At 67.3% G+C, this 57,671-nt stretch carries 48 protein-coding genes (2 of these 48 running past the window's edge); 21 read left to right on the top strand and 27 right to left on the bottom strand.

The features are described 5' to 3' along the window. On the top strand, positions 1-1,038 hold the end of the coding sequence (locus IEX50_RS08915) for a xanthine dehydrogenase family protein molybdopterin-binding subunit (protein WP_229673840.1). 1,185 nt of this gene lie to the left of the window's left edge; the window shows 1,038 of its 2,223 coding nt (coding positions 1,186-2,223); its start codon lies off the left edge, out of view; the stop codon is at positions 1,036-1,038. Between the two features lie 153 nt (positions 1,039-1,191). Here IEX50_RS08915 and IEX50_RS08910 read toward each other — a convergent pair whose 3' ends face one another. The 4 genes from IEX50_RS08910 to IEX50_RS08895 form a co-directional block, all read right to left on the bottom strand. Next, positions 1,192-2,121: an MlaA family lipoprotein gene (locus IEX50_RS08910; RefSeq protein WP_157176806.1), complete on the bottom strand. Its 930-nt coding sequence runs from the start codon at positions 2,119-2,121 to the stop codon at positions 1,192-1,194. Between the two features lie 109 nt (positions 2,122-2,230). Then, positions 2,231-2,704, bottom strand: a complete 474-nt coding sequence (locus IEX50_RS08905) for a DUF2147 domain-containing protein (RefSeq protein WP_157176807.1) — start codon at positions 2,702-2,704, stop codon at positions 2,231-2,233. Positions 2,705-2,995: 291 nt separating this feature from the next. Continuing rightward, positions 2,996-4,093 carry an oxidoreductase gene (locus IEX50_RS08900; RefSeq protein WP_157176808.1) on the bottom strand — a complete coding sequence of 366 codons (1,098 nt, stop codon included), beginning with the start codon at positions 4,091-4,093 and terminating at the stop codon, positions 2,996-2,998. 221 nt (positions 4,094-4,314) lie between these two features. Then, entirely contained in the window at positions 4,315-5,370 is a 1,056-nt protein-coding gene (locus IEX50_RS08895; RefSeq protein WP_229673839.1) for an AraC family transcriptional regulator, read from the bottom strand. Positions 5,371-5,536: 166 nt separating this feature from the next. Between IEX50_RS08895 and IEX50_RS08890 the strand changes: the two genes are divergently transcribed. Then, positions 5,537-6,775 (top strand): MFS transporter, encoded by a 1,239-nt coding sequence (locus tag IEX50_RS08890; protein WP_229673838.1) that lies wholly within the window; start codon positions 5,537-5,539, stop codon positions 6,773-6,775. A gap of 509 nt (positions 6,776-7,284) precedes the next feature. On the opposite strand, the gene IEX50_RS08885 is transcribed toward IEX50_RS08890, so the two are convergent. From IEX50_RS08885 to IEX50_RS08875, 3 genes are all read right to left on the bottom strand, one after another. Continuing rightward, the gene (locus IEX50_RS08885) at positions 7,285-7,677 is read right to left on the bottom strand and encodes a hypothetical protein (protein WP_229673836.1); all 393 of its coding nucleotides are present in this window, start codon (positions 7,675-7,677) and stop codon (positions 7,285-7,287) included. Between the two features lie 126 nt (positions 7,678-7,803). Then, positions 7,804-8,778 carry an SDR family oxidoreductase gene (locus tag IEX50_RS08880; RefSeq protein ID WP_157176810.1) on the bottom strand — a complete coding sequence of 325 codons (975 nt, stop codon included), beginning with the start codon at positions 8,776-8,778 and terminating at the stop codon, positions 7,804-7,806. 157 nt (positions 8,779-8,935) lie between these two features. Next, a complete protein-coding gene (locus IEX50_RS08875) occupies positions 8,936-9,910 on the bottom strand; it encodes a LysR family transcriptional regulator (protein WP_184075122.1) in 975 nt (324 codons plus the stop codon). 85 nt (positions 9,911-9,995) lie between these two features. Here IEX50_RS08875 and IEX50_RS08870 point away from each other — a divergent pair, with 85 nt between their 5' ends. Together IEX50_RS08870 and IEX50_RS08865 are read left to right on the top strand one after the other, a co-directional pair. Next, entirely contained in the window at positions 9,996-10,412 is a 417-nt protein-coding gene (locus IEX50_RS08870; RefSeq protein ID WP_157176812.1) for a hypothetical protein, read from the top strand. Position 10,413: 1 nt separating this feature from the next. After that, positions 10,414-11,439 carry an alpha/beta hydrolase gene (locus IEX50_RS08865; protein ID WP_198350666.1) on the top strand — a complete coding sequence of 342 codons (1,026 nt, stop codon included), beginning with the start codon at positions 10,414-10,416 and terminating at the stop codon, positions 11,437-11,439. A gap of 53 nt (positions 11,440-11,492) precedes the next feature. On the opposite strand, the gene IEX50_RS08860 is transcribed toward IEX50_RS08865, so the two are convergent. Genes IEX50_RS08860 through IEX50_RS08845 form a run of 4 tightly spaced genes read right to left on the bottom strand, consistent with a single transcriptional unit; the run spans position 11,493 to position 17,868 of the window. After that, positions 11,493-12,872 (bottom strand): efflux transporter outer membrane subunit, encoded by a 1,380-nt coding sequence (locus IEX50_RS08860; RefSeq protein ID WP_184075124.1) that lies wholly within the window; start codon positions 12,870-12,872, stop codon positions 11,493-11,495. An 11-nt stretch (positions 12,873-12,883) separates the two neighbouring features. Further along, positions 12,884-15,940 carry an efflux RND transporter permease subunit gene (locus IEX50_RS08855; protein WP_229673834.1) on the bottom strand — a complete coding sequence of 1,019 codons (3,057 nt, stop codon included), beginning with the start codon at positions 15,938-15,940 and terminating at the stop codon, positions 12,884-12,886. Continuing rightward, positions 15,937-17,064: an efflux RND transporter periplasmic adaptor subunit gene (locus tag IEX50_RS08850; protein ID WP_157176814.1), complete on the bottom strand. Its 1,128-nt coding sequence runs from the start codon at positions 17,062-17,064 to the stop codon at positions 15,937-15,939. Before IEX50_RS08850 ends, IEX50_RS08855 begins: the two co-directional genes overlap by 4 nt. Positions 17,065-17,088: 24 nt before the next feature. Beyond that, entirely contained in the window at positions 17,089-17,868 is a 780-nt protein-coding gene (locus tag IEX50_RS08845) for a MipA/OmpV family protein (protein ID WP_229673832.1), read from the bottom strand. Between the two features lie 213 nt (positions 17,869-18,081). Here IEX50_RS08845 and IEX50_RS08840 point away from each other — a divergent pair, with 213 nt between their 5' ends. Beyond that, entirely contained in the window at positions 18,082-18,930 is an 849-nt protein-coding gene (locus IEX50_RS08840) for a LytTR family DNA-binding domain-containing protein (RefSeq protein WP_198350667.1), read from the top strand. Between the two features lie 97 nt (positions 18,931-19,027). Here the strand turns inward: IEX50_RS08840 and IEX50_RS08835 are convergent, their stop codons facing one another. Both IEX50_RS08835 and IEX50_RS08830 read right to left on the bottom strand, forming a co-directional pair. Continuing rightward, positions 19,028-19,555: a nuclear transport factor 2 family protein gene (locus IEX50_RS08835; protein ID WP_198350668.1), complete on the bottom strand. Its 528-nt coding sequence runs from the start codon at positions 19,553-19,555 to the stop codon at positions 19,028-19,030. Between the two features lie 225 nt (positions 19,556-19,780). Next, positions 19,781-20,503: an SDR family oxidoreductase gene (locus tag IEX50_RS08830; protein WP_157176876.1), complete on the bottom strand. Its 723-nt coding sequence runs from the start codon at positions 20,501-20,503 to the stop codon at positions 19,781-19,783. A gap of 135 nt (positions 20,504-20,638) precedes the next feature. Here IEX50_RS08830 and IEX50_RS08825 point away from each other — a divergent pair, with 135 nt between their 5' ends. Continuing rightward, positions 20,639-21,502 (top strand): LysR family transcriptional regulator, encoded by an 864-nt coding sequence (locus IEX50_RS08825; RefSeq protein ID WP_198350669.1) that lies wholly within the window; start codon positions 20,639-20,641, stop codon positions 21,500-21,502. A gap of 122 nt (positions 21,503-21,624) precedes the next feature. On the opposite strand, the gene IEX50_RS08820 is transcribed toward IEX50_RS08825, so the two are convergent. Both IEX50_RS08820 and IEX50_RS08815 read right to left on the bottom strand, forming a co-directional pair. Next, positions 21,625-22,920, bottom strand: coding sequence for a M28 family peptidase (locus IEX50_RS08820; protein WP_157176877.1), 1,296 nt, complete (start codon positions 22,918-22,920; stop codon positions 21,625-21,627). Positions 22,921-22,979: 59 nt separating this feature from the next. Continuing rightward, positions 22,980-23,237 carry a hypothetical protein gene (locus tag IEX50_RS08815; protein WP_157176816.1) on the bottom strand — a complete coding sequence of 86 codons (258 nt, stop codon included), beginning with the start codon at positions 23,235-23,237 and terminating at the stop codon, positions 22,980-22,982. A gap of 86 nt (positions 23,238-23,323) precedes the next feature. On the opposite strand from IEX50_RS08815, the gene IEX50_RS08810 reads away from it, so the two are divergent. Next, positions 23,324-24,190, top strand: a complete 867-nt coding sequence (locus tag IEX50_RS08810) for a PEP-CTERM sorting domain-containing protein (RefSeq protein ID WP_157176817.1) — start codon at positions 23,324-23,326, stop codon at positions 24,188-24,190. A gap of 100 nt (positions 24,191-24,290) precedes the next feature. Next, positions 24,291-25,298: a LacI family DNA-binding transcriptional regulator gene (locus tag IEX50_RS08805; RefSeq protein WP_157176818.1), complete on the top strand. Its 1,008-nt coding sequence runs from the start codon at positions 24,291-24,293 to the stop codon at positions 25,296-25,298. 362 nt (positions 25,299-25,660) lie between these two features. Here IEX50_RS08805 and IEX50_RS08800 read toward each other — a convergent pair whose 3' ends face one another. Beyond that, positions 25,661-27,076, bottom strand: a complete 1,416-nt coding sequence (locus tag IEX50_RS08800) for a helix-turn-helix domain-containing protein (protein ID WP_157176819.1) — start codon at positions 27,074-27,076, stop codon at positions 25,661-25,663. A gap of 257 nt (positions 27,077-27,333) precedes the next feature. On the opposite strand from IEX50_RS08800, the gene IEX50_RS08795 reads away from it, so the two are divergent. The 7 genes from IEX50_RS08795 (at position 27,334) to IEX50_RS08765 (ending at position 36,424) form a co-directional block, all read left to right on the top strand. After that, positions 27,334-28,866 (top strand): acyl-CoA carboxylase subunit beta, encoded by a 1,533-nt coding sequence (locus IEX50_RS08795; RefSeq protein WP_157174687.1) that lies wholly within the window; start codon positions 27,334-27,336, stop codon positions 28,864-28,866. Between the two features lie 27 nt (positions 28,867-28,893). After that, on the top strand, positions 28,894-29,313 hold the full coding sequence (gene mce / locus IEX50_RS08790; RefSeq protein ID WP_157174688.1) for a methylmalonyl-CoA epimerase: 420 nt from the start codon (positions 28,894-28,896) through the stop codon (positions 29,311-29,313). A gap of 145 nt (positions 29,314-29,458) precedes the next feature. Next, positions 29,459-30,244, top strand: a complete 786-nt coding sequence (locus IEX50_RS08785; RefSeq protein WP_157174689.1) for an enoyl-CoA hydratase-related protein — start codon at positions 29,459-29,461, stop codon at positions 30,242-30,244. A 148-nt stretch (positions 30,245-30,392) separates the two neighbouring features. Then, entirely contained in the window at positions 30,393-32,603 is a 2,211-nt protein-coding gene (gene scpA / locus IEX50_RS08780) for a methylmalonyl-CoA mutase (protein ID WP_157174690.1), read from the top strand. A gap of 185 nt (positions 32,604-32,788) precedes the next feature. Beyond that, positions 32,789-33,793 carry a biotin synthase BioB gene (gene bioB, locus IEX50_RS08775; RefSeq protein ID WP_260160743.1) on the top strand — a complete coding sequence of 335 codons (1,005 nt, stop codon included), beginning with the start codon at positions 32,789-32,791 and terminating at the stop codon, positions 33,791-33,793. Then, the gene (locus tag IEX50_RS08770; protein WP_157174692.1) at positions 33,790-34,347 is read left to right on the top strand and encodes a hypothetical protein; all 558 of its coding nucleotides are present in this window, start codon (positions 33,790-33,792) and stop codon (positions 34,345-34,347) included. The genes bioB and IEX50_RS08770 overlap by 4 nt, the downstream gene beginning before the upstream one ends. Positions 34,348-34,453: 106 nt before the next feature. After that, positions 34,454-36,424, top strand: a complete 1,971-nt coding sequence (locus IEX50_RS08765; RefSeq protein ID WP_157174693.1) for an acetyl-CoA carboxylase biotin carboxylase subunit — start codon at positions 34,454-34,456, stop codon at positions 36,422-36,424. Positions 36,425-36,473: 49 nt separating this feature from the next. Here IEX50_RS08765 and IEX50_RS08760 read toward each other — a convergent pair whose 3' ends face one another. The 3 genes from IEX50_RS08760 to IEX50_RS08750 are packed head-to-tail and all read right to left on the bottom strand — an operon-like array spanning position 36,474 to position 38,757. Beyond that, the gene (locus IEX50_RS08760; protein WP_157174694.1) at positions 36,474-36,758 is read right to left on the bottom strand and encodes a CsbD family protein; all 285 of its coding nucleotides are present in this window, start codon (positions 36,756-36,758) and stop codon (positions 36,474-36,476) included. Next, entirely contained in the window at positions 36,755-38,278 is a 1,524-nt protein-coding gene (locus tag IEX50_RS08755) for a PH domain-containing protein (RefSeq protein WP_157174695.1), read from the bottom strand. Before IEX50_RS08755 ends, IEX50_RS08760 begins: the two co-directional genes overlap by 4 nt. Beyond that, positions 38,275-38,757 carry a PH domain-containing protein gene (locus tag IEX50_RS08750; RefSeq protein WP_157174696.1) on the bottom strand — a complete coding sequence of 161 codons (483 nt, stop codon included), beginning with the start codon at positions 38,755-38,757 and terminating at the stop codon, positions 38,275-38,277. Before IEX50_RS08750 ends, IEX50_RS08755 begins: the two co-directional genes overlap by 4 nt. A 161-nt stretch (positions 38,758-38,918) precedes the next feature. On the opposite strand from IEX50_RS08750, the gene IEX50_RS08745 reads away from it, so the two are divergent. Next, positions 38,919-39,569, top strand: a complete 651-nt coding sequence (locus IEX50_RS08745) for a YitT family protein (RefSeq protein ID WP_157175770.1) — start codon at positions 38,919-38,921, stop codon at positions 39,567-39,569. 123 nt (positions 39,570-39,692) lie between these two features. Here IEX50_RS08745 and IEX50_RS08740 read toward each other — a convergent pair whose 3' ends face one another. The 3 genes from IEX50_RS08740 to IEX50_RS08730 all read right to left on the bottom strand — a co-directional run bounded on the left by IEX50_RS08740 (position 39,693) and on the right by IEX50_RS08730 (position 42,225). Beyond that, a complete protein-coding gene (locus IEX50_RS08740; RefSeq protein WP_157174697.1) occupies positions 39,693-41,057 on the bottom strand; it encodes a HAMP domain-containing sensor histidine kinase in 1,365 nt (454 codons plus the stop codon). Beyond that, positions 41,054-41,776: a response regulator gene (locus IEX50_RS08735; protein WP_157174698.1), complete on the bottom strand. Its 723-nt coding sequence runs from the start codon at positions 41,774-41,776 to the stop codon at positions 41,054-41,056. Before IEX50_RS08735 ends, IEX50_RS08740 begins: the two co-directional genes overlap by 4 nt. 80 nt (positions 41,777-41,856) lie before the next feature. Further along, on the bottom strand, positions 41,857-42,225 hold the full coding sequence (locus IEX50_RS08730; protein ID WP_157174699.1) for an RcnB family protein: 369 nt from the start codon (positions 42,223-42,225) through the stop codon (positions 41,857-41,859). A 374-nt stretch (positions 42,226-42,599) separates the two neighbouring features. On the opposite strand from IEX50_RS08730, the gene IEX50_RS08725 reads away from it, so the two are divergent. After that, positions 42,600-42,881, top strand: a complete 282-nt coding sequence (locus IEX50_RS08725) for a hypothetical protein (RefSeq protein ID WP_157174700.1) — start codon at positions 42,600-42,602, stop codon at positions 42,879-42,881. 491 nt (positions 42,882-43,372) lie between these two features. Here IEX50_RS08725 and IEX50_RS08720 read toward each other — a convergent pair whose 3' ends face one another. The 3 genes from IEX50_RS08720 to IEX50_RS08710 form a co-directional block, all read right to left on the bottom strand. Beyond that, positions 43,373-45,199: a DUF885 domain-containing protein gene (locus IEX50_RS08720; RefSeq protein WP_157174701.1), complete on the bottom strand. Its 1,827-nt coding sequence runs from the start codon at positions 45,197-45,199 to the stop codon at positions 43,373-43,375. 159 nt (positions 45,200-45,358) lie between these two features. Beyond that, positions 45,359-45,595, bottom strand: coding sequence for a hypothetical protein (locus IEX50_RS08715; protein ID WP_157174702.1), 237 nt, complete (start codon positions 45,593-45,595; stop codon positions 45,359-45,361). A 61-nt stretch (positions 45,596-45,656) separates the two neighbouring features. Next, positions 45,657-46,493 (bottom strand): methyltransferase domain-containing protein, encoded by an 837-nt coding sequence (locus IEX50_RS08710; RefSeq protein WP_157174703.1) that lies wholly within the window; start codon positions 46,491-46,493, stop codon positions 45,657-45,659. A gap of 287 nt (positions 46,494-46,780) precedes the next feature. On the opposite strand from IEX50_RS08710, the gene IEX50_RS08705 reads away from it, so the two are divergent. The 4 genes from IEX50_RS08705 (at position 46,781) to IEX50_RS08690 (ending at position 53,767) form a co-directional block, all read left to right on the top strand. Then, positions 46,781-49,825 (top strand): autotransporter outer membrane beta-barrel domain-containing protein, encoded by a 3,045-nt coding sequence (locus IEX50_RS08705; protein WP_229673830.1) that lies wholly within the window; start codon positions 46,781-46,783, stop codon positions 49,823-49,825. A 108-nt stretch (positions 49,826-49,933) separates the two neighbouring features. Then, positions 49,934-50,437, top strand: coding sequence for an RNA polymerase sigma factor (locus IEX50_RS08700; protein WP_157174705.1), 504 nt, complete (start codon positions 49,934-49,936; stop codon positions 50,435-50,437). Beyond that, on the top strand, positions 50,434-51,354 hold the full coding sequence (locus IEX50_RS08695) for a FecR family protein (protein WP_157174706.1): 921 nt from the start codon (positions 50,434-50,436) through the stop codon (positions 51,352-51,354). Before IEX50_RS08700 ends, IEX50_RS08695 begins: the two co-directional genes overlap by 4 nt. Next, entirely contained in the window at positions 51,320-53,767 is a 2,448-nt protein-coding gene (locus IEX50_RS08690) for a TonB-dependent receptor (RefSeq protein WP_157174707.1), read from the top strand. Before IEX50_RS08695 ends, IEX50_RS08690 begins: the two co-directional genes overlap by 35 nt. A gap of 149 nt (positions 53,768-53,916) precedes the next feature. On the opposite strand, the gene IEX50_RS08685 is transcribed toward IEX50_RS08690, so the two are convergent. Both IEX50_RS08685 and IEX50_RS08680 read right to left on the bottom strand, forming a co-directional pair. Then, positions 53,917-56,661: a calcium-binding protein gene (locus IEX50_RS08685; protein WP_188699452.1), complete on the bottom strand. Its 2,745-nt coding sequence runs from the start codon at positions 56,659-56,661 to the stop codon at positions 53,917-53,919. Positions 56,662-56,897: 236 nt separating this feature from the next. Beyond that, a protein-coding gene (locus IEX50_RS08680) for an alpha/beta hydrolase family protein (protein ID WP_157174709.1) crosses the window boundary here: on the bottom strand, positions 56,898-57,671 show its end. The gene runs 1,218 nt beyond the window's last position; the window shows 774 of its 1,992 coding nt (coding positions 1,219-1,992); the start codon falls outside the window, past its right edge; the stop codon is at positions 56,898-56,900.

Here is a 57,671-nt window from a genome sequence, read left to right as displayed (position 1 = left end):
GTTCAGGTCATCCCGGCGGGCGGCTCGTTCGGCCGGCGCGGCAACCTGACTGCCGATTATCTGGCGGAATGCGTGCGGATCGCGAAGCGTACGAACGGGCGGCCGGTCAAGCTGATCTGGACGCGCGAGGACGAGCAGTCGTCCGGCCTTTTCCGGCCGATGGCGCATCATCGCATCTGGGTTCAACTCGGTCCGGACGGCTTTCCGGCGCGCTGGCGTCATCATGTCGTGGCCCAGTCGCTGCTCCCCGTCGGACCCAATGCCCAGGCCGTCGAGGGCATCGCGACATCGCCCTATCTGGCGGCCGCCCGGGTCGTCGACGGGAAAGTCTTTTCACCCAGCTTTCCGGTGCCGGTCGCCTTCTTTCGCTCGGTCGGACATTCGATCAACGGCATGGTGATGGAGCACGCGATCGATCAGCTCGCCAAGCGCGCCGGACGCGATCCGGCGGACTATCGTCGTGCGATGTATCGCCGGGCCGGAGCCAAGCGGCACCTCGCCGTGCTCGATGAGCTGTGCCGCAAGGCGGGATGGGGCACGCCGTTGGCGGCCGGCTGGGCGCGGGGGCTTGCCGTGCACGAAGCGTTCGGCACGGTCGTCGGCCAGGTCGCCGAAGTCCGGATGCAGGATGGGCGGCCCATCGTGCGCCGCGTCGTCGCAGTGGTCGATTGCGGGATTGCCGTCTCGCCCGACCAGATCGCAGCACAGATGGAAGGCGCGATCGGCTTCGGCCTGTCGGCCGCGCTCTACGGTGCGATGACGCTGAAGGACGGCGTCGTCCAGGAAACCAACTTCGATACCTACCCGGTCGTGCGCATGAACGAGATGCCGGCGGTCGAGACCTACATTCTGCCGTCTTCCAACCGACCAACCGGCATGGGTGAGCCGGGGGTTCCGCCGATCGCGCCTGCGATTGCAAACGCCGTACTGGCATTGACCGGCGCTCCGACACGAAGCCTGCCGATGCTGCCAAAGGGGTCTGCCAACTTTGGGAGCGGTATGAGCCCCGGGACAACTCCGGGTGCGACAACGGTCTGATGAGCCCTGCCGCGTGCGCGGTGTCGCACATCCCGGACCCATTCACTGGGACCATGATCCGTACGAGACGGATCGAAACTCAACGCCGAGAATGAGGATGACTGGGGACGGCGATACCGTCCCCCCGCTCGCTCCGGTGTCACCCGCCGCCGCTTACGGATCTTTGCGAATGCGCTTTCGGTGCAGCGCATCAATCTGCGCCTGACGCTCGCGCAGATAATGCTGCCTGACATTCCAGTACGGGTCGCCATCTTTACGAAGCGCTTTGATCTGCTCGTCAGCCTCGGCTCGTTCGTCAAGCAACCGGACTGTCGTGGTCGGAATGACGTATAACGGGTCGCTGAACGGTTGGCCTATGGCGACGGGCAGGACAGAAATATCGAGCACTCGCCCCACAAGGTCGCGAACAGTCGTGGGCCCCATGAACGGCAGATACAAATATGCCCCGGATTTCACGCCGTAATAGCCCAGCGTGTTACCGAAGCCGTTTGGTCGACGGGGCAAAGAGAATGGCCGCTTTTTTGCAACGTCGAACAGACCGGCGACGCCGATCGTCGAATTGACCGCGAAACGGCCCAGTGTCTCCGCACTCTTTCCCGGCTTGAGCTGCAGCAAGTAATTGAGAGCGACGACCGGCTCGGTCAAATTGCCCAGGAAGTTTCGCAAGCCGCTGCGTACAGGCCTGGGAACTGTGTCCCTGTATGCCAGCGCGACGGGCCCCGTAACGGCGGTGTCGACGGATTGGACGAGGGCAAAGGAACGAGCATTCACGCCTTCTAACGGATCGCTTGCCGTTCTGGGCCTCCCCTGCACGATGATCGTGTCGTTGGGCTCGCGGGGCAGCGGGGCCTGATCGCCTTCGAGTTGGGCAACTCCCTGTGGAAGATCGCTAGCACCGCTCGACGTTTGATCGGGCGCGCATCGCGCTGGAGCCGGTAGCTTTGACCCTGATGGAACAGGCGTCGCGGCCTGAGCATGCGGACCCTCCGTTGGCGGAGGGTTCGGCACGACGGGCAAAGTGCAACCCGCGTCCGGCTGTGCGGTCAGCAACGGCATCGCGAGCAAAAGGGCCGAAAAGCTCATTGGGTGATGGCTCCTTTCATCATCCGGACGCGAACGGCCGAGTGTACGAAATCCGAGGATGGCTGCGCAGCCGAGCCTGGCTGTTCGTCGATAATCACAGAAGGCGGGATCAGGATTTCACACGATGGAATGTGACCGTTCGGCCCATTATCGGCGTTCCAAGGTACGCGCGGAGTTCCATCTTGCCCTTGACCATGGTTGCACGAGCAGAAACAGAGCGCCCGGACGAACCATCATAAAGACTGCCGCCCTCCCAGCGTCGTTCTTCCGCGTTCCACTTGAGGTTCTTCAGGATCACGGCGCGCTCGAGAGAGCGGGTCCTGAGGTTCGGATCAGGATTGTTCGTGTCCTTCCGGAAGGTCTTGCCATCTGGCTCCATCACGCGAATGCCGTAAAGCATTCGTGCCGAATACGTCCCGCCGGCATCGAACATATCGAGCTTGAGGCTTCCGTTGTCGGCCTCCCACAAACCGACCACCTCGTTGGCCGAGGCAGTCTGCGCGAAAGCGGCTTCGGACGGCAGTACGGCGGTCGCCGCCGTTAACGCTACGACGAGTAATGACACTTCCATGGATTTGAACATTACTTTTCCTTTTCAGGGCATCAATCGTAAGGATCGGTTCGATAGACAGTCACGCGATGTCCAGTCTCGCTCTTGGGTCGACGTCGCTTTCGAACGTCGGAGACCGTCAAATTCGCTCCGGACTGGTCCGCTTTTATGATCCTGGACCTATGCGTCCGGGTTGCGCAGACGAATGCCTAAATGAGCAAACTACTTGCCTAATCTTTCAGGCGGGGATGAGAACAAGTTCACTAGGGCCGCTGACGTGAAGCGATCTTCGTCAGCAGTCTTCCAGAGCAATGTCCTTCGGGCTCAGCTGAAGGACGTCCCACCAAGCCGTTCCAGCAATGGCCACAACCTTTGGGCCAAGCGGGAGTCTCGCGCGGCGGCAGGAACCTGCGCGACGCCGGGCGGCCCGCGCAGTTCAGCGATCCCTTTAGGTCCGTAGTAGCCCCCGGGCAGCACCCCCGCCGCCGTTCCCGCGTAGAGCGTCGGCAGCGCGCCCGTCGCCGCGGGTTGGAAGATAGGTAGCCACTGGAATCGCCACCCCTCTGGACTTTCGAGACCAGGGCCATTCGGGATAAGGTTGGTGCGGGCGACACCGGGATGCGAGGCCACGCTGGTCACACCCCAGCCATACCGCCTGCTTCGCCGCTCGGTTTCAAAGGCCAGCAGGAGATTGGCCAACTTGGACTGATCATAAGCCGCCGCGTAGTCATAGTTTTTTTGAAGTTGCAGATCGTCGAAGCGCAGCACGCCGCTGCCGGCACGAAGGCTGGAAACCCAAACGATCCGCGACATGTGCCCCTTGCGCAGCAGTGGCATAAGCTCGGCGGTCAGCACAAAATGGCCGAGCGTGTTGGTCGCAAACACCCTCTCAAAGCCATTCACGCTCACCTCGCGATTCAAGCGGCCCATCACACCTGCGTTATTGACCAGCAGGTCGAGGCTGCGATGCGTGTTCCGCATCTGGCGCGCAAAAGCCCTGATCGAGGCCAGGTCCGCAAGATCCAGGCGCTCGAACCGCACCGCCGCGTGAAGCGCTTCCGCCCGTATTCGCCGAACTGCTTCCTGGCCACGCGTCTGGTTGCGCGAGGCGATCGTTACGTCGGCACCAGCGCGCGCAAGAGCAAGCGCATCGTGATAGCCCAGACCGCTCCGGCCATTTTCGGGATAGCCGTTGGCGCCTGTTACGAGCACCGTTCGGCCACGCAAGACCGGAATGTCTTCCGCGCTCCAGTCGGGGATGCGCCCTGCGCCGCGGTCGTTCGAAGGCCCGGACGAGCAGCCGGCGACCAGTCCAACCGACGCGCCGACGGCTGAAGTTTGCAAAAACGCCCGGCGTGACAACGCCGGACGTTCTGCCTCAAGCTGTGACTGGTATTCCTGACCGCTTGAAACCGATATCACGCCGCATCTCCATACTTGCCGGACACAAATTAGGTGTCCGGTTGCAGGCGGCGATACCAATTCTTCGATAAAACTTGCCTATTGATACAGTAATTTAAAATCCGTTAGTCAGTAAGATATCGGTCGGTCAATTATCCATGTCTATGCTAGTAAGGAAGCGTTGTTGCATATCAAGAAAGATTGATGTCACGCACTCTGTTGTCGATCTCTGGTAAAGGCTATCAAGCCGATATGGCATTTTGCTGTCTACCACGGACCACGCGACCCATATACTCAGCATAAGCCTTTTGAAGAGTCGTGATATCCTTCTTCGGCGCGGCACCGAACATCCGGGAATATTCACGGCTGAACTGTGAAGCGCTTTCATATCCGACCTGATAGGCAGCTTCCGTCACGCTCACGGCTTCGGTTACCATCAAGCGCCGCGCCTCGATAAGACGTAACTGTTTCTGGAACTGAAGGGGCGACATGGATGTGAGCGTTTTGAAGTGCTGGTGGAAGGACGATACGCCCATCCCGGCCGCCTCGGCCAATTGCTCGACACGAAGCGTGCGGGCGATGTCGGCATGCAAGACGTATATCGCTTTTCGGATCCGAGCGGCATTCGTCTCTGCAACGGCAAGTTTGCAGAACTCGCCGCCATGTGCGCCGGTCAGGAGCCAATAGCATATTTCACGCATGATCGCCGGATACAGTATCGGGATCGCCTTGGGCGTATCGCACAATTTGATCAGGCGGCCGACGCAATCCGCCAGCGGTTCGTCGACCTGTCTCACGAACAGGCAAGGGCCCGTGCTGGACGGTGGCGCGGGCGGTGCATCGAGCTGCTCCAACACCTCCCGCATCAGGCCTATGTCGATATCCAGCGTCATACCAATATAGGGGCGATCCTGGCTCGCTTCGACGATATGCCCCGTGGCAGGCAGCTCCATCCCGACGGCCAGGCATTCCATCGCGCCATAGCTGAAGGTATCTTCTCCGATATGGAGGTCTTTTGCCCCCTGAAGGACGATACAGATCGAGGGGCGATAGAGTTGCCGCATCGGTAGCCGCTGCTGAAACTGACGAAGCATGCTGACGCCGGGAAGCGGTGTCGGAAATCGACCATGACCTCCGCCATTTTCTTCCATATAAGCATTGGCGGCGTCAAGGAGCGGGGACAGCACGCGTATTTCCGGCGGCTTGCCCGGCCAAGGTAGGACACGGCCTTCAACCGGCTCGATATCCTCGCATGTAGGTTTAGGCAATTTCTTTGGAGTATCGGACATTCCAACCATGGGCGAATCCTTTACCTTCGCTGGCGCCAAACCAAGCTAAATACAAGGTGTCGAGAGCAGTATCATCACAGAATTATAGGACAGGTCAATAGCTATTCCAAACAATAGAGATGCCTTATCTCGCCGTGAAGATGACAAGTATATTGGTGGAAGACGCGCAGCTATCTTGCTGTTCGTCCTATTTCTTGTTGGCCTGTTTTCCCAGATCGATAGAATGCTGCCGTTCATTATGGCGGAATCAATCAAGGAAGATTTGTCGCTAAGCGATACACAGGTCGGCTTGCTTACCGGACTGGCCTTCGCGCTATGCTATGCGCTCTTTTCATTGCCGCTCGCGCGTGCGTCCGACCGCGGTTCGCCGCGGTTCGTCCTTGTCGCTTGCGCATTGGTCTGGAGTGCGATGACCGCCTTGGGCGCTTTCGCCGAAAGTTTCCTGTTTCTCGCCTTCACTCGGTTCGGCGTGGCGCTGGGCGAGGCCGGCGGCAGCCCGGCGACGCATGCGATCATATCACGAAAAATCCGGCCTCAGCGCCGGGGCTTGGCGATCGGAATTTTTTCCTTGAGTCTCCCGCTCGGGACGATGGTGGCCTTTGCGCTTGGCGGTGCGATCACGGACACGCACGGATGGCGTGCCGCAGTCGTCGGCGCAGGGGCCTTTGGCGCGGCAGTGACGCTGTTGATGCTCTTTGTCACAGGGCCAACGCCGCCACTCAAGATCCCCGCATCCACTCGCGCGCCGTACCTTCGGTCGAGCCTGCGGCTGCTGTCGTCGGCGGGGTTTCGCTGGTTGTTCATCGGTGCAATCGTCGGTGGCTTCGCAGCCGCGCCGTTCTACGCTTTTGCGGCACCGTTTCTCATCCGCACCCATGGATACAGCGCCAGTGAGGCAGGTCTTGCATTCGGACTGCTCCAGGGCTTGATGGGGATTATGGGTACGCTCGTCGGCGGACGGATGTTCGACCGCGCCATTCGCGCCGGTGCAAAGAATCTACTCGGTCCGCCGGGCGTTCTGTTCGTGGGCTCGAGTGTCACAATGACGGCCGCGTTGTTCGTACCGACCGGATGGGTTTCCATCGCGCTGCTCGTGCCGACGATGCTCTCTTTTGCATTCCTGCTGCCCTGGGGGTTCGGCAGCGCACACTTCCTAGCCGGCACCGGCAACGAGGCGATGGCGACAAGTCTGATCATGATCGGCTCAGGCCTTCTCGGCCCGGCGTTTGGGCCACTGATTGTCGGTATGGTGAGCGACGCTGCATCAAGCGCCCAGATGTCGAACGGTTTGGGCCTAGGTCTGCTGACGGTACCGATAGCGAGCTTCCTATGCGGGCTGGCAATCCTGACCGCGAACAGGGAAATTGCCGGCGAAGCGGAGGCGCGTCGTGAACTCGCTCCGCGCCCTACTTGAAGGCATACGCCTCGATTCAGACCAAAAGAGCTGAGGTGGGATCTGCCGCTGAACTCGCATAAGGTTGCGTTCCTGTTGCCATTCTTGTGCGGAGGCCCTTCTGCCTACTGTAGATCCTGCTTGGACGGGCGCAGTACCGTCAGAGATCTTCATTCGTAATGAGTTGACCGGACGCTCTTACCTGCGGCCCGGCTTCGATGCGAACAGCGAAGCGACGAGCGGGATGAATGGGAGTCCGGCTGTCAGAACCAGCACGACTGCGATCAACATATTGTCGAGAAATTGTGCCGCGGACTGGACAGCGTAGGCAAGCGACCACGCGAGAAGCGCGCCGAAAACCAGCCCTGCGATCCGACGTCTCACCGTCGGATTGACCGTGGAGGAAGCCCGGCCCCGCGGTTGCGACCTGGTAGGCCTCTTCGGCTTACGTCGGAGCGCGGGTGAACAGGGCGGGGGCCGGATACTCTCGGCGCGTGGAACTGCGCGTTCCACGACGATGACGGGCTCACTCATCGCCGCGTTCTTCGTGACGATGCGGCCCGCGTGCGGGAAATGCTGGCGACTAGCACCTCGTATTGATCGAGCGTGAAGCCCGCCGTCGTGAACGCGGTCACTTCATGCCCGGGCACTGCGAAGCCGCGCTGCCAACTCAGCACCGCGATCCGTCGCAACGCTTCCAGACGGGGGCAAGCCAGGCGGGGTGTCTGGCGCATGCCGAACACGTTTCCCATCGCGATCGCAACGCGCCCGGGGGATCGCAGGCTGGAGACCGGATCCCCACGTGAGAGGGCGACGACCGACCATTCCAGCGGGCTGAAACGCCCTTCGGCAAGGGCCGGCGTGTCCGGCGCGCCGCGGGTTCGCGCAATGGTCGCGCTGCCGGTGATGACGTCGAAGTCCATGTAGCCCATGACAATCTCCTTGAGGATCGCCGACCGGCCTGTGCGGTGCAGAGGCGGGCGGAAGGGGGGGGGGCGGGCGCAGTTCGTCGTGTCCGGTTCCGGCAGCACGGCAATCGCCCTCGAGGGTCAGGCGGCGGCGCTGTAAGGGTCCGCGGCCGGCAACCGTAGCTGCGGTTCGACAGTGCCTTGCGCGAACCGCACGCCGGTCAGCGCTTCGGACACGTCCCACAGCCGTGATGCGACGGCCTCGTCCAGCGCCTGCGGCGGTATTCCGGCTTCGGTTGGATAGCCGCGCGTCTCGCCCATCCGGTCGGGCCCGTAGTAGCCGCCAGCCTTGGCCCGGTCCGAGGTTGCCGCGAACAGCGTCGGCAACGCGCCTTGGGCTGCGGGCTGGAACAGGAACGGAAGCAGCGAGCGGGCAAGGCCGTGCACGCTCCAACGCCCCGGCCCGTTGTGCAGCAAGTCGGTACGTGAGACGCCCGGATGCGCGGCGATGCTGGTGATCCCCCATCCGCCGGCCTCGCTGCGCCGCTGCAGTTCGAACGCGAACATCAGACAGGCGAGCTTCGACTGGCTGTAGGCCGGCATCGCCTTGTAGCTTTGCTCGGCATTCAGGTTGGCAAAGTCGATCGCTCCACTGGGCGCCGCGACGCTCGACAGCGAGATGACGCGCGCGTTCCGGCCCTTGCGCAGAAGCGGGAGAAGTTGGGCGGTCAGCGCGAAATGACCGAGATGGTTGGTGCCGAACTGCAGTTCGAAACCGTCGGCCGTCACCTGTCGCCGGGGAGGGACCATCACGCCCGCATTGTTGATGAGCAGATCGACGCGGTCCTGCTGCTTGCCGAGCCGCTCGGCGAAGGAGGCAACCGATGCAAGGTTCGCGAGATCGAGCCGAACGAACCGGATCCTGGCCGCTGTCACCTTGCTCCGGATCCGGTCGACCGCGTCGGCACCTTTATGTGCATCGCGTCCGGCCAGAATGATGTCGCCGCCAGCGCGCGCCAGCATGAGCGCGTCCTGGTAACCGAGGCCGCCGGTGCCGGTGATAACCGCAGTCCGGCCATTTTGCGGAGGGATGTCGGAGGATGTCCAGTGGGTCACGGAACTTACCTTTCATGAAGGAAGCCGATTTGGCGTCTCCATGGCAAGATAGACTTGTCGTCGATAAGCTCGATGCCCGAAGCTGGAAGCTTCTTGCCTGATCCTACGATCTGCTTATTAGGCGACGCCCGCGCTGCCGACTGTGGGTGACTTCACGTCAATCACCATGTTTCGTTCGCACCTCGTGAAACGCTTCCCTGTCGCTGTATGACCATTGGCTCGCAACCGTCTGCAGGCCATCGAGGAGCGAGCGGATACGCCGGGGCGTCTGGCGGCGTTCAAGCCGCACCGCGTGGATTGGGGTCTCCGCCACCCGCCAGTCGCGCAACAGTTCGACCACACGCCCCTCGCGCAAGTCCTTCAGCCCGACCCAGGCCGGAAGCCAAGCCAACCCAACTCCCAGCCGCATCAGCGACCAGATCGCACCGACGTCCTCCACCACCAGCCTAGGCCGCGGCAGGTGGCGGATGGGTGAGCCGTCAGCGGGGTTCGTGAACTGCCAGGCCATCAACCGGCCAGCCCTGGGCTCGCGAAAGCCGATCTGCTTGTGGTCCACGAGATCCGCCGGAGACAGCGGCGCCCCCATCAACTCGACATAGCGGCGGGTCGCGCACAGGATCCATGGAAAGCTACCGAGCGGCGTGGCGACCAGGCCGGGCTGTCCGGCCAGCGGCCCGTAGCGGATGGCGATGTCGATCGCCTCGGCCGCCAGATCGAGCGTGCCGTCGTCGATCTTCAGTTCGAGTTCGATGTCTGGGTTGGCGCGCAGGAGCGTCGGCACCTGACCGGCCAGCCGTGCGCGGATCAACGGCGCCGGCGCGCTCAGCCGCACGCGCCCGCCCGAGCCGCTCGCGGCGGCATGGTCGAGCGTTGCCTCGAGCCGCTCCGCTTCGCGCAGCAGGTCACGTGTCCCCTCGAGCAGACGCTCTCCCTCGGGCGTCAGCGAGAGCGCATGGGTGCTGCGATGAAGCAGCCGGACACCGTGCGTCTGCTCGAACCGCGACACCGCCTTGGACAGAGCCGAGGTGGTCGTTCCGGCACGTCTGGCGGCTTCGGCGAACGATCCGGCATCCACCACCCGAGCGAAGTGCAGCAGGTTGATGAGGCGCTGGAAGTTGGCTGGTGTGGACATCACGGCAACTCCATCCTGCCCCGACATGGTCTACAGGCGGTCGGGCGGTTCGGCCATACCCTGACAATCAACAAGGAGGCCGACCGTGAAGACGAACCTAGAGTTGGACGAGACTGTCCTCGACGATGCAGCGCGGGCGATCGGCGATGGTCCGGTGGTGATGGTGAACCTGCTCCGCTTCCGCGCGCAAGCACATTACCCCGCCGATTTTGTCGACCCAAAGCCGGACGCCCGCAGCGGTTATTACGAAGGCTATGTCGGCGGCTTCCGGCAGGCCTGCGCCGCGCTGGGGATCACTCCCGAACTGCTCTACGCGGGCGCACGGAGCGCCACCCTGCTGGGGGAGCAGGACGATGATTGGGACGAGATCGCCGTCGTCCGGTACGCGCGGTTCGACGATCTTCGCCGGATCTTGACGAGCGAGACCTATAACCGCTGTGCCAAGCCTCACCGTTTGGCGGTGTTGCGCGATTGGCGCTTCATCGCAACGCGGACGCGCTGACGTGACCACCGATCCGTTCCGTGCCGGCATCGTGGAGACGGCCCGGCACCGGACCGCCTTTATCGAGGCGGGGCCGGTCGATGGACCGCTCATGATCTTCGCGCATGGGTGGCCCGAGCTCGGCATCATCTGGGAACACCAGCTTGCGCATTTCGCCGCCCTGGGCTGGCGCTGCGTCGCGCCCGACATGCGCGGCTATGGCGGCTCGTCGGTGCCGACGCGAACTTGCGACTATTCCGTGCGGGCGATCACGCGTGACATGGTCGAACTGCATAACGCGCTTGGCGGGGCTCCCGCGATATGGGTCGGGCATGATTGGGGTTGCGCGCCCGTCTGGTCGATCGCGGCGCATCATCCCGATCGATGCCGCGGCGTGGTGGCGCTCTGCGTGCCGTACTTTGCGCGTGGCAACACGGCCGAAAACATGATCGCGACGGTCGACCGGCGGCTCTACCCGATCGACCGCTATCCGGCGGGGCAGTTCGACTACTGGCTTTATCACCGTGAGCACGCCGGCCCCGCGGCGGATGCACTGGAGGCCGATGTCCGGGCGACCATCGCGGCATCGTTCCGTCGTACGGCGCCGGACGTGGTCGGCAAGCCGTCGAAGTTTTCCGAGTTACGTTCACGTGGCGGCTTCTTCGGGCCGGGGCGGCGCGCACCGCAGATGGCGCGAGACGAGACGATGATGAGTGAAGCGCTGTTCGCAGCGTTCGTTACCGCCTTCAACCGGACCGGCTTCCGCGGCGCGAACGCCTGGTATCTCAACGATGCCGACAATGCGGTATACGCGCGCGAGGCGCCCGGGTTCGGCCGGATCGATCTGCCGGCACTCTTCATTCATGCAGACCGCGACACCGTGTGCGACACAATGCACAGCGGTCTTGCCGAGCCCATGCGGGGAGACTGTACGGCGTTGACCGAGAGCGTCGTGGAGGCGGGTCACATGCTGATGCTGGAGGACCCGGAGGGGGTTACCAGAGCGGTAGCGGGCTGGCTCGACGAGGCTTCGTTGTCCACGCCGTAGCAATCGGGAACCGGTCGGGCTCAGACGTCTGGGTTCTGAGCGGTCGCCGCTCATCAGCCGAGCGTTCGATTGAGCGCGATGACTGCTCTTGCTGCATCGCCTGATGCGTTCGCCACGCTGTCCCGTGCCTGCAGGAGGCGACGATCCGCTTCGATGAGATCGAGCAGGCCGATCTGTCCGGCACGCCATGCCTCGTCGAGCAACTGACGGGCCCGGGTCGCTGCTTCGACCTCGACCGCATGGGTGGCGACCCGTTCCTTTGCGGAACCATAGGCCACGGCCGCGTTCTCGACATCCTCGGCGGCACGCAGCACCAGCTGCCGGTATCCGGCCAGCGCCTCACGCTCCACGCCACGGGCAGCGGCGACCTCGGCTGCGATCCGCTCGAAGTCGAACAGGCGCCAGCGCAGGCCGAAGGTGCCGCCCACCACGCTGGCTGGCCCCGACAACAACCGCCCCGCGGCGGTCGACTGGAACCCCGCAAGTGCCGACAGCGAGACGCTTGGATAATATTCCGCCAGTGCCTGACCAATCCGGGCATGCGATGCCGCCAGCCTTCGCTCAGCGGCCACGATGTCCGGTCGTCTGCGCAGCAGGTCTCGCGGCGAGCCTGAGGAAGGCAGCGGCATCGTCGGGACCGGGCCGGGCTGGTCGAGCCCGTTGCGGTCGGCTTCCGGCACGGTTCCGGCCAGGACCATGATGCGGTTCAAGCGGACTTCGATGCCGAAGCGCAGGCCGGGCAGGGTGGCACGGATCGCCGCACTGGAGGTGCGCGCCTGCTCCAGTTCCCGAAGCGACGCCTCGCCCGCGGCGTACCGCTGACGAACCAGTGTCTCCAGCCGCTCGGCCGAACGGGTCAAGGCTGTCGCGACGTCGAGCCTGACCTGCAGGGTGCGGAGCTGGACATAGGTATCGGCCACCTCGGCCGCGATTGCGATCCGGGCCGCCGCACCGTCCGCGAATGCGGCCTGATAGTCCTGCCCGGCGGCCTCGCGCGATCGTCGCAGGCCGCCGAACAGGTCGGCTTCCCAGCTTGCGCGCAACGTCGCGTCGTAGACGCTTTCCGAACGGTCGATCCGGATCCCCGGTACCTGGTCCGCGATCGACGCAAGCCCGGTCTCGTTGGAGGCGCGCGTGCGTGACACGCTGGACTGGACACCGCCGCCCGGCCGCAGGGCGGCCTGGGTGGCGCCCACTGCCGCACGCGCCCGATCGAGCCGCGCCAGTACGATTTCGATGTCCAGATTCTGCGCGAGCGCGGCGGTGATGAGGGCCTGGAGCTGTGGATCACCGACGCGGTTCCACCATGGGGTCAGCGGTGCTTCACCGGTCATGGCCGACGCGCGCCACCGATCGGCGACCATCACGTCCGGCCGCACATAATCGGTCCCGGTCATGCAGCCCGAAACCAGCAAGGCGGCGGCGATCGCCAATGCCTTGCGGGTCACGCTTTTCCTCCATCGCCACGAACGAGGAGGAGGTAGAGCACCGGCGTCGCGATGCGGGACAACACAGTGGAGGACAGGAGCCCGCCGATGATCGCGATCGCCATCGGCGCGTAGAGGCCCGATCCCTCGATCGCCAGCGGCAGCAGCCCGCCGATCGCCGTCGCGGACGTCAGCAGCACCGGCAGGAAACGGGTCTGGCCCGCTTGCTCGACGGCTTCGCGCATCCCCATGCCGCCGGCCCGCAGCTGTTCGGTGAAGTCGACGAGGAGGATCGAGTTCTTGATCTCGATCCCGATCAACGCGATCACACCGATCGTCGCCGTGAAGGACAGCGAATAGCCGCCGAGCCACAGCGCCGTGACGGCGCCCAGAAGGCCGAGCGGGACGATGCCGGCAACGACGCCAACCAGCCGGAATCGACCGAATTCGAGTACGAGGATGGCGAGGATGCCCACGACCGCCGCAATCACGGCAGAGATCAGGCCCGCCTCGCCACGCGATTGTTCCTCCGCTTCTCCGCCGGCGCTGACCGCGTAGCCGGGGGGGAGCGGTACGCTTGCCTGTACGCGCCGCAACGCCGCGTCGGCGACCGTCGCGGTGAGATACCCTGGTGCCACGAACGCGCTGAGCAGGACCGTTCGCTGCTGCTGGTAGCGGCCGATCCGCGCAAGCCCGGACTGGATGCTCGGCTGGGCAATGGCGGCAAGCGGGACCGCGGCACCTTCGGCAGCGGGCACCTGGATGCTGTCCAGGCTCGCCAGTTCGTTGCGATCGAGCATCGCAAGCCGCACCCGCACCGGATAGTCGTCGCCGTCCGGATCGCGAAGGCGTGCGGGTTCCTCGCCGGTGAGCGCCAGGCGAACCGTGCGCCGCGCGACGCCGGCCTCCACGCCCAGCGCGGCTGCCTTGGCATGGTCGATCGACAAGGCGAGATCGACACGGTCGGAACGCAGCGGATTGACGATGTCGCGGGTGCCGGGCGTGGCTTCCAGCGCGCGTTCGGTCGCCTGCGCCAGGACCTTGAGCGTAGTCATGTCATCGCCCGAAATGCGGATTTCGATCGGCGCCTCCAGCGACGGACCCTGCGCGAAGAGCACCACGACGATCCGCGCCCCCGGGTAGCGGCCGAAGTCACGCCGGAGACGCGCGATCACCGCTTCCGACTCCGCACCGCGCCATTCCTTGAAGGCGGCGGCGACCTCGCCAAAGGTCGGGTTCGGATCGCGCTGGCGCTGGTTATAGTAAAGCTGCGGGTTGCCGCGACCCAGGTTCGCGGCATGCCACGCAATCGTCGGCTCCGCGGCCAGCCGCCGCTCGACGAAACGCAGGGCGCGGTCCGTGGCGCGCAGCGCGGAACCATCGGGCGTTTCGACCCGGATCAGAAACTGCGGGGTATCGGCCGTCGGGAACAGGCTGCTGCCGATCCGGTCGAGCAGGGGGATGGTGAGGAGGCAGAGCATGACCAGTGCGGCCAACGCCGCCCAGGGCCGATCGAGCGCGCGGTTCAGGAGGGGGCGGTAGAACCGCCGAATTCCATTATCGAGCGCCCTGAGCAGACGATTGCCTTCCGCGGGTTCGGTTGCCGGGAGCATGCGGCTGGCGGCAAACGGGACGACGGTCAGGGCAACGACGAAGGACGCCGCGATGGTCGCGATCACCGCAACGGGAAGCGGACGGATGAACGCCCCTGATCCTTCCGGAAGCGCGACGAGCGGCAGGAACGCCAGCATCAGGCAGGCGGTGCAGCCGGCGACCGCAAGGAAAATCTGCCGGGTCCCGTCGAGCGCCGCAGTTGTGCGGTCCTTGCCGGACCGCAGGTGCCGCGCGATGTTCTCCGTCACGACAATCGAGTCGTCGACGAGCAGGCCCAGGGACAGGACGAAGCCCGCAATGGAAAGCTGGTTCAACCCGAAGCCGAATGCCTGGAGCGTGGCCAGCCCGACCAGCAGCGACAGCGGAATGGCCAGCATCACCACCCCGGCGGCACGCAGGCCCAGCGGCAGCAGCGTGACGGCCACGACGGCAAAGGCAATCAGGAAGTCGCGCGTCAGCCCGTTCAGTCTTCGCCGGACATTGTCTTCCTGAAAGAAGGCGCGTTCCAGGCGAACGCCGCCGGGCAGGCGCTTCTCATACGCCGCGAGCCGGTCCTTGACCGCCTGTGTCACAGGTCCGATCGCGACCCCTTCTTTGGCCGTGGCGGTGACGAGCAGCGCGCGCCGTCCACCGAAGCGGGTCAGATGCTCCGGCTCCCCGGTCGCCCAGCCAACGGTGGCGACGTCGCCGACGCGGATCACGGCGCCATCACGCGCGATGACGGGCACGGTCCGCACGGCGTCCAAGTCGGTGAAGGCACCGCCCTCACGCACGATCATGCGTCGGTCGCCCGCATGGATCGCGCCGATCGGTCCTTCGACGCCCGCCCGTGCGAGCGCATCGCTTACCGCGGTCGGCGCGAGTTGCAGCGCCGCCAGGCGGCGGAGATCGAGAGCGACCCGCAGTTCGGAGCGCGGCGCGCCCCAAACGCGTGCTTCGCGGATTCCGGGTATGCGGCCGATCTCCTCGGCCAGCCGGTCGGCCACTTTCTGGAAGCGACGCATGGGCAGAACCGGACTGACGAGCGCGGCTTCGAAGATCGACGTCTCGCTGGTGCGGTTGCGGAAGACCTCCAGCCGGGTGACGCCGGCGGGCAATGCCGCGCGGAGGCTTTGCGTGACCCGCACGACCTCGTCGTACTTGCGATCGGGATCGTTCGACCAGTCGAACCTGACCGCGATGGATGCTGCCCCGTCGGTGCTCGTCGACTCGACCTCGCTGATGCCGTCCAGCCCGTATGCGGCCTCCTCGATGCGGCGCGAAACGGTCTGCTCGATCTCCTCTGCGGTGGCGCCGGGCAGCGCGACGCGCACCGTCATGTTCGGGACCGGAAATTGTGGATCCTCCGATCGCGTGATCGTCATCCAGGCGTTGACGCCGAGCATCACGGCCAGCAGGCAAAGCATCAGCGTGAACCGGCTTCGCAGCACGAAGAAGGCCGTGAGGCTCGCCGGCGTCACGGGACGTCTTCGACGATCAAGGGCTGGCCGTCACGGACATGACCGGCGCCTGCCGTGACGACGGGCATCCCGGCCGTGATCCCGTCACCGCGGATGACGACGTCATTGCCATCGAAGCGGATGAAGGCGACCCGGCGCGACACCGCACGGACGGGTCTGCCCCGTGCGACGAAGACGGCGCTGTGGCCGCCGTCATCGAAGGCGAGTGCCTCTGCGGGCAACCGCACCTCCCCTGATCGGCGCGGCTGCGATCCTGCGATAAATACCGTGCCGATCATCCCGCTTTCGAGACCGTCGGCTGCGTCCAGCGTCACCTCCACACTTCGCGTTGCGGTGCTGCTGCTGGTGGATCCGCCGATCCGGGACACGTGCCCGCGTAGGAGCGGTGTGTCGGCGTTCAGCCGGAATGTCGCTGCCGAGCCGGGACGAACACGCTGCGCGTCGGCGTCGGGCAGCGGCACGCGCACGATGATCGGGCTTGTCCGGTCGGCGAGCCGGAGCACCGTCTGGCCGGCCGTCACCGTCTCGCCCGACTGGGCGACGCGCCTGAGGATGGTTCCGGATGCGGGTGCCAGAAGCGTGGCCGAACGCGCTTCGAACGCCGCCACCGCCTCGGCCTCGCGCATCTGGCGGGCAATGGTGCGCTGATCCTCGTACAATGAACGCGCGATCGCACCCGTCGCGGCGAGACTCGCGAACCGCGCGGCTGTCCGGTCGGCACGCTGCGCCTCGGCACGGGCGGACGCCAGGCGTGCGGAAAGATCCGTCGCGTCGATCCGTGAGAGCAGGTCGCCGCGTTCGACCCGGTCGCCGTCGTCGACCGTCAGGACGGTAATGACCCCCGGCAGGCGGAAGGCGAGATTGGCCTCGCGCTGACGGGCGACCGTGCCGATGGCGACGATCTGCGTCGTCGGTCCGGATTGCCTTGCTGTGGCAACCCGGACCGGCAGGGCACCGGCATCCGCCGGAGTGGGTACCGCACGATCGGCCGGCCCGCACGAAGCGATCGCCGACGCCATGACGATCACCCAGGCGGGTGCCGGTCGCGGCATGGCAATTCGGGCGAGCAGCCGCGGCGGGCGTCCGGCCAGGCGGCGGACGCCACAGACTTCGTGATGGGTCATGCTGTCGGTGTTCCGCGTCTGCGGTCAGAAACGGAACGTGACGCCCACGCCGCTGGTCACCTGGATCTTGGAGCTAAGCGCGACGACCGGGCTGTCCTGCGCATCGGCAATGTAGCGGCTTGCTCCGATGCGGCCCAGGAGGCCCCACCGCTCGTTGAACTGGTAGCCCAGCGTGGTCCCGGCGGCGACGTCGCGCAGGCCGCTGCCGATGTCGTAAGCGGCAATGCCAGACGCTGCGGCCTGCGCGGGCGTGATCCCGAAATAAGTCCGCATGAACTTACCGGTGCCGTAGCTGACTTGCGCGTCGACGTCGGCAAAGAACCGGCCGGACCGAACGACCGCATAGGAGACCTGGGCGGTGGCGACGAGGCCGTCATGGGCGTCGCTCACATCCTGCAGGACGGTGAGGTCGAACGCCGTTTCGCCGCGTCCACGCGCATCGCCGCCAAAACGGTATCCGACATATCCGCCGACCTCGAACGCCGCTTTCACATCCGGGAGGCGCGAGAGCGGGAACGGCGTATCCCGATCGTTGCGCCGCTGCCGCCGGCTGATGGCGGGACCGAACTGCAGGGGGCTGTCGGCGAACAGGTCGACCCGCGCGCGCAGGCCGCGCAACTGCAACTCCATGCCCCGCCACTCCAGATTGGCAAGCGCGAACGGACCCAGTTGATACTCGTCCGAGCCCTCATATTGCGGCTGCACCGCACCGCCGACCGCGACAAAACCCGAAACGCCGCCACTGTCGTCGGGCTCTTCGGGCGCGATGGTGCTGCCAAGCGCCTGTTGGGCCGCGGCGGGCATCGCCATGCAACTGACGATGGATGCAAATAGGATTGAGACAGCAGACTTGGTCATTCGGTATCCCCTGACGTAGCGTCGATACGGCATGGCGACCGGGTACGGTCATGCCTTGGGCGGGGCGAGCGTCGCTGCGGGATTGCGCGAACGGGTTCGTTAAACTACGCCTGGTTCGTCAAAATACGTCGTCGCCAGCGGTATTCCGGGGAGGGTGAATTGCGCGATTTCGCGAAATTACCGGACCGCGTCCGAGGTGCCGAGTTGCTTGAAAAGGCCGGGATTGCGCTTCTAATCGGATCGGTGCTCGCTTGGCTGGGCCCGTTCGACACCGACGACCAAGAGCCTTTCGTGCGCCTGGGATTCTGGATTGCCATGTCGGTTGCGTGGTTCACGCTCTCGTCCATCGCGCTCCTGGTGTTTGCACGAAGCATGCGGCTCAAGACTTTGCCGGCCCCGGTTCGTCGGCTGCTCCCCGTCGTCGCGACAGCGCTGGTGGGAATGGCCATCGCCGGTTTCGCGCTCCATCACATGGACGGATGGGAACCGGATGTTCAGCGGACCATCGACTTGTTTCTGAAAACGCTTCTGGTCGGTCTGATCGTCGAGACGATCGGTACTGCGTTGCTCGAGCGGCCCGCTAGGCAGGAGATTCCGTTCGGCCAGGATTCTACCGACCGCGAGTCCGAGACCGTTCAGCCCGACAACTTCCCCGAACCCGTCCAAGATGTTGACGTTGTCGATGCCCCCCTCGCGCGCATCCCCCCCGCGCTGCGGGAAATGATCATCTGCCTGCAGATGGAGGACCATTACGTCCGCGCGCATACCGACCACGGATCCTCGCTCTTCCTTATGCGCCTGTCCGATGCGATGGAAGAGCTGGGCCAGGTAAAGGGGATGCGCGTGCATCGATCCTGGTGGGTCGCGTCGGACGCCATCGTGGTTGTCGAACGATCAGGGCGCGCAGCGCAGTTAACCTTGCGCAACGGATTGAAGGTCCCGGTTTCCACGCCTTATATAGCGCCAGCTACTGCCGCGGTCTCGGCGCGCACCGACCGTCTGCCGTGACGCGACCGCTTGGATGGGACGGCCGAGGTCCTCCACCAGCGGTAGGACCTCGGCCGAGGCCACCCGGAACACCGCAACCACGTAGCGGAGATATGGTTCAGCGCCGTGCGGCCGGGCGGACATTGCGCAGTACGGCGTCGTAAGCGGGAAGGTCTAGGAAAGCCCTGGCGGTCACGACCTTGCCGTCACGCATGGTGAAGAACCAGGCGTAGGTATTGCGGTAAGGTTTTCCATCGTTCGTTTGGGCAACGCCGTCGAAAACGGTGATGACCTCGTCACCATCGGCGTACATCGATCGCACGGTCGGCTTCAGCGGCACCGAGACGCGCGCACCGAAGGGAGCCAAGGCTTTCTCGACCAACTCGGCCTTGCTCCGGTAGGTTTTCGCGTTGGGTCCGCTGCCCTGGATGGTCCAAACCACATCGTCGGCGAGGATGTCGAAGAAGTCGGTACCCCCCGCTGCCCAGGCGTCGAAAGCGCGCCGCACCGTTGCCTTGTTGCTGTCATGCGTTGTCTGGGCGGTTGGCTGCGCCGTTGCGGCACCGGGCAGTGCCATAACCATCAGGGCTGCGGAGAGAAGGGCTCTTGTCATCTCTGGTTTCCTCATTCTGGATTGACCGATCACGACAGGTCTCCTGTCGCTGGATATTGTTGGTCGCCGCACGCATGTTCGGACATGATCGATCAAGCGCGTCGGACCCGACAGGAGGTTTCGCGGTAGCCGACGTACACGGGATCGCCGGCGGACGCCGTCATCCCGCGGCTGAGGGTGGCGGACGCCATGATCACGCTCGCACCAAATGGACGTCCGCCGCCATCCAGATACAGGCGCAAGAAGATGGTGCGTCTTTCACGCCGGGTTTCCAACCGGGCGCACCACGATCTCGGTCGTATCGACATCGGCCGGCTGAACGATCGCATGGAGGATGGCCCGGCCAATCGCGTCGGGCTGGAGCGCGACCGCACGGTAAGCCGCCATCTCGCGGCGGGCGACCTCGTCCGAAATGCCGTCGGCGAGTTCGGATTCGACGACGCCGGGACATATGCTGGTGACGCGGATACGATCATTCTCCTGACGAAGGCCGTCCGAGATGGCCCGCACCGCGAATTTGGTCGCGCAATAAACCGCTGCGGTCGGGGAGACATGCAGTCCGCCGATCGAGGCGATGTTGATGACGTGGCCGGCGCCTTGTGCGTTCATCGTCGGCAAGACGGCCGCGATGCCCCACAAAACGCCCTTGATGTTCACGTCCACCATCCGCTCCCAGTCATCGACCTTGAGCGAGGACATGGGCGAGAGCGGCATGACACCGGCATTGTTGACGATCACATCGATGCGGCCGAACTCGTCGACCGCCGCCTGTGCGAACGCAGCCATATCTTGGCGATCCGTAACATCGAGGCGGCGGACTCGGACTGTGCCGCCCGCCGCGGCAATTTCGGCACGGAGCCGTTCAAGCCGATCGGTGCGCCGCGCGCCTAGCACGATTGTCATACCTGCATTCGCCAGCACGCGGGCCGTCGCCTCGCCGATGCCGCTGCTGGCGCCGGTGATAAGAATGATCTTGTCCATGGTTCTCGCTTTCCAGTGCTGACCGGAAAGATAGCTTGGCATAGACAACTCGACTATTGCCGCAATCCTGCATGCCTTGGTAAGTGACGCTGGACAATGAAAGTCGATCTCAATGCCCTTGCCACGGTGGCGGTCGTGGCCCGCGCGCGCAGCTTCCGTGCGGCGGCCGATCAACTCGGCGTCACCCGATCGGCGGTAAGCCAAGCGGTTCGCAAGGTTGAGGATGCACTTGGAACGGCGGTGCTGCGCCGGACGACGCGCAGCGTTGCGCTGACCGAAGCGGGCGAGGCGCTCCTGGAGCAGGTCGCGCCGGCCCTGGCCGAGATCGATGCGGCTACGCAGATCGCTGCCGCGCAGCAGGGAAGACCAACCGGCCTCCTGCGCCTCGCCGTGTCCTCCATCGCCGAGAGCTTCTTGTCAGGGGACCTGCTGGCGTCGTTCCTGAGCTCCCACCCGGGTATTCGGCTTGACGTTCTGGTGACCGACGCCGAGTTCGATATCGTCGCGGCCGGGTTCGATGCCGGCGTACGCCTGGGCGAGGTGATCGAGCGCGACATGATCGCGATCCCGGTCAGCGGTGAGCAGCACCAGATCGTCGTCGCCGCTCCAGCTTATCTGACGGCCGCCGGAACGCCGCTCCACCCGCGCGAACTGACGCAGCATCGTTGCATCGGCTGGCGATCGGCGGTCGAGGCGGCGCCATATCGTTGGGAGTTCACCGAGAAGGGGCGCGACTTTGCGGTCGCTGTGGAACCGGAGATCACCAGCAACGACATGGCCCTGATGGTCAGGATGGCTCGCGCTGGTGCCGGCCTGACGATCGGCATGGCCGAAACTTTCGCGCCGCTACTGCAGACCGGGGAGCTATGCGCCATTCTCGAACCCTATTGTCCGCCTCTGCCTGGCTTTTATCTGTTCTATCCCAGCCGACGTCATTTGCCGATGAAACTGCGCGCGCTCGTAGATCATGTCCGGGAGCGGCGTAACGGGTGCAGCTGACCACCGCTCGGCAACCGCCTGGCGTGGGATTGCCGCGGGCGGTGCGTAACGTTCGCGACAGGCTTGGATCGAACGGGGAGGGGCTGAGTTTCGCCGGGTAACGCGCGCGACGTTCGCTTGGCTTACCGCCGGGGCGCAGCGCCCGCGAAGGTGACGACGCTTTCAGCGCCACCGGCCGCCAGCGACGAGACGCCGACGAAGGTGTCGTCGATGTTGATGTTCATCAGGACCAAAGTCGTGGTGGCGGCGGGGACGTCGCGGTGGTCGGTCCAGTCGGACTTGTCGGCGCGGCGGTAGCGGATGCGGTAGCCGGTGGCGGCGGGGACGGGGGACCAGGCGACGGTCGTGTCGGCCTTCAGCGCGCCGGCGATCGTCACGCCGCTGGGGGCGGCGGGGGCGTTGGCGAGTTCGCGGGCGACGGCCAGGTTGAGCGCGGTGACTTTTGCCAGATAGGGGAAGTCGACGCCGTCGATCGTGTCGCCGAAGCGCGTGCCGGCTTCGGTGCGGAGGTCCTGATGCTGGCGATCGTAATTCTCGACGGCCTCGCTGAACCGGACGGCGGGGTAGCCGGCTTCGAGGAACGGGGTCTGGTCGCCGCCGCGGCCGAAGCGGTCGGGGCGGTGGACGGTCACGACCTCCAGCGCCGCCGTGTTCGGCGTGCCGACGCGGCGGACGAGCTTGGCAAGCGCGCGCGAGGGGCCGTCGTCCTCCGCGCCGATCTGGCGCATCGTTTTCGCGGCGGGCAGGTCGGCGGCGGCGGACAGGCTTTCGCTGAACACGCGGATGCGGTTGGCGACATGATCGCCGCCCTGGCCGTGGGTGTTGCCGACGATGTCGTTGTTGAGCACGCCCGCGACCTGCCAGCCGCGCTTGGTGGCGAGATCGGCGAGGAGCTTGCCGCCCCACAGACCCTGTTCCTCGCCCGAGAGCAGCGCGTAGACGATGGTGGCGGGAAAGCGCTCCTTCGACAGGATGCGCGCGGCCTCGATCACCAGCGCGCTGCCCGATGCGTCGTCGTTCGCGCCGGGGGCGTCGGCGGTCGCATTCATGACGTCGGTGACGCGGCTGTCGATATGGCCCTGGATTATGATGACGCGGTTAGGATCGGTCGTACCGCGCTGGATGGCGATCACGTCCTCGACCATCACGCCGGCGGGGGCGCGGGGCCCTTCGAACCGCTGCGCCGGGCGTTCGACGGTGAGGCAGTTCTGGCAAGCGCGGGAGATGGCCTGGAAGCGGTTGGCGCCCCAGGTGCGGGCGGCGCCGATGCCGCGTTTCGGGTCGGTCGCGGACGACAGCGTGTGGCGTGTGCCGAACGAGACGAGCGCGGCGACGGACTTCTTCAGTTCGGCCGGATCGGGAGCGGGCGCAGCCGCGACGAGTGAGACGGCGGACGCGGCGAGGAGCAGTGATTTCATGGCGCGCAAGGTGCGCAGGGCGGCGGCACCGGTCAAGCCGTTATGCCGCCGCGGAGGCGTCAGATCGTGAGGTGATCCTTGGGGGCCGGGTGCGGGGCCTTGCCGGGCTTACGGTTGGTGTAGAGCAGAGCGGCCACGATGGCGGCGGACCCGATGCCGACCGCGGCGCCGGCAATCAGGCGATTGCGGTCGCTGGACGAGGCGTGGGGCTCGGCCGCGGGGGTCGCGGGCGTCGGCGTTGCCACGTGGCCATGCGGCGCGGGTTGGATGGGGAAGGGCGAGACGGACGCGTCGGGGACGGGGGGCGTGTGGGACATCGGGCGATCCTCCATGACAGTGCGATGACAACGTAGACCGCCGGTTGCGGTTCATTCGTGGCGCGGATGCGGCTAGGATACGGCAGATGAACGGAGACTGGCGGATGCTCATACGGACGATCGCGGCGCTCGGGATTCTGGCGGCGGGCGGGCAGGCGGGGGAGGAGACGATCCTGTTCGTCGGCAACAGCTTTACCTACGGGGCCAATTCCGACGTGCACCGGTACCGCGCGGACAGTGTGACCGACCTGAACGGTGAGGGGGTCGGCGGCGTGCCCGCGCTGTTCAAGACGTTCGCGGACGAGGCGGGGCTGGCCTACACCGTCAGCCTGGAGACGGGGCCGGGCAAGGGGCTGGGCTGGCACTGGCGCGGGCGGCGCGGGCGGATCGACGCCAAGTGGGACCACGTCGTGATGCAGGATTACAGCACGCTGGACGTGGCGCGGCCGGGCGATCCGACCGCGCTGGTCGATCATGCGGCGCGGCTGGCGGGGATGTTCCGCGCGCGCAATGCGAAGGTCGATGTGCGGCTGGCGTCGACCTGGTCGCGGGCGGACGAGACGTACAAGCCGGGCGGGCACTGGTACGGTCGGCCGATCGCGGCGATGGCCGACGATGTGCGGGCCGGGTACGACCGGGCCGGGCGGGCGGCGCGCGCGACGGTGGTGCCGGTGGGGCAGGCCTGGACGCTGGCCATGACGCGCGGCGTGGCGGACCCGAACCCGTATGACGGCACGACGTTCGGTCAGCTCGATCTGTGGTCCTGGGACCAGTATCATGCGAGCAGCGCGGGCTATTATCTGTCCGCGCTGACGATCTTCGGCAGCGTGACGGGGCGGGACCCGATGTCGCTGGGGCGGGGGGAGCGCGCGGCGGCGGACCTGGGGCTGTCGCCGGATCAGGCGGTGGCGTTGCAGCGGGTCGCGCATGACCGGTTGGCCGCCGAACGCTGAGGACCTGAAGGGGCGTCGCTTGCGTTCAGGGCGCTGTTCGTCGCAGGAGGGGCGCGCCGCCGCGATCACGCGGGCGGGGCCAGCGGGAGTATCCTGATCGATGCGCATCACGATCCGCGACGTTTCCGAGGCGGCCGGCGTGTCGTTCAAGACCGTGTCACGCGTGCTGAACAAGGAACGCCATGTCCGCCCCGCGACGCGCGAGCGGGTGGAGGCGGCGATGAAGGCGCTGAATTTCCGGCCGAGCTATGCCGCGCGGGCGCTGGCGGGGGCGCGGTCGTTCCAGATCGCGCTGATCTACGACAATCCCAGCCCTTATTATGTCCACACGATCCAGATGGGGGTGCGCGCGCGCTGCCTGAAGGACCGGATCCGGATGATCGTGCAGCCGTGCGACCTGACGTCGCCCGCGCTGGCGGCGGAGATTGGCGGGCTGATCGACGAGACGCATGTCGACGGGGTGATCCTGGCGCCGCCGCTGGGCGATATCGCCGCGGTGACGGACGAGCTGGACCGCCGCGGCGTGGCCTATGTGCGGATCGCGCCGGGCGACCCGACCGCGGCGGAAGAGCGCGTGACGATGGACGATGCGGCCGCGGCGGCGCTGATGATGCGGCACCTGATCGGGTTCGGGCATGTGCGCATCGGGTTCATCAACGGGCCGCTCGATCATGTCTCGGCACAGCGCCGGCTGGAGGGGTATCGCAGCGCGTTGGCCGAAGCGGCGATCGCGGTGGACGATGCGCTGGTGGTGGCCGGCGGGTTCGATTTTGAGACGGGCGAGGCGGCGGCGGGGGCCTTGCTGGACGGGGCGACGCCGCCGACCGCGATCTTTGCGGGCAATGACGACATGGCGGCTGGCGCGCTGGCGGCCGCGCACGCGCGCGGGATCGCGGTGCCGGACGCGCTGTCGATCGCGGGGTTCGACGATATCGACCTGGCGCGCGCGGTGTGGCCCCCGCTGACCACGATCCGCCAGCCGATCCATGCGCTGGCCTATGCGGCGGCGGATCTGTTGCTGGATACGGACGAGGGGGACGCGGCGGGGGCGGTGCCGGATTATGAGCTGGTGGTGCGGGGGTCGACCGGGGTCTGTCGGATGGGGTGATACGGAACGCCGTTCGGTTCGAGCCTGTCGAGAACTGCGCAAGTTCTCGACAGGCTCGAACCGAACGGGGAGGGGGTCGTCGTTGCTCGGCCTGTGGTGGGTGAGGCGGTGTAGGCTTCTCGGCTTCGCTCGAAGGGTCCCTCGACTTCGCTCGGGATGGACGGGCTTTGGGGTCGGGTCTTTCTGCCCTTCAATCCCCCCGCCCGTTTGTCCCGAGTAGGGGCTGAGCGTAGTCGAAGACCCGTATCGAAGGATGGGTTGGGACTGCTGCTTCGATACGAGCCCTCGATACGCGCCAAGGGGCGCTACTCGGTCTCTACTCAGCACGAACGGAGTTGGGGGGGCGTGACTTCGCGACCTGTTCAGAGCACGCGGTACGGCACCACGTCGCGGACATCCGGGTCTACCGCGATGGCGCGGTCGGCGGGGGGGAAGGCGCGTTGGTCGCAGTCGGGGCGGGGGCAGAGGCGGCAGCTGATGCCGATCGGGGTGGGGGTGGCGCCGATGCTGTCGGCGTAGATGAATTCGGCGGCGTGCTCTGCCTCGCAGCCGAGCGCCACGGCGTAGCGACGGGGGGCACGGGCGAAGCTGCCGCTGGGTTTGACGAGGCCCTTGGCCATCGAGACGTAGCGCACGCCGTCGGGTGTTTCGGCGAGCTGGACGAGGATGCGGTCGGGGATCGCGACCGCTTCGTGGACGATCCAGAGCGGGCAGGCGCCGCCGAAGCGCGCGAATTGGAGGCGGGTGGCGCTGTGTCGCTTGGTGATGTTGCCGGCCATGTCGACGCGGCAGAAGAAGACCGGGATGCCGCGCTGGCCGGGACGTTGCAGCGTGGAGAGCCGGTGGCAGGCCTGTTCGAAGCTGACGTCGAACCGCTGGCAGAGCCGGTCGATATCGTGGCGGGTGGCGCGCGCGGCGCGGGCGAAGCGGGCGTAGGGCATCAGCAGCGCGCCCGCGGCATGGTTGGCGAGGCCGATGGCGAGCAGCGGGCGGGCGGCGGGGCTGATGTCCGCGTCCGCGACGATGGCGGCGATGGTGTCGACCTGTGCGGCGGCGGCGATCTGGTGCGCGAGGAGGAAGCGGCGGCTCTCGTGCGGGAGGGCGCGGTTGAGCGTGAGGGTGCGTGTCGCGGGGTCGTAGCGCCGCATGGGGGCGTCGGCTTGGGGGCTGTGGCGGACCTGGATCTCGAGCGTGGTGAGGTGGGTGATGAGGGCTGAGGTGGTGGGGGTTTCGGGCTCGCTTGTGGTGTCGAACGCGGGTGCGTCGATCAAGTCGTCGGCGGCGCGTTCGGCGGCGCGGTCGAGCGGGTCTACATAGTTGCCGGCGGCGTGGAACCAGTCGCGGACTTCTTCCCAGGGGAGGCGGGTGGTGGTGGCGAGGCCGGAGGCGGTGGCTTCGTCGGCGATCTGGCGGCGTTCCTCGGCCGCGCGCCAGGCGGCGTGGAGCGCGAGGAAGCGGTCCGCCAGCGCGGGGGTCTGTTCGGCGGTGCGGGCGAGGCCTTCGGTGGAACCCAGGGCGGCGAGGATGGGGTCGGCGAAGGCGTCGGCGAGCGCGGCGCGGCGGCGGGCGGGGGCGTCGTCGTCATCCTGCCAGTCGAGCGGGAAGTGGCGGGCAAGGGCCGCGGCGACGGTGGCGGTGACGGGGCGGTCGTCATTTTCGAGTTGCGAGAGGTAGCTGACCGAGACGCCGAGGCGCTGGGCCATGGCGGCCTGGCCGAGGGCGGCCGAGCGGCGGAGGGTCTTGAGGGTTTGGCCTGCGAAGCGGCGGGGGGTGGGCATTTTTTGGCTCCGGTGGCGGGACGGTTCTTTCTCCCCTCCCTTTCAAGGGAGGGGTTGGGGGTGGGTGGGACAGGTCCGCGTTTGCAACGCTGGTGGGATCTGCCCCGCCCGTCGCTACCCACCCCCCGACCCCCTCCCTTGAAAGGGAGGGGGAGTAAGAAGGTTTATTCTGCAAACTCGCCCTTCGCAACTTTGCAAGTTCACATTTGCGTGAGCGGGCGCAGGGTGGGAGGAGGTGATCCCACAAGGAGACGAGCGTGCTGGCGATCCTGGAACGGTTGGAAGCGAAGCGGGCGGAGGCGCGGGCCGGGGGCGGGCCGGCGCGGGTGGCGGCGCAGCATGCCAAGGGGCGGCTGACCGCGCGCGAGCGGCTTGACGTGCTGCTCGACGCCGGGTCGTTCGAGGAGCTGGACGCCTATGTCGAGCATAACTGCGTCGATTTCGGCATGCAGGACCAGGTGTTCCCGGGCGACGGGGTCGTCACCGGATCGGGCACCGTCAACGGCCGGCTGGTGTTCGTGTTCAGCCAGGACTTCACGGTGTTCGGCGGGTCGCTGTCCGAACGCCATGCGCAGAAGATCTGCAAGATCATGGACATGGCGCTGAAGGTCGGTGCGCCGGTGATCGGGCTGAACGACAGCGGCGGCGCGCGGATCCAGGAGGGCGTCGCGTCACTGGGCGGCTATGCCGAGGTGTTCCAGCGCAACGTGCTGGCATCGGGCGTCGTGCCGCAGATCTCGGTCATCATGGGGCCGTGCGCGGGCGGTGCGGTGTATTCGCCCGCGATGACCGACTTCATCTTCATGGTGAAGGATTCGAGTTACATGTTCGTCACGGGCCCCGAGGTAGTGAAGACCGTCACCAACGAAGTGGTCTCCCAAGAGGAACTGGGTGGTGCCGTGACGCACTCCACGAAGTCCGGCGTGGCCGATGTGGCGTTCGAGAACGATATCGAAACGCTGCTCGCCACGCGGGACTTCGTGGATTTCCTGCCCGCGTCGAACCGGGCGGAGCCGCCGGTGCGGCCGACGACCGACCCGTGGGACCGGCTGGAGCCCGCGCTCGACACGCTGATCCCCGACAGTTCGAACAAGCCGTACGACATGCGCGAGCTGATCGCGCGGGTGGTGGACGAGGGCGATTTCTTCGAGACGCAGCCGACCCATGCGGGCAATATCCTGACCGGGTTCGGGCGGGTCGAGGGGCGCACGGTGGGGATCGTCGCGAACCAGCCGATGGTGCTGGCCGGCGTGCTCGACATCAACTCATCCAAGAAAGCCGCGCGGTTCGTGCGGTTCTGCGATGCCTTCGGGATCCCGATCCTGACGTTCGTCGACGTGCCGGGGTTCCTGCCGGGCGTGGCGCAGGAGCATAACGGGATCATCAAACATGGTGCCAAGCTGCTGTTCGCCTATGCCGAGGCGACGGTACCGAAGATCACCATCATCACGCGCAAGGCCTATGGCGGCGCGTACGACGTGATGGCGTCGAAGCATCTGCGCGGCGATCTGAACTATGCGTGGCCGACCGCGGAGATCGCGGTGATGGGCGCGAAGGGCGCGGTGGAGATCATCTTCCGCCGCGAGGCCGGCGACCCGGAGAAGATCGCGGAGCGGACCGCGGAATATGAGGCGCGGTTCGCGAACCCGTTCGTGGCGGCGTCCAAGGGCTTCATCGACGAGGTGATTATGCCGCATTCGACGCGGCGACGGGTGGCGCTGGGCCTGCGCAAGCTGCGCGGGAAGGTGCTGGAGAATCCGTGGAAGAAGCATGACAATATTCCGCTTTGAGGCCGCTGATCCTGTGGGGATGACGTCATGACCATCGGCCGGTTGAACCATGTCGGGATCGCGACGCCGTCGATCGAGGCTTCGCTGGCGGTGTATCGCGACGTGCTCGGCGCGACGGTGGGGGAGCCGTTCGACCTGGCGGCGCAGGGGGTCCGGGTGTGCTTCGTGGACCTGCCCAATACGCAGATCGAGTTGATCGAGCCGTTGGGGGAGGCGTCGCCGATCCATGGGTTTCTGGCCAAGAACCCCGCGGGCGGGCAGCATCATGTGTGTTTCGAGGTGGACGATATCGCGGCGGCGGTGGCGGACATGGCCGCCAAGGGTGCGCGGGTGCTGGGGGCTCCGCGGATCGGGGCGCATGGGACCTTGGTGGTGTTTCTACATCCCAGAGACATGGGCGGGGTTTTGGTTGAGTTGATGGAAGCGCCGATCGGGGCGGGGCATTGATGGGAATTACCAACTCTAGTCCCGTCCATGCCGAGCGCAGTCGAGGCACGCTCGCCGAGCGTAGCCGAGGCGTTGGCTTCTCGACTGCGCTCGAAGGGTCCCTCGACTTCGCTCGGGATGGACGGATGGGTTTGGGAGTGACGCTGTGACCGAATATGGCACCATCCGGTACGCCCACGACGAGGCGGTCGCGACCATCACGCTGGCGCGGGCGGAGCGGTTGAATGCGATCGTGCCGGAGATGCTGGCGGAACTGAGTGCGGCGTTGGCCCGCGCGGTCGACGAGGGTGCGCGGGCGGTGCTGATCGCGGGTGAGGGGCGGGCCTTTTGCTCGGGGGCGGACCTTGTCGCGCGGAGCGATGGGGGGCTGCCGGCCGATCTGGGGCAGATGCTGGAGACGCATTATAATCCGCTGGCGGTGCAGCTGGCCGAGCTGCCGATCCCGGTGGTGACGGCGGTGCAGGGGGCGGCGGCGGGGGCGGGATGCTCGCTGGCGCTGCATGGGGACTTCGTGGTGGCGGGGCGGTCGGCCTATTTCCTGCTGGCGTTCGTCAATATCGGGCTGGTGCCGGACTTCGGCGCAACTTGGCTGGTGGCGAAGGCGGCGGGGCGGGCGAAGGCGCTCGAGATGATGCTGCTGGGTGAGCGGGTGCCGGCGGAGTTGGCGCTGGATTGGGGGATGATCCACCGTGTGGTGGAGGATGAGGCTTTGCTGGTGGAGGCGCGGGCGCTGGCGGTTCGGCTGGCGGCGGGGCCGACGCGGGCGATGGGGATGATCCGGCGGGCCGTGGCTGGGGCTTTGACGACGCCTTTGGTGGATGTGTTGGCGCGGGAGGCTGTGGACCAGCGGGCGGCGGGGCGGACTACGGATTTTGCGGAGGGTGTTATGGCTTTCGTGGGGAAGCGCAAAGCGGAGTTTTCGGGGCGATGACGATGGTTCAAGCACGACAGGCCCCCCTCCCTTTTAAGGGAGGGGCTGGGGGTGGGTGCGACAGGTCCGCGCTTGCAACGCTGGTGGGATCCGCCCCGCCCGTCACTCCCCACCCCCCTACCCCCTCCCCTGAAGGGGAGGGGGAGTTATGAGCGACATTGTCGAGCCCATTCTGCCCGGCGAAGATCCGGGTGTTCCGCCCAAGGAGTCGGTGCAGCCGGAGCCTAGGGCCGACCCGACGCGGGCCGATTGGGAGCGCGCCGCCGCCAAGGAGGTGAAGGGGCGGGATCTCGACTGGCGGACGCCGGAGGGGATCGTGGTGAAGCCGCTTTATACCGCCGAGGATGTTGCGGGGATCGATCCGGGGTTGCCGGGGTTCGCGCCGTTTACGCGTGGGGTGCGGGCGTCGATGTATGCGGGACGGCCGTGGACGATCCGGCAATATGCGGGGTTCTCGACGGCGGAGGCATCCAATGCCTTTTACCGGCGCAACCTGGCGGCGGGGCAGAAGGGGTTGTCGGTCGCGTTCGATCTGGCGACGCACCGCGGATACGACAGCGATCACCCGCGCGTCACCGGCGATGTCGGCAAGGCGGGCGTGGCGATCGACACGATCGACGACATGAAGATCCTGTTCGACGGCATCCCGCTCGACAAGATGTCGGTCAGCATGACGATGAACGGCGCGGTGATCCCGATCCTGGCGTTCTTCATCGTGGCGGGCGAGGAGCAGGGCGTGCCCCAGCACCTGCTCGACGGGACGATCCAGAACGACATCCTGAAGGAGTTCATGGTCCGCAACACGTATATCTATCCGCCCGAACCCAGCATGCGGATCATCGCGGACATCATCGGATACACGTCGGCGCACATGCCGAAGTTCAACAGCATCTCGATCTCCGGCTATCACATGCAGGAAGCCGGGGCGACGCAGGTGCAGGAGCTGGCATTCACGATCGCCGACGGGATGGAATATGCGCGCGCCGCCATCGCGCGCGGGCAGGACATCGATGCGTTTGCGGGCCGGCTGTCGTTCTTCTTCGCGATCGGCATGAACTTCTTCATGGAGGTGTCGAAGCTGCGGGCGGCGCGGACGCTCTGGTACCGCGTGATGACCGAGCTGGGCGCGAAGGACGAGCGGTCCAAGATGCTGCGCACGCATTGCCAGACGAGCGGCGTGTCGCTGACCGAGCAGGACCCGTACAACAACGTGATCCGCACGACCGTGGAGGCAATGGCCGCGGCGTTCGGGGGGACGCAGTCGCTCCACACCAATGCGCTGGACGAGGCGATCGCGCTGCCGACCGATTTCTCTGCCCGGATCGCGCGTAACACGCAGATCGTGCTGCAGGAGGAGACCGGGATCACGAAGGTCGTCGATCCGCTGGGCGGGTCTTACTATGTCGAGGCGCTGACCAAGCAGCTGCACGACGAGGCGTGGGCGATCATCGAGGAGGTCGAGGCGCTGGGCGGCATGACCAAGGCGGTCGCGAGCGGGATGCCCAAGCGGCGGATCGAGGAGGCGGCGGCGGGGTTTGCCGCGCGCGTCGACCGCGGCGAGGCGGTGATCGTCGGGGTGAACAAGTACACGCTGCCTGATCAGGATCCGATCGACATCCTGGACGTCGACAATGTCGCGGTGCGCGAGGCGCAGGTGGCGCGGATCGCGCGCGTGAAGGCCGGGCGTGACGAGGCGGCGTGTGCGGCGACGCTGGCGGCGTTGACCGAGGGGGCGCGGGGCGACGCGAACCTGTTGGCGCTGGCGGTCGATTGCGCGCGGGCGCGGGCGACGCTGGGCGAGATTTCGGCGGCGATGGAGACGGTGTTCGGGCGCTACGGTACGCAGCCGACGCCGGTGTCGGGCATCTATGGCGGTGCGTATGATGGCGATGCGGCGTGGGACGGGTTGAAGGACGGCGTGTCGTCGATCGCGCGGCGCAAGGGGCGGAGCCCAAGGATGCTGGTCGCGAAGATGGGGCAGGACGGGCATGACCGCGGTGCGAACCTGGTGTCGTCCGCGTTCGGCGACCTGGGGTTCGAGATCGTCGCCGGGCCGCTGTTCCAGACGCCGCGCGAGGCGGCCGAGCTGGCGATCGCGCGCGACGTGGACGTGGTGGGCGCGTCGAGCCTGGCCGCCGGGCACAAGACGCTGATCCCCGAGCTGATCGGCCACCTGCGCGAGGCGGGGCGGAGCGACATCAAGGTAATCGCGGGCGGGGTGATCCCGGCGCAGGATTATCAGATCCTGCGCGATGCGGGGGTGCAGGGGATCTTTGGGCCGGGTACCAACCTGGTGGACGCAGCATCGCAGGTGTTGCAGTTGCTGGGGCATAATGTGCCGCCGGTGGGTGTGGAGTGAGTATGCTTGAGATTCTGAAAACCGTTCTGGGGTCTTCGCCGTCGGAGGAAGGGCCGGCGTTGTTTGGTGCTTCACCGGCAGCTTCCGCCCCGCCCGTCGCTCCCCACCCCCCTACCCAGTTTCCGCCTGCTTCAGGTGAAACAGGCCCCCGGCCTGTTTCAGGAATTGCCGGGGGCAATTCCGACCTGAAGAATGCGGAAACTCCTGAAGGGGAGGGGGAGCAGCAGCAGAAGACGGTTTCGCATTCTGAGATCGCCGCGTTGTTCGATCTGCCGTTCATGGATTTGATGTTCCAAGCACAGCAGGTGCATCGGGCGCATCATGATGCGAACCGGGTGCAGCTTTCGACGCTGCTGTCGATCAAGACCGGGGGATGTGCGGAGAATTGCGGCTATTGTTCGCAGTCGGCGTCGTTCGAGACGGGGCTGAAGGCGTCCAAGCTGATGGATCACGATGCGGTGGTGGCGTCGGCGCGCGAGGCGAAGGCGGCAGGGTCCGAGCGGTTCTGCATGGGGGCCGCGTGGCGGAGCCCGAAGGAGCGCGACATGCCGGCGCTGACCGCGATGGTGGCGGAGGTGAAGGCGCTGGGGCTGGAGACGTGCATGACGCTGGGCATGCTCGACCGGTCGCAGGCCGATCGGCTGGCCGACGCGGGGCTGGATTACTACAACCATAATCTGGACAGCGGGCCGGAGTTTTACGGCGAGGTCGTGACGACACGGACCTATGGCGACCGGCTCGACACGCTGGAGAATGTCCGTGCGTCGGGCATGGCGGTGTGTTGCGGCGGCATCCTGGGGATGGGCGAGAGCCGCGCGGACCGCGTCGATTTCCTGCACGCGCTGGCGACGTTGCCGAAGCATCCGGAGAGTGTGCCGCTCAACGCGCTGGTGCCGATCGCGGGAACGCCGATCGGCGACCGGATGATCGCGGGCGGCGAGACGCGGATCGACGATATCGAATTCGTGCGGACGGTGGCGGTGGCGCGCATCCTGATGCCGACGTCGAGCGTGCGGCTGTCCGCCGGGCGGGAGAGCATGAGCCAGGCGTGTCAGGCACTGTGTTTCCTGGCGGGGGCGAACTCCATCTTCACGGGCGACCGGTTGCTGACGACGGGCAATGCCGGCGGTGATGCGGACGGCGCGCTGTTCGCGGCGCTTGGACTGAGCCCGATGGGCGCGGCGGCATGATCGCGGTCTCGGTCGCGTTGTTGATCGCGCAAGGCGGCGTGCCGAGCGCCGAGACGCTGCGGTTGCATCCGCCGGTGATGTCAGCGCCCGCCAGTACGCCGGTCGCTCCGGTTCGGGTCGCGATCGATCCGGAGGCGGCGGTGACGCTGTTCAAGACATTGTGTCTGCCGAACCTGACCGATGCCGATGCGTTTGCGGCGGCCGTGGCGGCGTCGGACCTGAAGTTCGTGGCGCTGCCGCGGCGCGATACGGGGCCGGGGCAGACGTGGCGGGCGGACCGCGCGCTGGTCAGCTACGGCCAGGCGCGCGACGGGGCGATGCGCTGCACCGTGCTGGGCCGCGCGGCGGCGAGCGTCGACCATCTGAACATGTCGGCGCGGGTGGCGGAAGCGCTCGCGCTGAAGACCGGGCGGACGCGGTCGGGCAAGGGGCAGGCGGTGACCGACTGGTCCGCGGCCGGACCCGACGGGCGCGCGGTGCGGATTTCGGCGGGGACGCGCAATGCGGCGGACGGCGGGACCGATATCCGGTTGTCGGCGGCGTTGGCGAAGTAGCGATGCGGTGGCCGTTCCCCGGCGGAGGCCGGGGCCTGGACGCCGCCGTTTCACCTAGGCCCCGGCTGCGCCGGGGCACATATAAAGCCCTCAGGAGAGGACCAGCATGTTCGAGAAGATCCTGATCGCCAATCGTGGTGAGATCGCGTGCCGGGTGATCCGCACGGCGCGGGCGATGGGTATCGCGACGGTGGCGGTCTATTCCGATGCGGACACGCGCAGCCCGCATGTCCTGATGGCGGACCAGTCGGTGCGGTTGGGGCCGCCGCCGGCGTCGGACAGCTATCTGCTGGCGGACGCGATCCTGCTGGCGGCGAAGGAGACCGGCGCGCAGGCGGTGCATCCGGGATACGGGTTCCTGTCGGAGCGGGAGTCGTTCGCGCGGTTGTTGGCCGAGAACGACATCGCGTTCATCGGGCCGCCGCCGGGGGCGATCGCGGCGATGGGCGACAAGATCGAATCGAAGAAGCTGGCGCGTGCGGCGGGCGTGTCAGTGGTGCCGGGCTTCATCGGCGAGATCCGCGATACCGACCATGCGGTCGAGATTGCGGGCGACATCGGATATCCGGTGATGATGAAGGCGTCGGCCGGCGGCGGCGGCAAGGGGATGCGGCTGGCGTGGAACGAGCGGGACGTGCGCGAGGGGTTCGACGCGACGAAGCGCGAGGGGCTGGCGAGTTTCGGCGACGACCGGGTGTTCATCGAGAAGTTCGTCGAAAGCCCACGCCATATCGAGATCCAGCTGCTCGGCGACCAGCATGGGAACCTCGTCTATCTGGGTGAGCGCGAATGTTCGGTGCAGCGGCGCCACCAGAAAGTGGTCGAGGAAGCGCCGTCGCCGTTCGTGACGCCCGAGATGCGCCGCGCGATGGGCGAACAGGCGGTCGAACTGGCGCGTGCGGTGGGGTATTTCAGCGCGGGGACGGTCGAGTTCATCGCGGGGGCGGACCGCAGTTTCTATTTTCTCGAGATGAATACGCGGTTGCAGGTCGAGCATCCCGTCACCGAATATGTGACGGGGCTCGACCTGGTCGAACAGATGATCCGGGTGGCGGCGGGCGAGCGGCTGAGTTTCGGACAGGATGATGTGCGGCTGGACGGCTGGGCGGTGGAGACGCGGGTCTATGCCGAGGATCCGTATCGCGGGTTCCTGCCGTCGACCGGGCGGCTGGTACGCTATCGCCCGCCGGCGGTGTCCGCCGATGTCCGCGTGGACGACGGGGTGGTCGAGGGGGCGGACATTTCGATGTTCTACGACCCGATGATCGCCAAGCTGATCACGCATGGGCCGGACCGGATCACGGCGATCGATGCGCAGGTCGCGGCGCTCGACCGGTTCGAGATCGACGGGATCGGGCATAATGTCGATTTCCTGTCCGCGCTGATGCAGCATCCGCGGTTCCGATCGGGCGAGATCACGACGGGGTTCATCGCGGAGGAATATCCCGACGGGTTCGTGGGTGCGCCGGCCGATACGGCGCTGGTCACGCGGCTGGCGGCGGTGGCGGGGCTGATCGCGAGCGCGGATGCGGCGCGTGCCGGTCGGATCAGCGGGCAGTTGAATGGCGGGCCGGACGATGTCTCCGCCTGGGTCGCGACGATCGACGGCGTGGCGCACGACGTGGCGATCAAGGGCGAGCAGGTGACGGTGGACGGCACCGCGCTGGTGGTCGATGCGCCCTATGTGCCGGGGCAGCGGCTAGTGGAGGCGACGATCGACGGGGAGCCGCTGGCAATCCGCGTGGTGCGCAAGGGGACGCAGTGGCGGTTCACGACGCGGGGCGCGAGCCACCGGGTGAGCGTGCTGAGGCCGGACATCGCGGCGCTGTCGCGGCATATGATCGAGAAGGTGCCGCCGGACCTGAGCCGGTTCCTGCTGTGCCCGATGCCGGGCCTGATCACCGCGGTGCATGTGGCGGCGGGCGACCGGGTCGAGGCGGGTCAGCCGCTGGCGGTGGTCGAGGCGATGAAGATGGAGAATATCCTGCGCGCGGAGAAGGCCGGGACCGTGGCGCGGGTAGATGCGAAACCGGGCGACAGCCTGGCGGTCGACGCGGTGATCATGGAATTCGAATGAGGGTTCGCGGCGTCCCGGACCAGCCGGGACGCCGCGAAATCAGTGGGTCTTAGCGACCGCGCAGTGTGTTGAGCAGCGCGATGCCGACGACGCCGACCAGTGCGGCCGTCGCGAACGGGCGCTGCTTGGCAAAGCCCTTCGCCTTGTCGGCGAGCGGTGCGACATTCCCGGAGATCGCATCACGTGCGGCGCCGACGCCCTGCTGGACCTTGCCGGTCACCTGGTCGGCTACGCCGCTGGACTGCAGCGAGCGGTCGCCGGTCAGGTCGCCTGCGGCTTCCTTGAACTTGCCGCCGATTTCGTTGCCGTCGCCCTTGAGAGTCGTGATGCTCATGAGAATGTCCTTTCGTCAGTCGGCTCCGTGAGAGGAGCATGGACTGACGCAACGTCCGAATCGCGTTCGGTTTCCCATTTCATTTTGGTTACGATCAGATCCGCGGCCAGCCGGGCGGCCGCGGCGGGTGCGATATCGACGACATCGGGGCGGTGGAGGCCACGTGCGCCGGCCGTGTCGACGCGCACGGTGACGAGGTCGAGCCGACGTTGCAGCCAGGTGCGCGACAGGGTGACGGCCTGCACCGCGTCGCGCGGAACCGTCCATTCGCACTGCGCCAGTACGCCGTGTGCGACCTGGAGACTGTCGCCGACCAGCACGTAGCGGTGATGGCGGCGGGCGAGCAGCGCGGCACCGACCGGGATGGGCAGGAGCAGCAGGCCGAACAGCGCGGGCGGGAAGACGATGCCGGCAGCGAGGATTGCCACAAGCGGAAGGCCGGCGTGGGTCAGCGCGCTGCGCAGGACATGGCCGGGGGCGACGGGGCGCAAGGGCTGTGGATCGAAGGCGGGGAGGCCGGCGGCGGTGACGATCGCGGCGATTTCGGGCGGGCGGGCGAAGGGGGCCATGTCCTGCCGCCCGCCCGCGTCGTTGCTGCCGCCGAGCGTCTGGAAGCGGAGCGACGCCCAGCCGAGCCGGCCGGAGACGATGCCGCGTTCGACCAGCGCAAGCTGGATGCGCGCGATGCCGACGACGACTTCGGTGCGGGTCAGCAGCCCGCGGATGCGGCGGAAGCGACCGTCGGCCAGCGTCAGCCGAAAGCCATATTGGGTCAGGACCGTACGGACGAAGCCCGCGATCACACCGGCGATGAGGACGGCGAGCAAGGTGGCAGCGACGGTGAGCAGCGACATCCAGTGCGCGGCGATGTCGGGCGCGGCGCCGATGGTGCGTTCGATCTGGTCGCGGTCGTAATCGAAGAAGTTGCCGAGCGCCTGCACCGCAGCGCCGATCGCGGCAAGCCAGACGAGCGAGAAGCCGAACGCGCCCATCTGCGCGAGGCGGCGGGCGTCCATGGCGAAGATGGTGCGTTCCGGGGCGGGCTGGGCGATATCTGGTGTGGCAGTGGCGGTGCGTGGGCTGCGGATGAGCGCGCGGATGCGTTCGGCCTCGGCCAGCGAGACGGCGTCGAGGACGCCCTCGTCGGTTTCGCCGGCGCCGGTCTCCAAACGGACGGTGGCGACGCCGAACAGGCGGGCGAGCGGGCGGCGCTCGATCGAGACGTCCTGGATACGGTCGAGCGGAATAGAGCGGCGGTTGGTGGTGAGGATGCCCTGCGTGATGGTGATGTCGTCCGCGCCGATCGCGTAGGTGAAGGACCGCCAGCGCAGCCAGAGCGCGCCCAGGCTGACGATCGCGGCGGCCAGCGCCAACACGACGAGCCAGACCCGGCCGGTGGCGGACATCGTCGCGATGAGCGGGATGCCGAACACCATCGACGGCAGCTTGCGGACCGCCATGAGCGCGACGCTGCGCGGGTCGAGGCGGCGTGGCGTGGCGGGCGGCGCGTCGGGCGTCATGTCGGACCGGGGGTGAGGCGGGCGCGGATCGTGTCGCGGATCGATTCGGCATCGGCACGCGCCAGGCCGGGGACGGTGACGCGGCTGTGATCGGTCCCCGCGGTGTGCAGGACGAGCGTGGCGACGCCGTAGCGCCGCTCGACCGGGCCCTGCGCCAGATCGATATGCTGAACCCGCGCGACGGGGACGATGGTGTGGACCTGCGTCAGCCAGCCCGAGGCGACGTGCAGTTCCTGCGTCGTGAAGGCATGCGACCAGCGTTGCCACGCGCGGCGCGGGGCGAGCAGGATCAGCCACGCCGCGACGATCAGCGCGAGGCCGGCGACGATGCCGGAGGGGATGTCGTTGGCGAACAGCGCGACCTCCGCGATGCCGGCGGCGACGAGCAGCGCGGCGGCGTTGGCGATACCGCGGACGCGCAGGACGGCGACCTGGCGCGGGTCGAGCGGGAGCATCGGCGGAAGGGCGGCGATCGGCATGGCGCATCCTGGCGCAGCGGTGGGGCCGGCGACAAGCGAAATGGTCTTTGGATGACACCGCCGGTCGGGCGGGTTAGGGCTGCGTCACTAGGACCGCCCATGCGCGCGGGCCGGTGGAGCGGATGCCGGACCATTTTGACGCCGATCCGGGGCTGACCGCCATGACGACGACACCGCTGACGACGCCGAACCGCCGCACCCGCGCGCGTGCCGAACGCGGGACCGCGCATAGCCTGGTCGAGGACGGCTATGCGCTGGTCGTCGGGTGCATCCTGCTGGTGCTGGGACTGGTGCTGCTGCACGCCGCCGGGTTGGTGACCGGCGGGATCGCGGGGGTCGCGCTGCTGGTGTCGTATCTGGTGCCGTGGCCGGTGGGGGTGCTGTTCACGGTGATCAACATCCCGTTCTTCCTGTTCGCGCACCGCGTGATGGGGGCGCGGTTCGCGGTGAAGACGGTGCTGGTGAATGTCGGGATCGCGGCGATTTCGGCCGCCGCCAAGCTGTCGCTGACGATCGCCGACGTGCATCCGATGTTCGCGGCGCTGGTGGGGGGGACGGTGATCGGGATGGGGATCCTGTCGCTGGCGCGGCACGATGCGGGGGTGGGTGGCACTGGCGTGATCACGCTTTGGTTGCAGCGGCGGCGTGGGTGGAATGCGGGTCGGACGCAGATCGCGATCGACGTGCTGATCCTGGCGGCAGCGGTGCCCGTGGTGAGTCTGGAGCGGTTGTGCTGGTCCGCGTTGAGTGCGGCGGCGATCAGTCTGGTGTTGATCGCCTGGCATCGGCCGGATCGGTATGTGGGGCGGTAGCGATTTGACGGCGGTGTTGCTCCCCTCTCCCAACCCTCTCCCCGGAGGGGAGAGGGCTTTTGGTTGCGCTGCGTGACTTGGCTCCCTCTCCCCTCGGGGAAGCGGTTTGGCTTGGGGTGACGCCTAACGCGTAACCGGCAACCTGATCTCCGCCAGCAACCCGCCGCCCTCCGCCTCGCCCAGCGTCAGTGTACCGCCATGGCCTTCGGCGATGCTGCGGGCGATGGCGAGGCCGAGGCCGGTGCCGCCGGTGTCGCGGTTGCGGGAGGAGTCCTGGCGCTGGAAGGGCTGCATCATGCGGGCGCGGTCGGCGGGGGGGATGCCGGGGCCGTCGTCGGCGATGCTGACGATCACGGCGTCCGCGGTGGCGGCGACCGACAGCGTCGCGGTGGTGGCGTAGGCGAGCGCGTTGTCGACGAGGTTGCGGACCGCGCGGCGCAGCAGGACGGGCTGCACGTCGGCGATGGCACGTGGGCCGGGTGTAAAGGCGACCGCGCGACCCATGTCGCGGTAGTCCTCCACCAGCGCCTCGACCAAAGCGGCGACGTCCATCCGGCGGGCGTCCTCGCGCACGCGGCCGGTGCGGGCGAGGACGAGGATGTCCTCCAGCATCGCGGTCGATTCGTCGATGGTCGCGATCGCGGCGACGCGTTCCTCGGCGGGGTCCATCCCCTCGATCCGGATGCGGAGCGAGGCGAGCGGGGTGCGCAGGTCGTGACCGATCGCGCCGAGCATGCGGTCCTTTTCGTCGAGCAGTGCCACCACGCGCGCGTTCATCGCGTTGAACGCGACGATCGCGTGGCGCAGATCGTCCGGCCCGCGGACCGGCACCGCGACCGGATCGCCCCGCCCGCCGAACGCATCGGCCGCGCGGGTCAGATCGCGCAACGGGCGGGCGAGCCGCATCGCGATGACGATGCTGGCGCCGAGTACGATCAGGTAAAGCAGCAACGTGGCGGCGCCCAGCCGGATGCCGAGCCGCGGGTCGCGCGGTGGCGTGATGATCCGCGCGGTCAGCCAGCGCCCCTCGCGCCCGCGGACGGCGAGGATCATCAGCTGGCGTTCGGCGGATTCCGGCGGGCGGGCGCGGTTCGCGCCGGGGAGGCGGGGTGGCTCGGGCGCCCTGGTGATCGCGGCGCGGACCGCGGCGGGGCGGGTGTCGAGATCGGCGAGTGCATCGGCCAGCCGCGCCTCGACCGCAGCGTTGCGGGCGCGGGGGGGAATGCCGCTGTCGGCCGAGTAGGCGAAGCGGGCGCCGCGGTGCGAGGCGTCGGCGAGCAGCGCGGCGCGGAATTCGGGTGCGGCGGCGGCGAGATCGGCCGCCACGCCGGCGAACCGGTCGATCGCGGGGCCCTGGTTCTGGGCGAGTGTGAGTTTCTGGCGCTCGTTCAGGATCAGCGCGACATTGGCGATCTGCGCGACGAGCAGCGCCAAGCCGAGCAGCAGCGCCATCTGGCCGCCGAGGCTGCGCGGCAGGAAGCGGATCATATGCGGCGCACGTCGGCGGCAAGCATGTAGCCGCCGCCGCGGACCGTCTTGATCAGGCGCGGATCGGCGGGGTCGAGCTCCAGCTTGCGGCGCAGGCGGCTGATGTGGTTGTCGATGCTGCGTTCGAACGCGGCCAGTTCGCGGCCCTGGCTGAGATCGAGCAGCTGATCGCGGGTCAGCACGCGGCGCGGGTGGGTGACGAACGCGTGGAGGAGGTTGTATTCGCCGGTCGACAGCGGGGCGGCGACGCCGGCTTCGTCGACCAGTTCGCGGTCGCCGGTGCGCAGGACCCAGGGGCCGAATGCGAAGCCGTCCGCATCGGGGGCGTGGACCGTCGCGGTGCCGCCGCCCGCGGTGCGGCGCAGGACGGCCTTGATCCGGGCGAGCAGTTCGCGCGGGGAGAAGGGCTTCGTCACATAATCGTCGGCGCCGATCTCCAGCCCCAGGATGCGGTCGACCTCCTCCGCGCGGGCGGTGAGCAGGATGACCGGGATCTGCGTGGTGGCGCGCAGGAAGCCGGCGAGCGACAGGCCGTCCTCGCCCGGCATCATGACGTCGAGCAGGACGAGGTCGATCGCGTGGACGGCGAGGACGGCGCGCGCGGCGGCGGCGCTTTCCGCCTTGGTGACGCGCATCCCTTCGCGCCCGAGATACGCCGCGAGCGGATCGCGGATGTCGCGCGCATCGTCGACCAGCAGGATATGGGGTTCGTCCGACATGGGGGGCAGCCTAGCAAGTCCGGCGGGCATGGCGAAGCCCCGGGGTCGGATGGACCCCGGGGCTGTGCCGATCCGCTGGCTTAACGGATCACGTTGGCGGAGACCGCGGCGATGATGCCGCTGGTGATGCCGATCAGGACGGCGTCATTGCCCGACTGGACCCAGCGGTAGCCGCGCGGTGCCGCGCTCAGGCGGTACTGACGGGGCGTCTGGATGACGCGGTAGTTGCGCGCGTAGCGGCTTTCGAAGCGCTGACCCTTGGCCCAGCGGCGATCCTTCTGCGGCGTGGCGCGGCGATCCTGGCGGACGACGGTCTTCTTCACGACCACGGTGCGGCGCTGGTCGCGCTGTTCGACACGGCCGCGGCCGTCGTTCTGGCGGTCGGGGGCGGCGGCGACCGGACCGGTTGCGATGGTGGCGGCGAGCAGTGCGATGATGAACTTCTTCATGGTGTGTCTCCCTTTCAAGGTCGACGCCGATCCCGTCGGCGTTGATTGGAAGATGGAGCACCATGGTCGCAGCGATATCCCGGTGGACGGGGAATCGTGTCGCAGTTTGTATCAGTGTGACGTGCGGTCCGAATCAGACCGACCGGGCTGAGCACAAAAAAAGGGCCGGCGCGAAGGCCAGCCCGTAAGTCTTAGGAGAGGATGCCTGAAAGGCCTGTCCCTTGTGCGGTGCAGCAGCTGATCCGGCAAGTGCATTTTTGGTAATGCAACATGTCGGTAGCGCAATCATCATGATCGCCGGGCGGCAGGACCCGACGTGCCGTCTAGTAGGTCGCGTGGGTGGAGCGAGGCGGCGGTTCGCGGTAGAGACGCGCATGCGCCGTGCCCCGACCCTGATCATCAACCCGTTGCGTGATCCGACCGTGGCCGGCGGGACGGTGCAGATGCCGATGCTGAGTTGCTACCGCGCCTGTTACGACGCGCGGGCGTTCGTGGTGTGCCTGACCGCGGGGGCGGATGCGAAGCTGGGGATCGGGCCGGCGGGGGCGATGTCGCATACGGTGCGATCGCGGATCGAACGGGTGGCGACGCGGGTGGCGGCGACCATGCCGGAGCAGGGGCAGCATGCGATTATCCTGGATGCTGGGGATTTGTAGGGTCTGAGGCTTGCGGGTTGGCGCCTGTCGGCTTCGCTCGGGGGAGGTGCCTCGACTTCGCTCGGCATGGACGGTTCTGAGCGAGGTCCTATCCCAGTTCCGTTTGGTTCGAGCCTGTCGAGAACCCAGCGCCGAGTTCTCGACAGGCTGGAACCAAACGGGGTGGATGTTTGATAGTGAGTGTTCGGGTGAGTTGAGCTGGGTCCCGTCCCCCCGGGCGTCTGGGGGAGAGCGCGAGCGCTCCATCCCCCAGCTGCGGCATCGCCGTTGCCGGTCATGCCGGCGGCCCCGCTCCGAGTTATACTTGTTCGGTCGAGCTGCAGAGCGGTTCCGATAGCCCAACCCGAATCATAAAAAAAGGGCCGACCCGAAGGTCAGCCCGTAAGTTTTAGGAGAGGATGCCTGAAAGGCACACTCTTTGTGCAGTGCAGCAGGCTTTCGCGCAAGTGCATTTTTACAATTTACGGATACGCGTAACGCAATCGTAAGGCTCAGGCCTTGCGAGCGGTCGCGACATAATCGTCGATCGCGGTGGACAGGACGGTGAGCGGGACGGCGCCGGCGCGGATGACCGCGTCGTTGAAATCGCGCACGTCGTAGCGGTTGCCGAGCGCGGTCTTCGCCTTGTCGCGCAGTCGGACGATCTCGGTATGGCCGACCTTGTAGCCGCAGGCTTGGCCGGGCGAGGCACAGTAGCGGTCGACCTCGCTGGTGCAGGCGGCGCGGGCGCGGCCGGTGCTGGTGGTGAGATAGTCGATCGCCTGCGTACGGGTCCAACGCTTGGCATGGAGCCCGGTGTCGGTGACGAGCCGCGAGGCGCGGAAGCGCAGCGCCTGATACATGCCGAGCCGTCCGAACGGATCGTCCGCATAGAAGCCGAGTTCGTCGACGAGCTGTTCCGAATAGAGCGCCCAGCCCTCGGTATAGGCATTGAAACCCATCAGTGAGCCGATCAGCGGCACGTCGTCGCGATGTTCGGCCACATAGGCGCCCTGCCAGGTGTGGCCCGGCAGCCCTTCATGCGCGGACAGCGAGGGGATGGTGAAGCGCGGCCAGTTCCCCATGTCCTTCAGGTTGATATAGTAGATCGCCGGGCGCGAGCCGTCGAGCGAGGCGAAGTTCATGTAGCCGAGTGCGGCGCCCGCCTCGATGTCCTTCGGCACGCGCTTGACCTGGAGGTCGGCGCGCATCGTCATGCGCGACACGCGGGGCAGGAGCGCGCGGAGCTTGGCGATCTGTTCGTTCACATAGGCGATCGCCTGGCCGCGGCCGGCATCGGTGTTGGGGAACAGCTGCTTCGGATCGCGAGTGAGCGCCGCCAGCCGTTCGCCGACGGAGCCCTGCGTCAGGCCCTGCGATTTCAGGACCGCCTCCATCCGACCGTCGAGGTCGCGACCCTGGTCGAGGCCCATCTTGTGGATCGCGTCGGGGGTCAGATCCGTGCTCGTCGCATATTGCAGGAGCCACGCGTAATAGGCGTCGCCCTGCGGCAGGTTCCAGGCGCCGGCGTCGGACGTGGCCTTCGTGCGGATCGCGGTGAGCGCCGCGATCTGACGGTCGAGCGCGGGGTAGACGCCGGTTGAGACGATCTTCGTCGCGCGGGCGGCCCAGTCGCCGGGAATGTTTTTCTCGGTGGTGCGGCGGGTGAGCGAGGTAACCATGCGCGCCTGTGCGGCCGGAACCGCGCGCAGTTCGCGGAGCTGGCCGAGTGCGGTGTCGAGCAGGAAATCGGGCGGGATGACGCCGAGGCCCGCGTCGTGGCGCGCCTGTTCGGTTTCCTGGTTCAGCGCGGTGGGAAAGGCGGTGAGGCGCGCGAGATAGGCGTCGGCATCGGCGCGGTTTTCGACGCGGTGGACCGAGTCGAGGAATTCGGGGATGCTCTGGTACGCGCCGTCCTGCTGGCTGATGACATAGGGGTTGCCGCCGCCGAGGACGCCGACACCGCCATAGGCGAAGTTCGCGCCGGCCGCGCCGTTGGCGAGTTCGTAGGCGGCGGAATCGTAGAGCAGCCGGTCATGCGGGGAGAGCGCGGCGCGATCGATGCCGGCCAGGATGCGGCGGTAACGCGTGATGTCGGTCTGCGTCCGCGCGCGGGCGGCGGCGGAGCGATCGGACAACTGGCCGCGCGCGGCGGCACGGGCGCCGCTGTCGAGACCGAGATAGCTCGCGGTTTCGGGCGAGGTGTCGAGGATGTCGTTGGAGATCGCATCGAGCCCAGTGCCGAGCCGCGGATCGATTGCGGCGAGGGCGCGGCCACTGGCGGACAGGAGCCCCGCGGCGGCGGTCGACAGGACAAAGGCACGGCGGTCGAGGATCATGCGGGCGCTCCGTTGAGACGAAGCGTGAAGAGTACATCGGGGGTGCGGGAGCGCCAGTAGTTTTCGTGAGGGAGATATTGCGTCCAAGCCCCGGCCGACGCCGGGGCGCTTCCGACGTAGAACGGGCCGCTACCGGTTGGGTAGCGGCCCGGGTCGGGTTCAGTCGGGGAGGCCGAAATTCTTCGGCTTGCCGAAGTCGACCGCGGCGCCCTGTGCGCCCATGCCGCCCTGGTGGCTGGCATCGGCATCGTCGACGGCGCTCGCCATCGCGCGGCGGCGGCGCAGTTCGATTCGCTGTTCCTCGGTCAGGTTGGGATCGCCCGCTTCGTTGCCGTTCGGACCACCAGCTGCTGCACCGGCTACGGAGGCGTGGTTTTCGAGATTGTCGTCGGCCATTTTCAGTCTCCTTACTCCGCTAGAACGAAGCGGGTGGCCAAGCCGTTCCCGGTGACGCGCTTCAGGCCAGCGCCCATCCCGGCTGCGCGATCTTTTCGATAACCAGTTCGATTTCGTAAGCCCCGTCCGAATGCTGGTCCGGGCCGATCGCGTAGTCGAAGTCCGTGTCATTTTCCCGCAGATGGCGGATGCGGAAGCTGTTTACGGTAAGCGCCTGTTCGAAGCTGGCGACCAGCGAAGCCGAGGTATACATCCGCTTGTGATCTTCGTTGAAGGCCGACGGCAGGGTGCTGCGTTTTTCGTAAAGCGCCATGTGCGGCACCATGCAGACGATGAAGCCACCGACCTTCAGCACGCGGTGCCAGTCGCGGATGACGGCCAGATCCTCCGAAATATGTTCGAGGCAGTGGCTGGAGAAGACTGTGCCGATGCTGCCGTCGTCGAACGGCAGGCGGGTGCCGTCATAGCCCGGATAGTTGAGATCGACGCCGATCGCTTCGGGCAGGGCGGCGAGGTTGCTCGGGTTGTCGTAGCCGCTGTAGCCAACATCGAGGACGATGCCGTTGTTGCAGTAGCGATCAAGGAAGCCCGACCGGACGCGCTGGCGGTAGGATCGGCCGGCTTCACCGGGCGGCTGATAGTCGAGCGGGAAGCGTCCCGAGCTGTTGCCGTTGACGATCCAGTCGGCGAGGAATGTTTCGCAGCGCGTGCGCTCACCTTCGCGGAACTCGGCCCCTTCGAGGAAGGTGTTGAGGACGTCCGCCTGCTTGGTACCGCGGCGAAGCGCTTCGCAGAACCCGTCGAACCCGCCCGCGTCCGGTTCCCGGCCAAGCACGTCGCGGTACATGGAGCACACAAAATCCGTGACGGTACGATCGCCGGCAGTGTCGGTCGTCATTGGGGTTAACCTTGTCTTAGCCCTGGTGAATTGCGGACGGCAGTAAGCGCGCCACCGCGGGAAGGCCAGATCATTTCGAAGTGAAGCAGCCGACGGCCGGGACAGCCGCGCGCCGGCTCGATCGCGTCCAAGGCTGCGACCGGATGGCTCCGTCCTGATCCCTGAAGACTAGTTCGAAGGGAATCGAAACCGTGCGCCTGCTGCTTGCCTCAACCGGAATTCTCGCTCTGTCCGTCGCCGGGTCGGCCGGTGCCCAGACCGTCATCGATACAAGGCAGACGACCGCCGTGCGAACTGCAACCGTGAGGGCGGGGGCGGCGGACAACGTCAACATCGTGGCGGCCGGGTCGGTCACGCCGGCCAGTGGCAATGCGGTGACGATCGACAGCGACAACAGCGTAACGAATGCGGGCACGATCCAAGTCACGGGCGCGAACGATGCAAACGGCATCCTGGCGCAGGCCGGCGTGCGCGGCGGGATCACCAACACCGGCAGGATCATCGTTGACGAAAGCTATACGCCGACCGACGGCGATACGGACGGGGACCTGGACGGGCCGTTCGCGCAAGGGACGCGGCGGGCGGGTATCCGCACGGCGGGGGCCTTTACCGGCGCGATCGCGCATAGCGGCGAGATCACGGTCGAGGGGCAGGATTCCGCGGGGATCGTGCTGGGCGGTCCGCTGACCGGGGCGTTCACGACGGGCGGCACGACGAGCGTAACGGGCGATCGGTCGACCGGCGTGCAGTTGCAGGCGGTGACCGGTGCGGTGACGCTGGGCGGGACGATCACCGCGCTTGGCCAAGGCGCGGTCGGTGCGCGGCTGAACGGTGACGTCACCGGCGCGGTGGTGATCGAGGGGGTGATCGCGGCGACCGGATACCGCTACACCACGCCGCCGGCCGGGGCGAGGCTGGACGCGGACGATTTGTTGCAGGGCGGGTCGGCGCTGATCGTCGGTGGTAACGTGACCGGCGGCGTGACGTTGTCGAACGCAAGTGGCAGGGCAGCGGATGTCACCGCCTACGGCGGCGCCCCGGCGATGCTGGTCGGATCGGCGACCCGCGCGGTGACGATCGGGCCGGTGGCGGGCACCACACCCGGACCGGGCCTGGTCGTGAACGGCAGGGTGACGGGCAGCGGGCTGTATAACGGGATCGCGGCGACCGGGTTGCAGGTCGGCGGGCTGGGCGGCGCGGTGACGATCGCCAACGGGATCGCAATCGGCGGGACGGTGCAGGCCGGTGCGGTCGCAGCGGACGCGACGGCGATCCGGATCGGCGCGGGAGTGCAGACGCCGGTGATCCAGGTGACGGGCAGCGTCGCCGCGACGGGCGGGACGGCGGCGCAGGCGATCGCGGTGCTGATCGACACCGGTGCCGCGGTTCCGACGGTGCGCAACAGCGGCACGATCGCCGCGACCGCGGGCAATGCTGCGGGTGCGGCGACCGCGATCCTCGACCGGACGGGCGGCGTGACGCTGGTCGAGAATGCGGGGTCGATCACCGGGTCGGGGGCGGATGCGATCCGCAACGTGGCGATCGACCTGTCGACGAACAGCGCGGGCACGACGGTAAGGCAGATCGCCGCGGCGAGCGGGGCGGCAGGACCCACGATCACCGGGGCGATCCGGTTCGGCAGCGGGAGCGACACGCTGGACATCGGTGCCGGCACTGTGACCGGCGACGTGTCGTTTGGCGCAGGCAATAACCGCCTGACCATGGCAGGCGCGGGCAGCTATGCGGGCAGGGCGACGTTCGGTAGCGGGGCGGATACGCTGGCGATCGGCGGGACCGCGCGGTTCAGCGGAACGGCGGACTTTGCGGGCGGCGGGCAGGACGTGCTGACCATCGCGGACAGGGGCGTCTTCGCGGGCAGGCTGGCCAATGCGGGCGCGGTGGCAGTGACGGTGGCGTCGGGCGGCGGGACATTCGCGGCCGACGGCGGGGCGAGCATCGGATCGCTGACGCTGGGTACCGGATCGATCCTGTCAGTCGCGCTGGACAGGGCGAACCCGACCGCGAACCTGATCCAGGTTGGCGGGGCGACGACGATTGGTGCGGACAGCCGGCTGGCGTTGCGCGTAACGGGCGGGGCCGACATTGCGGGGCGCTATGTGGTATTGCGGTCGGGCACGTTGACCGGCGCGAACAATCTGTCGCTGGCCGATCAATCGGTGCCGTTCCTTTACAGGAGCGCGATCGTCGCGACCCTGCCGAACGAGATCGCGGTCGACGTGACGCGCAAGGCGAACACCGAGCTGGGGTTCAACCGGGCGCAAGCCAGCGCGTTCGATTCGATCGATGCGGCGCTGGGCGGTGATGCGAGGGTCGCGGCCGCGGTGCGCGGGCTGTACGATGGTGCCGCGTTCCGTTCGGCGGTCGATCAGATGCTGCCCAACTACGCCGGCGGCGTGTTCGAGAGCGTGACGCTGGCGTCCCGGGCGGTGGCCGGGCCGGCAAGCGATCCGCTGGGGTCGTACCTGGCGGAAGGACCGTGGGGTATGACGTTCACGCCGATTGGCTGGGACGCATCGAAGGCGACGCGCGGCACGACCAGCTACGACGTGCGGGGCTGGGGCCTGAGCGGCGGGGTCGAGCACCGGACACCGATTGGCAATTTCGGCGTGACGATCGCGTATCTGAGCGGCCGCGATACGGAGGGCGTAGCGGTGAACCGCGTCGACCACGACCAGTTCGAACTGGCCGGATCGTGGCGCGGGCGCTGGGGTGGGTTCGCGGCCAGTGCGCGCGGATCGGCGGCGTTCGTCTCGTTCGATTCGGTTCGGCAGTTCGAGGGGACGGTCGGGACCGAGACGGTGACGCGGCGCGCGAACGGGGACTGGAACGGCACGCTGTACACCGGATCGGGGACGCTATGGTACGAGCATAGGGTCGGGCGGATCACCCTGCGCCCCGTGCTGGCGATCGATTATTACCGGTTGAACGAAGACGCCTATGTCGAGAGCGGCGGCGACAGGGCGTTCGACCTGACGGTGCGCGAGCGGCGCAGCGACGAACTGGCCGGCACGGCGAGCGTCGCCGCGGGGCTGAACTTCGGCGGCAACAACCAGTTCGACCAGTGGAGCCGGATCGAGGTGGAGGGCGGCCGCCGCCAGCATCTGGCCGGTGCGCTGGGTCGCACGACCGCGAGTTTCGGCAGCGGGACCGCGTTCACGCTGGACCCGGAGGGGCGCGACAGCGGCTGGATGGGCAAGGTGCGCGCGATCACCGGCGCGCCCGAGGTGCGGCTGAGCGGCGAAGTGGGGGCCGAGCAGCGGCTGGGTGATGTCGCGCTGTCCGCCCGCGCGGCGTTGCAGATCGCGTTGTAGGCCGGGCGCGTGGCCGCGTCCGTCCTGCGTGCCGGGTACTATCCCGACGGCGGCCGATCGGTTAGGCGGGCGGCTCACTCCCCTGTTCGACCGGTCAAAGTCACTGTCATGTCGCCCACCGGGCTAGAGGCCGTCTTCCTGGCCAATCGCGACAAGCTGGTCCGCTTCCTGGTTGCGCGTGGCGCAGGGGAGGCGGCGGAGGATATCGTCCACGATCTGTGGCTGAAGCTGGCGGGGCGGATGGACGGGCCGATCGGCAATCCGGTCGCCTATCTGTTCCGCGCGGCGGACATGCTGATGATCGACCGGTACCGCGCGCGGCGGCAGGCGGAGCGGCGCGACCAGGCGTGGGTCGAGGAGCGCGGCGATGGGGATGCCTCGCCCGATCCGGGTGCGGACCGGACGATCGCGGCGCGGCAGGAGGCGGCGCGGGTAGCGGCCGCGCTGGCCGCGCTGGGGCCGCGGGCGGAGGCGATCTTCCGCCGGGCGCGGATCGACGGCGTGCCGCAGCGCCAGATCGCGGCGGAGCTGGGGATCAGCCTCAGCACCGTCGAGAGCGACCTGCGCACCGCGTACCGCGCGCTAGCCGAGTTGAAGGAACGACTATCATGAATGGCGGGCGTGGCGGCGCGGACGAACAGGCGTTGGACTGGGCGGTGCGGATGGCCGATCCGGAGGCGGCCGACTGGGACGGTTTCATGCGGTGGCTGGAGGAGGATCCGGCGAATTCAGCGCGTTACGACCGGATCGCGGCGGCGGTGCAGGACGCGGCGGTCGCGGCGGCCGAACCCGTGGTGGCGGCGAACGATGTCGGGCCGGTGGCGCGGCCGACGCGGCGCTGGATCGGTGGTGCGCTGGCGGCGATGCTGGTCGCGGCGGTGGGGGTCGGCGTGTGGAGCGAGCGGCCGCAGCCCTTCGCGGTCGAGACGGCGGCCGGCGAGCAGCGCGTCGTGGCGCTGGCCGACGGGAGCAGCGTCGTACTTGCGGGCGGATCGCGGCTGGCGCTTGACCGCGGCGATGCGCGGGTGGCGGCCGTGGAGCGTGGGCAGGTGCTGTTCCGTGTGCGGCACGATGCGCAAGATCCGTTCGACGTGCGGGTCGGTGACCTGACGCTGACCGATCTGGGCACGGTGTTCGACGTGAAGATCACCGGTCGCGGCACGCGCGTCGCGGTGGCGGAGGGCGCGGTGATGGTCGATCCGGACGGGGCGGCGATGCGGCTCGACCCCGGTCAGGCGGTGCTGTCCGACGGGCGGACCCTGCGCCGCGAGCCGCGTGCGGTGGCGGATGTCGGCAGCTGGCAGGACGGGCGGCTGGCGTTCGACAATGCGCCGCTGAGCGAGGTGGCGGAGGACCTGTCGCGGCAGCTGGCGCGGCGGGTGGTGGCGGCGCCGGCGGTGGCGGGACGCACGTTCCGCGGCACGATCGCGACCGCGGGGTTGAAGGACGATCCGGTGCTGCTCGGCATGTTGCTCGATGTGGATGTGCGGCAGGATGCGGGCGGCTGGACGCTGGAACCGCGCCAATGAGGCTGGGTCGGTGAAGATCGGCTGGGCGGTCGCGGCATTCGGACTGGCGACTGCACCCGCGGTGGCCGGAACGGTCGCGATCGACCTGCCCGCCGGAACCGTGGGGCAGCAGGTGACGGCACTCGGCCGGCTGGCGCGGATCAGCGTGGTCGTGCCCGATCCGGCCTTGTGGTCGCGACCCGTGCCGGCGTTGCGCGGGCGGTGGGATGCCGCGGCGGCGCTGGCGGTGGTGGCCGGGCGCGCGGGTGCGACGGCCGAGCGGATCGGGCCGGGCAGCTGGCGGATGGTGCGGCGGCCGGTCGCGGTGGTGCGGCGGGCGCGGCGGGTGGCCCCCGTCCCGTCGCCCGCGCCCATGGTGACGCCGGACCGCGACATCGTCGTGACGGCGAGCAAGCGCGACACGACGCGCGACCATTTCGCCGGGCATTATGTGCGGGTGGCGGGGGCCGAGCTGGACCTTGGCGGGGCGGGCGGGACCGACCGACTGGTCGCGCGGACGGCGAGCGTGGCGTCGACCTATCTGGGGGCGGGGCGCAACAAGCTGTTCATTCGCGGGATCGCTGATTCGAGCTTTACCGGCCCGACGCAGGCGACCGTCGGGCAATATTATGGCGACCTGCGGCTGAGTTACAACGCGCCGGACCCGGATCTGCGGCTGTCCGACCTGGCGGCGGTCGAGGTTCTGGAGGGGCCGCAGGGGACGCTGTACGGCGCGGGGTCGCTTGGTGGGCTGATCCGGCTGGTGCCCAATGCGCCGAATCTGGCACGGGCGAGCGCGAGCGTGTCGGGCGGGGCGTCCACGACACAAAACGGCGCGCCGGGGGCGGATGTACAGGCGGTGCTGAACGTGCCGCTGGTCGCCGATCGGCTGGCGGTGCGGATCGTCGCGGATGCGGCGAGCGAAGGCGGTTATATCGACAAGCCGCTGCTCGACCGGACCGACGTGAACCGCACGCGGATCGCCGGGGGGCGGGCGACCGCGCTGCTCGATCTGGGCGCGGACTGGAGCGTCGCGCTGGTCGGGATCGGGCAGCGGATCCGCGGGGAGGACAGCCAATATGCCGACCGCGACGGTGTGCCGCTGACGCGGTCCGCGCCAGTGACGGAGGGGTTCAGCGCGGATTTCCTGCAGGCGCAGCTGGTGTTGTCGGGTGCGTTCGGCGACGTGCGGTTCCGATCGACCAGCGGCGTGACGGCGCACGACCTGATGGAACGCTATGACGCCACGCCGCCGGACGGGCCGGTGCAGCTGTTCGCGCAGGCCAACCGGACGCGGATGCGGGCGAACGAGACGCGGTTGTGGCAATCGGCGCGCGACGGGTCGGGCTGGCTGGCGGGGTTCAGCTATGTCCACAACCGGACGCGGCTGACGCGCCTGTACGGCGCGCCCGACGCGCTGTCGCCGACGACGGGCGTGGTGAACGGGGTGGCCGAGACGACGCTCTACGGCGAGGGGAGCGTGCGGTTGCTGCCCGGGCTGCTCACCACCGGGGGCGTGCGGGTGACGCGGTCGGTGCTGGACGGCGAGGGGGCCGATGTCGCGCGGGCGGTGCAGCCGTCGGTCGCCGCGCTGGCGGCGGTGGCGGCCAGCCGGGCGGAGACGATCGTGCTGCCGTCCGCGGCGGCGATCGTCGACTTGACGCGCCATGCGCAGCTGTTCCTGCGGTATCAGCAGGGGTTCCGGCCGGGCGGGCTAGCGATCGAGGGCGATTTCGTGCGGCGGTTCCGGAGCGACCGGGTGGCGACGATCGAGGCGGGGGTGCGGTCCGGCCGGCCGAACGTCGATCGGCTGGACGTCGCGGTGACGGTGGCGCGCACGCTATGGCGCGACATCCAGGCGGATTTCATCGACGGATCGGGGCTGCCCAGCACCGCCAACATCGGCGACGGGCGATTGTGGACGATCGAGGGCGTGGTCGGCGCGCGGATCGCGCCCGGCCTGCGGATCGAGGGGGCGGCGACGTACAATGCCAGCCGGATCGACGAGCCGTCGCAGGCGGTGGTCTCCGCTTTGTCGAGCCTGGCCGGCGCCGACCCGGCCACCGCCCGCGCGGACGTGCTGGCGCGGATGCAGATCCCGAACATCGCACGCGTGACGGCGCGGGCGGGGGCGGTGTTCGAGCAGGCGTTGAGCGTGCGCGCGGACCTGAAGGTCGACGGCTGGCTCCGTTATGTCGGCGCATCGCGGCTGGGCGTCGGGCCGGTGCTGGGCCAGTTGCAGGGCAGCTATCTCGACAGCGGGCTGTCCGCGCGGATCGGGCTAGAGCGGATTGGGATCACCGCGAGCATGACCAACATCGTCAACACGCGCGGCAACCGCTTCGCACTGGGCACCCCGTTCGCTACTGGCCGCGACCAGGTCACGCCGCTACGCCCGCGGACGGTGCGGGTGGGGATCGATACACGGTTCTGACGGAGCAATGTAGCGTGCCGGCGCGGGTTCGATCCACCGGCCACAGGCCTGGAAGCGGCGTGGTCGGGTCGGTCTAATACATCTTGGTCCGGACAGAAGCCGTTACGCGGTACCCAAGGCGGGTGCCCGGCACCACCGCGACGTCGGCGTCAGACGAACATGTCTACATATGCCGGCAGGTCCTGGATTGCGAGATACTGGCCGTTCTCGAAGTGGACGACCTCCGTGCTGCGGTCGATCAGGATGTTGCCGCTGCCGTTGTCGGCGACCAGCTCGAAACCATTGATGGGCATGCCGTTGACCGATGTCGGGCTGACCGTGCGCAACGTGTAGTCGTTCACGTTCCCCTGCAGATACGCTGCGTCGAGCCCGGCGCCGCCGTTCAGCACATGGTCGCCGCCGCGGGGCAGGATGAGGACATCGTCGAACCCGGTTCCCGTCGTCACCGTCGAGACACCGTTCACATAAGCGGCTAGATCCTTCAGGGCGAGATACTGCCCGTTCCGGAACTGCACGCTTTCGATGGACGTGGCGATGTTGAACACCTCCGCGTCCTCGCCGGATGTGGTGAGCGTCAACCGATAAGTCGATCCATCGGGCCGACCGAGCGTATAGTCACCGACGTTTCCATTCAGCAGGACACGGTCGGCATTTCCATCCGACCGGAAACCGGGGAAATCGTCGCGGCCGAATGTGACGGAGCCGATCGGATCCCCCGGCAGTTTCAGATACAGGACCGTGCCCGGCGTCGCGGGAGCCGCCGACAACGTATCGAGATCAGCGAACGCCAGACGCTGCCCGTTGCGGAACTGGACCGTCTCCACGCTGCTGTCGATCAGCAGCGAGCCACTCCCGTTGGTTGCGACCAGTTCCACGCCGATCAGCCGAACGGTGCCGCCGCCCTGAACCGGTGCCTGGGCCTGCATCGCGCGAACCGCATAATCGCTGGCCGATCCCAGAAGATAGACGGTGTCGTTGCCGTCCAGCCCGCCGAACGCCTGGTAGCCCGCGACCTGCGTTTGATACATCCGGTCGTCCTGCAGCGCACCCAGCGTCATCCGCGGGTCGCCTGCGATAAACGCCGGAAGGTCCTGCAACGATAGATATTGTCCGTTCTGGAACCGGATGGTCTCGACAGACTGGCTGACCGAATAGGTCCCGCTGCCGTTGGTCGCGGTCAGAATGAAGTCGCCGACGCGCGCCTGCTCGCTTGCCGAATAGCCGAAGGGCGCACGGGTGAGCCGGTAGTCCGCGACATTGCCGTTCAGTACGAACGTGTCGTTGCCAAGCCCGCCGTCGAACCGCACGGTCCCGGTGGCCGGCGCGACGAACACGTCGTCACCGGAGGTATCGATTGCTTGGCCATAGGTGCTCAACGACGCGTATGTCAGCGTCTGACCACCAGAAAAGGCGACATATTCCATCGAACTGGTCAGCGTCTGGGATATGCTCGATCCGCGGACGGACAGGATCAAGTCGTCCGCATCGGTCCGTATGACGTTATAGTCGGACAGATTCCGCGTCAGGATCGCCAGATCGACCCCGGCACCGCCATCATAGACGTCGGTGCCGTCGCCACCGATCAAACTATCGTCCCCGTCGCCGCCGTACAGGCTGTCGTTGCCCGGGCCGCCATCGAGAATGTCCGCGCCGCTTCCCCCGAACAGCCGATCGTCGCCGCCCAACCCGACGATCGTGTCGTCGCCGCCAAGACCGGACAGCGAGCTCCGGCCGTCATCCCCGCGCATCGTCTCGCCTGCGTCTGTCCCGATGCGATCATTGTCGATCAGCGTCAGCGTGACGGTCGTTCGATCGGTGCCGTTGGCGAAGACCTGCCCCCGTGCCGTGACATAGACCGAGACGGTTTCGTCCGGCTCAACCTCATAGTCGTCGACGATGGCGACGGCGGGGAGCGCCAGAGTCCGGTCGTCGCTGCTGAACGGTGCCGTGTCGTAGGCCGGCCCGATGAGGTCGTCCGTCCGGCCGCTGTTCGCCCCGGCAACGACGGAGACGTTGACCAGGCCCATTGTGCCGCCGGTCAGGTTCAGGCCGAGCGTGAAGGGGGCATCGCCCTCGCGTATCGACCCGGGCTGGACGATCGAGACGGTGGGCGACAGGTTGGTATTCACGACCGTGAAGCCGGTCGACGCGCCGATCGCGGCGAGCTTGTCCCAACCATAGACGGCAACGTTTCCGGCTGCGTCGGTCACCTCGACACGCTGGACGATGTATCGGCCGACCGGGGTATCGCTCGACAGGAAGTCGGTCTTGGTAACTTGACCGTCGTCGCGGAAATCCGCCGCGTTCGAATACAGCAGATTGAGTGAATTCGAACCGCCTTGCCGGAAGGGCCGGTCGAAGATCACCGACACCTGCGCGACGCCGGACGCGTCGTCGGTCGCACCGATGGATGATACGAGGCCCGTGCTGCCCGTGCCGAGACTGATCGTATCGGGCAGAACGAGCGAGGTGAGGACGGGTGGCGTTCTGTCCGTGGACGGGCCGGGCGACGAGACCGAGAATTCGTTCCGGATACCCAGGGCGGTGAGGTCGGCCGGCGAATAGATCTGGCTGTTGCCCGCTTGATCGAACACGCTGACATTCGTGATACGGTAGGTGCCGGACGGGGAAGCCGGGCCGAAGACCTGCGGGTTCAAGCTGCTCCAGTCGCTGACCGATCCGGACCCGCCGGCGAAACTGATTTCGCGCACGAAGGAATTCGTCCGGGCATCAAGATATGCTTGGTCGAGCGTGACGATCACGTTTCGAATGCCGCTGCTATCGTCCGACGCCCCCGCCGAGAACAGGACCGGCGTGCCCGTTCCTTGAATATTGATCGAGCTGGGGAATCCGAGCGATTTCAATGTCGGCCTGACGGTATCCGGATCAGCCACGCTTCATTCCCCCCCCCATTGTTGGGAAGCGCTTAGAGTTTCACCAGGGGCGATGCAATCCACGGTCGATATGATGGTGTGACACTATGATCACGCATAACTACGGTTGAGCACATTTCGGTGGGTGGACGCAGCTGTTCATCGGCAGGCGCGAATGTTTCGAACAGATGTAGCGAGAAATGCTGACCTGAGCCACGCGAACCTTGGACGGGCGGATCACTTATTCCCCGCGAGGTTCAGTTCGAGGATGGCGTTGCCATTCCGAGCGCCTGCCGCAGGAAGGCGTCCGCCCTGTCGAGCATCTGCGTGCGTGCGGGGCCATCGTCGATCTGGTGGTCCAGTCCCTTGAACTCGACATAGTCAACCTGGCGACCGGCGGCTTTCAGCCGGCCAGCCATCAGCCGCGATTCACCCACGCCGACATTTTCGTCGCGGTCGCCGTGAAACAGAAGGACCGGCGCCGTCATGTCCGCGGCATGACGTGCGGGCGATCCCGCCGCGACGTGCGGGCCGGTCCCGATGAACGCGCTGACCAGCGCGGAGTTCGTGTAGCCACGCGATTCCTCGCGCAGCACGTCGAGGTCGGTGACCGGTGCCACCGCCACGACGGCCTTGAATAGATCCGGGATCGTTGCCGCAGACTGGAGGGCCGCATAGCCGCCATAGGACCAGCCCACGATCGCCAGCTTTCTCGGGTCGGCAATGCCGTTCCCGACCAGCCAGCGTCCTGCGTCCGTCACGTCACCGATCGCCGTCCGCCACGATTGGAAGCCATTCGTCTGGAACCACTTCGATCCGTAGCCGCTAGACCCGCGAAAATTCGGCTGGAGCACCGCGAAACCGCGCGACGCGAAATACTGCGCCAGCCAGTCGAACCCCCATTCGTCGCGGGCGGCCGGCCCGCCATGCGGCATCACGATCGCAGGCAGGCCCTTGCCGTCGCTGCCGGGCGGAAGGGTGAGGTAGCCGGGGATCATGGTCCCGTCGGCCGCCGGGAAGCGAACGGGCTT

Origin of the sequence: Sphingomonas prati (assembly GCF_014643515.1) — a bacterium.
Classification (GTDB): domain Bacteria; phylum Pseudomonadota; class Alphaproteobacteria; order Sphingomonadales; family Sphingomonadaceae; genus Sphingomonas_R; species Sphingomonas_R prati.
This window is presented reverse-complemented; position numbering and strand designations above follow the sequence as displayed.

Excerpts from the sequence above, each read along its gene's own strand:
- IEX50_RS08910 (WP_157176806.1), bottom strand. The coding sequence starts at position 2,121 with ATGAGCTTTTCGGCCCTTTTGCTCGCGATGCCGTTGCTGACCGCACAG.
- IEX50_RS08905 (WP_157176807.1), bottom strand. The coding sequence starts at position 2,704 with ATGTTCAAATCCATGGAAGTGTCATTACTCGTCGTAGCGTTAACGGCG.
- IEX50_RS08895 (WP_229673839.1), bottom strand. The coding sequence starts at position 5,370 with ATGGTTGGAATGTCCGATACTCCAAAGAAATTGCCTAAACCTACATGC.
- IEX50_RS08885 (WP_229673836.1), bottom strand. The coding sequence starts at position 7,677 with ATGGACTTCGACGTCATCACCGGCAGCGCGACCATTGCGCGAACCCGC.
- IEX50_RS08875 (WP_184075122.1), bottom strand. The coding sequence starts at position 9,910 with ATGTCCACACCAGCCAACTTCCAGCGCCTCATCAACCTGCTGCACTTC.
- IEX50_RS08850 (WP_157176814.1), bottom strand. The coding sequence starts at position 17,064 with ATGACCCATCACGAAGTCTGTGGCGTCCGCCGCCTGGCCGGACGCCCG.
- IEX50_RS08845 (WP_229673832.1), bottom strand. The coding sequence starts at position 17,868 with ATGCCCGCCGCGGCCCAACAGGCGCTTGGCAGCACCATCGCGCCCGAA.
- IEX50_RS08830 (WP_157176876.1), bottom strand. The coding sequence starts at position 20,503 with ATGGACAAGATCATTCTTATCACCGGCGCCAGCAGCGGCATCGGCGAG.
- IEX50_RS08820 (WP_157176877.1), bottom strand. The coding sequence starts at position 22,920 with ATGAAATCACTGCTCCTCGCCGCGTCCGCCGTCTCACTCGTCGCGGCT.
- IEX50_RS08815 (WP_157176816.1), bottom strand. The coding sequence starts at position 23,237 with ATGTCCCACACGCCCCCCGTCCCCGACGCGTCCGTCTCGCCCTTCCCC.
- IEX50_RS08810 (WP_157176817.1), top strand. The coding sequence starts at position 23,324 with ATGAACGGAGACTGGCGGATGCTCATACGGACGATCGCGGCGCTCGGG.
- IEX50_RS08805 (WP_157176818.1), top strand. The coding sequence starts at position 24,291 with ATGCGCATCACGATCCGCGACGTTTCCGAGGCGGCCGGCGTGTCGTTC.
- IEX50_RS08800 (WP_157176819.1), bottom strand. The coding sequence starts at position 27,076 with ATGCCCACCCCCCGCCGCTTCGCAGGCCAAACCCTCAAGACCCTCCGC.
- mce (WP_157174688.1), top strand. The coding sequence starts at position 28,894 with ATGACCATCGGCCGGTTGAACCATGTCGGGATCGCGACGCCGTCGATC.
- scpA (WP_157174690.1), top strand. The coding sequence starts at position 30,393 with ATGAGCGACATTGTCGAGCCCATTCTGCCCGGCGAAGATCCGGGTGTT.
- IEX50_RS08770 (WP_157174692.1), top strand. The coding sequence starts at position 33,790 with ATGATCGCGGTCTCGGTCGCGTTGTTGATCGCGCAAGGCGGCGTGCCG.
- IEX50_RS08765 (WP_157174693.1), top strand. The coding sequence starts at position 34,454 with ATGTTCGAGAAGATCCTGATCGCCAATCGTGGTGAGATCGCGTGCCGG.
- IEX50_RS08760 (WP_157174694.1), bottom strand. The coding sequence starts at position 36,758 with ATGAGCATCACGACTCTCAAGGGCGACGGCAACGAAATCGGCGGCAAG.
- IEX50_RS08755 (WP_157174695.1), bottom strand. The coding sequence starts at position 38,278 with ATGACGCCCGACGCGCCGCCCGCCACGCCACGCCGCCTCGACCCGCGC.
- IEX50_RS08750 (WP_157174696.1), bottom strand. The coding sequence starts at position 38,757 with ATGCCGATCGCCGCCCTTCCGCCGATGCTCCCGCTCGACCCGCGCCAG.
- IEX50_RS08745 (WP_157175770.1), top strand. The coding sequence starts at position 38,919 with ATGACGACGACACCGCTGACGACGCCGAACCGCCGCACCCGCGCGCGT.
- IEX50_RS08740 (WP_157174697.1), bottom strand. The coding sequence starts at position 41,057 with ATGATCCGCTTCCTGCCGCGCAGCCTCGGCGGCCAGATGGCGCTGCTG.
- IEX50_RS08735 (WP_157174698.1), bottom strand. The coding sequence starts at position 41,776 with ATGTCGGACGAACCCCATATCCTGCTGGTCGACGATGCGCGCGACATC.
- IEX50_RS08730 (WP_157174699.1), bottom strand. The coding sequence starts at position 42,225 with ATGAAGAAGTTCATCATCGCACTGCTCGCCGCCACCATCGCAACCGGT.
- IEX50_RS08725 (WP_157174700.1), top strand. The coding sequence starts at position 42,600 with ATGCGCCGTGCCCCGACCCTGATCATCAACCCGTTGCGTGATCCGACC.
- IEX50_RS08720 (WP_157174701.1), bottom strand. The coding sequence starts at position 45,199 with ATGATCCTCGACCGCCGTGCCTTTGTCCTGTCGACCGCCGCCGCGGGG.
- IEX50_RS08715 (WP_157174702.1), bottom strand. The coding sequence starts at position 45,595 with ATGGCCGACGACAATCTCGAAAACCACGCCTCCGTAGCCGGTGCAGCA.
- IEX50_RS08710 (WP_157174703.1), bottom strand. The coding sequence starts at position 46,493 with ATGACGACCGACACTGCCGGCGATCGTACCGTCACGGATTTTGTGTGC.
- IEX50_RS08700 (WP_157174705.1), top strand. The coding sequence starts at position 49,934 with ATGTCGCCCACCGGGCTAGAGGCCGTCTTCCTGGCCAATCGCGACAAG.
- IEX50_RS08695 (WP_157174706.1), top strand. The coding sequence starts at position 50,434 with ATGAATGGCGGGCGTGGCGGCGCGGACGAACAGGCGTTGGACTGGGCG.
- IEX50_RS08690 (WP_157174707.1), top strand. The coding sequence starts at position 51,320 with ATGCGGGCGGCTGGACGCTGGAACCGCGCCAATGAGGCTGGGTCGGTG.